Source organism: Leptotrichia sp. OH3620_COT-345 (assembly GCF_003932895.1).
GTDB lineage: Bacteria > Fusobacteriota > Fusobacteriia > Fusobacteriales > Leptotrichiaceae > Pseudoleptotrichia.
Genome location: NZ_RQYW01000001.1, coordinates 230,685 through 286,379, shown reverse-complemented (window position 1 = coordinate 286,379; position 55,695 = coordinate 230,685). Strand labels below are relative to the sequence as shown.

Here is a 55,695-nt window from a genome sequence, read left to right as displayed (position 1 = left end):
ATGAGCTGACACATCAGATACTTGGGAAAGATACGGAGTATGAAGCAAGATATGTAGAAGGGAGATATGGAAAGCATTTAGGGGAAGTAAAGGAAAACAGGTATTTAAAAGACGGTAAGATAGTAGACCTGTAATGTCAAAGCTAACAGATGAAGACAGAGCAAGACTTAACAGATATAGTAATAAGGATATGCAGTTTAAAGATTTAATAGGAGTAGACTTTAGATATGAGAATAAGTTTAATGTAAATATTGGAAAACAGGGTAAAATAGCTTCAGAAAAAAGTTTAAGAAAAATATCAAAATATGAAAATGTTGAAAAGAAAGCTTTAGCCGCTAAAAGAAAAGGTAAAAGTCATAAAGAAGTAGAAAAGATATATAAAGAAGGCGTAAAAAAGATAAAAGAAGATGAATTATATGAAAAAGATAAGGTAATGTCATCAGAAGAAAAAGCATTTTATGAACATGTAATGAAAAACGGTAATGTATTTACTTATAAAATGAAAGTAATAACTTCTGAAGGAAAGTATTATCTTGTAAATGAACGTATAATAAATGAAGAGGCAGACAGTAGAGGAGCAGTATCGGATAGAGAACTACCGCTTGTAAAAATAACATTGGAAGAATTCAGAAAAGATGTATTAAACGGACAGGTAGTTTATGTACCTGGGTTATTTGTAACAGGTTATGGAATAAGGAAGATAGATGCTCAAGCTAATAAAGATATAAAAAATGATATGTTACTGAACGGTTTGATACAGACAGGTACAGGAGTAATGAGAGCAAAAATAGGAGGGACATCGGTAGCATTAGGTGGCATGCTTTGTTATGGAGGAGCATGTTTTATAGGAGCTCAAATGATGGGTTCGGGTTTAGGTGTAGGAGGAATGGGTTTAAATGAGACCTATGTAGGATTGCAGAATGTAGGATATGCTTTATCGACAGACAGTGGGTTGAAAAAAGGTAAAGCGATAGAAGAATTTACAAGGGTACAAAAACATAATGACAGTTTGACATCAAATGCTATAAAGATAAGAAACCCGATACTGGATTATATAGTAAATCATGGGGGAACAGAAGCTGACTATAATCATATAAATGCAATGACGGGAGTGATGTCGGCAGAGCTTAACACTTATAACAATTACTATAAGAATAACGGTATAGTGGATTATGTTGTTAAGGAGAGGGCAAGAAGAGCGGAGTACAAGAGTCCTACATTTACAACTCCTGATAGATATTACAATATAAAGGCGGAAAATGGTTTATTAAGTTATATAAGTCAGAAGGCAGTGGTAAAAAATTATGGTGATATTATAAAGTCTGATTACTTAATAAAAAATCCTAATTATGTGTATCAGAAGAATACTGAAGTTGCAAAATTTGATTTTAAACATATAATAGAGGGAGAGATAACAAAAAATGGAAAAGGAACAGCAGGAGGACATAAAGTAGGAGAAAATGTAAGAGTAACAAGAATATTTAAAATTCCAGATAAAAATGGAGCTTACCAAGCCAAAGTGGAGATATATGATCCGCTAAAAGACATATGGAAGGGAAAAAGAGCAAAAACAACAATGTTTCCAGATGATTGGAGTGTAGATAAAATAAAATGGGAAGTACAAGGGGCTTGGAATAGTAGTGATTTTGAAATAATAAATCCAATAAAAAAAATTGGCAAGGAACATCTCCAAGCGGAATAAAAATAGAAGGATTTGTGAACAATAAAGTTTTAGCTTATCCTCTTTATAAAGGAGATGAGTTAAAGTGAAGATGAAATGTTATTATCATATAAGTAAAAGAGGGGAATTATGGGGAGGGTATTGCAGTATTGTAAATGCGGAAAAATATCATAAAAATTATTCTCAATATTTAATGAATGCAATAAATACAATAGATAACAGTGATATAAATGAAAATGTAAGGATAATAGAACAGATAGAAAATGAAGAAATAGAAAGTTATGAAAGTGCAATAGAAATATTTGGGTTTAAGGTAACTAAAGATAAAGTGTATTTTGAATATTTTTGGGAAGATGATGATGATTGGAAAGATTGGCAATGTACATTTGAGGAATATAAGAAAGCATTAATTGGTTGGAAAGAATTTCTAAAAATGCCAAGAGATATAAACAGTTACCTTGAAGTAGAAATAAATGATATATAAAGGTAAAATTAAAACTTCGGCATTCAAAATTTTCCGAATAAATATAAAATTATGCTGATAAGGAAAACAGCTATTTGAGCGAAGAGAGTTTGCTGTTTTCCAAGCATAATTTTATATTTATGAGGGATAAAAATTTTGTAGCCGATAGCAGGAGAGTGAGGGTGGCAATGAGCCTTCACGGAAGGAAAGAGCAAAAACAACAATGTTTCCAGATGATTGGAGTGTAGATAAAATAAAATGGGAAGTACAAGGAGCTTGGAATAGTAGTAAGTTTGAAATTGAAGATACAAAAAGAGGTATTGGTTGGAACGGAATTTCACCAAGTGGTATAAAAATAGAAGGCCATCTTAACAATAAGGGAACAAGAGCCTATCCTGTATATGAAGGAGAGAATTAAATATGAAAGTAAAATTTTATTATGTAATGAAAAAAAAGCGGAGATTTATGGACTTCACCGTTTTGTCAAGTAATAGAACCGGAAAAATATGATGAAAACTATTCAGGTTATTTAACTTGGTCTGTATGGGAAATGCATTATATAAGTGATGTAGAGTATGAATTAGAAGGAATAGAGAGGGTAGAAAAAGGAGAAATAGAGTGTTTTGAAACAGGAACGGATATATTTGATATTTTAATATATAAAGACAGAGTAGAATTTGAATCTACACTTGATGATGAAGAATGGCAAGACTGGAGTTGTAGTTTGGAAGAATATAAGAGAGTACTGTTAGGTAAGAAAACATTTTTAATGTTACCTCAAGAAGTAGAAAGTTATTTAGAAATAAAAATAAATGATTTATAGTATATTATTAAATATTCAAATTGCTTTAATGAAAGGGTATTTAGAATTTAGAATAAAAGTAAAAACCTCGGCATTCAAAATTTTCCGAAGAAATATGAAATTATGCTGAAAAGGAAAACAGCTGTCTGAGCGAAGAGAGTTTGCTGTTTTCCAAGCATAATGAATATTTATGAGGGATAAAAAATTTTGTAGCCGATAGCAGGAGAGTGAGGGCGGCAATGAGCCCTCACTAATTAAAACTTTATTGAATTTTATTTATTTTCCCTTCTGAAGAAATTTCAAGACCATTTCCCTCGGGGAAATCAATTTTACTTAAATAAATGACTTTCTTAACAGCTTCCATATTTTTATCGATAAAGGGACCTAATCCTCCTTTATACTGTTTGGTTGAAATAATTTCTCCTGTCAAAAAGTTTCCCTTACTGTCTATAGTAATTTTAAAAATAGGTGCTATTCCGCTTGGACCGCTTAAATTAAATTTTCCATATGTAGCAAAATTTCCTGCACTGTAAGAAATAAATTTGTTTTTATACAATTCTATAGCACGTGTAACATGAGGTCCTTGTCCAAATACTATGTCTGCTCCTCTATCTACGGCCATTCTTGCAAATTTAAATACATTTCCTCTGTTTTCTCCATAAAATATTTCATTTTGTCTTGTTATATTTTGCTTTGAATTTCCTTCTGCTCCTCCATGAAACATTACAATTACAATGTTTGATTTTTCCTTTACAGATCTTATAAGCTTTGAAGCATAATCATAATCATTTATATTTACTGTTTTACTATTGGGGGCGAAGGAAACAAAGCCGTATTTTATTCCATCTTTTTCTAAAAATGCAGTTTCTGCCTTATCTTTTATTCCCGAGTATTTTATATCCAGTTTATCCAGATTTTCCATTGTCTGTCTGAGACCTTCCGAACCAAAATCATTACTATGATTATTTGAAATACTGAGATAATCAAAACCTGCATTTTTTAAATACTTTCCATATTTTGACGGAGTTCTGAAAACATAACATACACTTGGATTTGAACAGTTTTTAGGATTTCCTCCTTTGTCAAAAAGTGTACCTTCAAGATTTCCTACTGTAATATCCGCATCTTTTAAAATGTGTCCGGTATTTTTCAAAATATCCGCATCATTTTTAGGCAATAAGGAGGTGTCGGGATAATTACTGCCAAGCATAATATCTCCGACCCCTATAATTGTAATTTGTTCTTTTAAAGATCTATTTGAATTTTTATTTTCAGGATTATTACTTTTTTCTGTTTCAGAATTTTTCTTATCTTTATTTTCAAAAACATTGTCGGACTTTCCGCATGACCAAATTAGAATAAAAAAATAAAAAAATAAAATTATATTTTTCTTTTTCATAAGCTCCTCCCAAATAATTTGATAAAATATTGTAACGGTTTTCTTCTAAAAATGCAATAATTTACTTTATAAAAAAGTGTATATATGCTATAATTATGAAAAATTTGTAATGAAAAAGGTGAAAAACTTGAAAGTAAATAAATCATACATGTTTATTTTTTTTATATTATTTTCATTTTCAGTATTTTCAGAGGTAGTAGGTAAAAAACAGTCTCAGTTGAAAAAAAATTATATAAAAAAAGAAAATGAAACTGTAAAAGTAAAAGTAGTTGATGAAAATAAGACGGAAACTGATAATTTTAAAGAGGAGGATATTATCTATCTGGAACAGATAATTGATGAAAAAAAAGTAAAAGCTAATAAAAAAAGTAAAATTGAAAAAGCTATAAATAAATTGGATAAAAAATTGAATCCGGTTTTAAGATTTTATACACCTGCTTCATATGGTAAATGGTATCTTGTAAAAACATCAAATATTCAGGAAGCTGAATATGAAAATATTAAGTATGATTTTAAACAGGAAGAAAATGGATACAGGATAGTAAAAACTTATTATATTCCACAAGAAAACATATGGGTTGAAAATAAGGAAAGAGGTTGGATAAGCGAAAAAAAAGGAAAAGTTTATTTAAATACCGAGAAAGGTCTTTTTAAAAGTTATAAAAATGAGATAATATATTTTGACAATGAATATAAATATATGATAATAAAATTTGAAAGTGACGGGAATTTGAGAGTATTTTCCAGAAATCCGGACGGAAATGTGAAATTATCAATAGGGGAAAAAGAAAAAATTAAGGAAATAATTAATAAAAACAGCAATTTAAAAACAGTAATTTACAATAAAGAAAACAAAAATCCGGACGATATGGAAACTATAAGAAAAAAAGAGCAGGAAAGAAGAGCAAGGATAATAGAAGAGCGTTTAAATAAAAATATTGAAGAATTTTTTAAAATAGATTGAATAAAGTTTGTGAAATAATAAAAAAATGAAAGATTGGGAGAAATATGAAAAAAATACTGATAGCATTCAATGTATTTATAAGTATACTTGTTATTGTCAATTTAATATTTGTATACACTTTTTTTTATATAAAAAAAGAATATAAAAATGTAAATATAAATGTAACGAAAGGTACGAATTTTCAGCAAATATATAAAAAAATGGGATTAAATTATGGAATAATAGACAAAATATATCTCAAAATGACCGGAAGTTCTTCAAATCTGAAAATAGGAACTTACAGATTTAACGGCAAATTTTCAAGGTATCAAGTAATAAAAAAAATACATAATAAAGATTCAAACGGGATAAGGCTTACGATACCTGAAGGATTCACAAAAAAGCAAGTATATGAAAGAATAGATGCTTTGGGATTGGGAAGTCAAGAAGAAATAGACAACGCATTAAAAGAAATTGATTTTCCTTATCCTCATGAAAATAATAATTTTGAAGGATATTTTTATCCTGAAACTTATATTTTTCCTGAGGGAACAACTACAAAACAAGTAATGGTAACAATATTGACTGAATTCTTAAAAAAATTCCCTTCTGAAAAATATCCGGACAAAAAGAAGTTTTATGATCAGTTGAAGCTTGCATCAATTGTTGAAGCAGAAGTTTCAGATTTAGCTGATAAACCGAAGGTAGCAGGTGTATTTATAAAACGTTTGGAAATTGATATGAAACTTGAATCAGATGCTACACTAAAATATGAATTGGGAAGACAGGCATTGAGAGGAGAATTAAAAGCAATGGAAACTCCTTATAACTCATATAAAGTCAAAGGACTGCCGCCAACACCTATAGGAAATCCTCCTATTGAGACATTTAGAGCGGTAGAAAAAGCTGAAGTCAATGATAACCTTTTCTTTTTTACTTATAAAGGAAAAACATATTATTCAAAAACCCATGATGAACACCTTAAAAAAAGAAAAGAAACAGGACAGTTAAAATAGGAAAATAGGTGAAAAAATGTTTGTTTTCGGAGAAATAAAAGAAAAAATAAACAAATTGGAAAAAAGCAATTTAATAAGGGAAGATGATAAAATACTGATAGCTTTTTCAGGAGGACCTGATTCGGTTTTTTTGTACAGAACATTATCTTTTTTTAAAGAGAGTTTTTCTCTTAAACTTTCTATACTTTATGTAAATCATAATTTAAGATATGATGTCAATAGTGACTTGGAATTTGTAAAGAAGTTTTCTTCAGAAAATAATGTTGATTTATATATAAAAAGTATAGATGTAACAAAATATGCTTTAGAAAATAAAAAATCAATAGAGCTTGCAGCAAGAGAATTAAGATATAAAGTCCTGGAAGAAACACTTAATGAAATAAAGTACGACAAAATTGCGACAGGGCATAATCTTGATGATAATGTGGAAACTTTTATATTCAGGCTTTTAAGAGGAACATCAATAAAAGGTTTGAAAGGGATTCCTAAAAAAAGAGGAAATATAATAAGACCTATTTTATCTTTTGAAAAAAAGGAAATATTGGATTGTTTAAAGTTAAACGGAGAAAAATACTTGACAGATTATACAAATAAAGAAAATGGATATACGAGAAATTATATAAGAAATGAGGTTTTTCCAAAATTTTATAAAATAAATCCTGAATTTCAATCAAAAATAAATGAGCTGATTTCTGAAATAAATAAAAAAGAAGATGAAAAAGAGTCAAAAAATATGATTGTAAAATATTTGCAGGAGAATAATATTGAAATCAACAGAAGGAAAATTGATCAGCTGTATAAAAATATATTTAATACGAACGGTATAATTAATCCAAAAGGTTCAAAAGAGTTTAATTTAGGGAAGAACAAGTTTTTGAGAAAAGAATACGGAAATATAAAAATTATTGATAAATATGAAAAACCGGAAAATACAGCTGAATATGGAAATACGAAAATTATAAAGATAAATCAAAGTATAGAGTGGTACAATTACGAAGTACATTTATATAATAGCTTGAAAGAATTTACAAAAAAATTCAGTAAAACTGGAAATACAGATTACGTATTTTTGAAATTTAAAAATTCAGGACATGAAAATATAGAAAAACTGGTTATTCGAAGCAGAAAATCAGGAGATATGGTTTTATTAAATAATTTAGGTCATAAGAAAGTTAAAAAAATTTTAATAGATCAAAAAATTTCCAAGTGGAAAAGAGAAGAAATTCCTATTATCGAGTATATACAGGAAACTGAAAGTTTTGAAATGAAAGAAATAATTGCAGTAGGAGACATTAAATTTTCTCAAAAGGTAAAAAAAATAAGAGAAGAAGAAATAAATAAATTGGAAATCCAAGAAAAGATACTAATAATTGGGAGGAAGAATGGACGATAAAAATAAAGATGATATAAGAAAAAGATTGGAAGAATTGAGAAATGACAATAAGCGGAAAAGAGGAGGGTCAAATGGAGATAAATCACCATTTGGAGGTTCTCCTGCATTTTTTACTTTAATTATATTAATAACAATGGGATTTCTATTCTTCTGGAATGGAAATGTTCAAAGTTATTTTCAGCAAAAAAAAGAAATTCCTTATAGTGAATTCATAACAAAAATAAAAAACGGAACATTTAAGGAAATAACTGAAAAAGATGATAAGTTAATTGCTGTTTTGAAAGAAAACAAAAAGGAAGTAGCATATGTCACAAGAAAAATAACTGAAAGAATAGGTGATGATCCTACTATAGTACAGGCAATGGAAAATAAAAAAGTAAGTTTGAAAGTAGCGGAACCGTCATCATCAGGAGTTTTTCTCGTGTTTTTGATTCAGATTTTACCTATGATTCTGATGATAGGAATAGTAATATTTTTCAGTAGAAAAATTATGGGAGGGTCACAAGGAGGAGGACCCGGAAATATATTCGGTTTCGGAAAATCGAGAGCGGATAAACTGGATAAAAAACCTGATGTGAAATTTGATGATGTTGCAGGAGTTGACGGAGCAAAAGAAGAATTGAAAGAAGTAGTTGATTTTCTGAAAAATCCTGAAAAATATACTAAAGCCGGGGCAAGAGTTCCGAAAGGAGTATTGTTACTGGGAAGACCGGGGACCGGAAAAACACTTCTTGCGAAAGCTGTAGCAGGAGAATCGGGGGCTTCATTTTATACAATTTCAGGTTCGGAATTTGTAGAGATGTTTGTTGGAGTGGGTGCTTCAAGAGTAAGAGATTTATTTGAAAAGGCAAAGTCGAGTACACCTTCAATAATATTTATAGATGAAATAGATGCTATTGGAAGAAGAAGAAGTACTGGGAAAAATAGTGGAAGTAATGATGAAAGAGAACAAACATTGAACCAGCTTCTTGTAGAAATGGACGGATTTGAAACCGATACAAAAGTAATAGTAATAGCAGCTACAAATAGGGAAGATATACTTGATCCTGCATTATTGAGAGCTGGAAGATTTGATAGAAGAATAAATGTAGATGCTCCTGATTTACAGGGAAGAATTGCTATATTAAAAGTGCATGCGAAAAATAAAAAACTTTCAGATGATGTAAAACTGGAAGATATAGCTAAGATAACTCCGGGGTTTGTAGGAGCCGATCTTGCCAACCTTTTAAATGAGGCTGCCATATTAGCTGCAAGAAAATCATCAGATACCATTACTATGGAAGATTTAGATGAAGCAGTAGATAAAATAGGGATGGGATTAGGTCAAAAAGGTAAAATAATCAAACCTGAAGAAAAAAAGCTTCTTGCATATCATGAAGCAGGTCATGCAATAATGAGTGAAGTGACTGAAGGAGCCGATCCTGTGCATAAAGTAACTATAATACCGAGAGGAGATGCTGGAGGATTTATGATGCCTCTTCCTGAAGAGAAACTGGTTATTGCAAGTAAAGAAATACTTGCCAAAATAAAAGTTGCGTTTGGAGGAAGAGCGGCAGAAGAGCTTGTATTGGACGATATAAGTACAGGAGCTTATTCAGATATAAAACATGCAACAAGGCTTGCAAGAATGTATGTGGAAAGAGTAGGGATGAGTAAAATATTAGGTCCTGTAAATCTTGAAAATTCTGATGAGGAATTCAGTCTTGTGTCAAATAAAAGTAATGAGACAGTAAGAGAAATTGATTTGGAAATAAGAAAAATACTTAATGAAGAATATAATAAAACATTGGATACACTTAGAGAAAATAGGAAAAAACTTGACGGTGTTGCCGAGCTTCTTCTGAAAAAAGAAACAATTACAGGTGAAGAAGTGAGAAAAATTATATCAGGAATAACTGTAGAAGAAATTTTGAGTCATGAAAATGATAGAAAAGAAGAAAAGCATGAAAATACAGAAGAGCGAGTTATTGAAGAAAGTACAGTACAAAAATCTGAAAATGAAGTAGAAATGTCTTCTTTAGATAATTTTGATGAAAGTAATGAAAATTCTGAGATAGGTACCGAACATGAGTCTAAAAATAAGGAAATAAAAACTCCCGAGGTTATAATTGAGGAAAGTGAAACTTTTATTGAAAAAAATATTGAAAGTACAGAAAATGAAAATAGCGTTGAAAATAAAAGGTCAGAAGAAAATATTGACATACCGAAAGAGGAAAAAAAGATAGATATTCCTGACTTTATGAAATAGGAGGATTTAATCATGAAAGCGGAGGAATTTACACTTCCAGCAGATAATGGTGAAATGATTAGTTTAAATAATTATAGGGGAAAAATAGTAGTAATTTATTTTTATCCTAAAGACAGTACTCCTGGTTGTACTCAAGAAGCATGTTCATTCAGAGATAATTTTGCAAGACTTGAAGCTAAAGGAGTCGAAGTTTTGGGAATAAGCAAAGACAGTCTAAAAAAACATGAAAATTTTAAGAAAAAATATAAATTACCGTTTCTTCTTTTAAGTGATGAAAATTCAGATGTTTGTGAGAAATATCAAGTCTGGAAAGAAAAAATAAATTTCGGGAAAAAATATTTTGGAATAGAACGTTCAACATTTCTTATAGATACTGATGGTAATATTGTGAAGGAATGGAGAAAAGTAAAAGTTCAGGGACATATAGATGAAATTTTAAAAGAAATTAATAAAATGGATTAAAATTTTGCCTGTATACTAATGACATAGTGAAATATTTGTGGTATAATATGCTATAGACTAAGGAGTGTAATATGATAAAAAATACATTAGTTTATGGCATTTTTTTTATGTGGATGTCAGCATGTGTAAATATTTTTTCTGTACAAAAAAATACAGGAGAATTAAAAACAGTGGATTTCGTGAAAAAAGCCAGACTTGAAAAAATAATAGATGTCAAATTAAAACTGTTTTTTTCGGCTATTAAAGATCATAACAATAAATATGTCAAAGCATATCTGAATACAAAGGAAAATAGAGAAAAAAAACAGAAACAGAAACTTAAATTAGTGAATGATAGAAATAACAAGGGAGTATACGGTGCAGAGCTGGAAATGGAAATTGTAGCTCAGACAGAAGCTGAAGATGTACTTATAGATGTCAATTCCAAAGACAGATACGGCTATACACCGATTATTGTTGCAATAGAATCGGGAAATAATGAAATATTGAAGTTTTTAATTGAAAACGGTGCGGATGTAAGAGAGAAACATCCTGTTTTCGGAAAACTGACATTACATACTGCCTGTTATTATGAAAATGAAGAAGCTGTGGAAATACTATTGAAAACTGCTCCGGATTTAGTGAATGAAAAAAGTGGAACTGACGGATGGACACCGTTGGAAGATGCTACGTTAAAGTCGAATACAAGGATAGTGAAATTATTATTATTATATGGAGCCAATCCTTTAATAAAAGATAATAACGGAGGAACTGCCATGGATATGGCCACTGAATTTGGAAAAGGAGAAATAGTAAAGCTTTTAAGAGATAAAATAAAAGAAATTAGGAGAGAAAATTAGGAGGTAGTGAAAATGCATTGCGTTCAGGAAATATCGGAAAACATTTATTGGATAGGAGGTAATGACAGAAGGCTGGAAAGATTTGAAAATCTTTTTCCTTTACCGAAAGGAGTTTCATATAATTCAAGTATTATACTTGACGAAAAAACTGCAATTATTGATACTGTGGATGCATCGATAAGAGCACAATATTTGGAAAATATAAAATATCTTCTGAAAGATAGGGAATTGGATTACTTAATAATCAATCATATGGAGCCTGATCATTGTGGAAATATAGAAGATTTATTGGCATTATACCCAAAATTGAAAATAGTGGGAAATAAAAAAACTTTTGCTTTTTTTGAACAGTTTTATAATAAATTTGCTCCGGAAAATTATTATGAAGTAAAAGAAGGAGATGTTATAGATTTAGGGGAAAATAAGTTAAAAATCATAGGAGCGCCTATGGTTCATTGGCCTGAGGTGACAATGACTTATGAAGAAACGAAAAAAATACTGTTTTCTGCAGACGCGTTCGGAACATTTGGAACATTAAACGGAAATATATTTAAAGATGAAGTAGATTTTGATGAATATTATTCTTCAGAGTCAAGAAGATATTATACAAATATAGTTGGGAAATATGGGCTTCAAGTTCAAAATGTAATAAAAAAATTAAATGCACTTGAAATAAGAATGGTTGTACCGTTACATGGTCCTATTTGGAGAACTGAAGAGGATATAAAGCACTTATTTGATTTATATAACAAATGGAGTACATATACTCCTGAAAAGAGCGGAGTAGTAATAGTATATGCTTCAATGTATGGAAATACTGAAAATATAGTGAACTGTATCGCAAATAAACTGGCCCAGAGAGGAATAAAGGATATAAGGGTATTTGATGTTTCAAAAACACATCCTTCTTACATAATAGCAGAAACATGGAAATATAGTAACTTACTATTGGCAGCGCCGACATATAACACAGGATTGTATCTCGTCATGGATTCTTTCCTGCATGAATTGGCTTCTCTCAATTTTCAAAACAGAAAAGTTTCATTACTTGGGAATCATACATGGGCAACAGGGGCATTGACAGCATTGAAAAATAAGTTTGCAAATGAGTTCAAAAAAATTGAAATAGTCGGAGAACCTCTTGACATAAAATCTACTTTAAAACCTGAACAGGAAGAAATTATAGATACGCTTACAGGGGACATTGTTGAATCCTTAACAGTTAGTTAAATATTTTAATTGAATCATAAAATTTATCAGTAACTAAAAAAATTATATATAAGGAGAACAATATGAAAAGATTAACAGGAATCGGAGCTTCAGAAGGAGTTTCGATAGGAAAAGTATTACTATTTATTGAGGAGGAGCCGGTAATACCTGAAGAAAAACCTGCTGACTCTACAATTGAATCGGAACTTACCAAATTGGAAGAAGGACTGAAAAAATCAAAGACTCAGTTAATTGCTATCAGGGAAAAGGTAAAAGAAAAAATGGGAGAAGACAAAGCTGCGATTTTTGACGGACATATAATGCTTCTTGAAGATGAAGATCTGATTATGGAAGTTCAAGAAAAAATCAAAGCTGAAGGAATGTCTGCAGCTAAGGCATTAAATGAGGGGATAGAAGAATACTGCGAAATGATTTCACAGTTGGATGATCCATACTTGAGAGAAAGAGCAGCTGATTTGAAAGACATTGGAAAAAGATGGCTTAAAAATCTTTTAGGATTGAAAATAAATGATTTGAGTAATCTGGGACCGAATACTATAGTTGTTACAAGTGATTTGACACCGTCAGATACTGCTCAACTTGATTTAGAAAACTGTGTAGGATTTATCACTGAAGTAGGAGGAAAGACAGCCCATTCGGCAATAATGGCAAGATCTCTTGAGTTGCCTGCCGTAGTAGGGGTAAAAGGAATTCTCGGGGAAGCAAAAGAAGGGCAAGATGTAATAATGGATGGAGAAACAGGAGAACTGTTTTTAAATCCGCCTACTGAAGTAATAACGGAATATGAAGTAAAAAGAGAAAACATAAAGAAAGAAAAAGAAGAGTTGAAAAAGCTTATAAATGAAGATGCCGTGACTTTAGACGGAAGAAAAATCGATATTTGGGGGAATATAGGAAGTCCTAACGATGTTGATGCAGTGTTGGAGTCGGGAGCAACAGGAATAGGACTTTACAGAACGGAATTTCTGTTTATGAATTCTGACCATTTTCCTACAGAAGAAGAACAGTATCAGGCATATAGAATAGTTGCAGAAAAAATGAAAGGAAAGCCTGTAACTATAAGAACTATGGATATAGGAGGGGACAAAGAACTTCCTTACTTGGATTTACCTAAGGAACTGAATCCATTTTTAGGATATAGGGCGATAAGAATTTCATTGGAAAATAAGGATATGTTCAAGACACAGCTAAGAGCAATATTAAGAGCATCTCAATATGGACAGATAAAAATAATGTACCCTATGATAAGTTCTATAAATGAAATCAGAAAAGCAAATGCCATTTTGGAAGAATGTAAAAAAGAACTTGATGAAATCGGAAAAATATATGACAGAAACATAAAAGTGGGAATAATGGTTGAAACACCTTCAACAGCTATAATTGCATATAAATTTGCTAAAGAAGTGGATTTCTTTTCAATCGGTACAAATGATTTGACACAATATTTCCTTGCAGTAGACAGAGGAAATGAAATGGTATCTTCTTTGTATAATTCATTTAATCCGGCAGTATTGGAAGCAATTCAGAAAGTTATTGATGCAGCTCATGATGCAAATATAAATATAAGTATGTGTGGAGAGTTTGCAGGAGATAAAAAAGCAACTAAACTGCTCCTCGGTATGGGACTTGATTCATTCAGTATGAGTGCATCTTCAACTTTACAAGTTAAAAAAATTATAAGAAACAGCAGTTATGTTGAAGCACAAAAATATAGAGATTTAATTTTACAACAAAATACTCCTGAAGAAGTTCTGGAGCAACTATTACCATAAAAAAGCAGAGGGCGTATTTTATATGCTCTCATTATTTTATATTTAATAATTATAAAAGACAGCGGATATTTAATTTTAATGACTATATTTTATATGATAAGACGGATTTAAAACAAAATAAAATATTAGATAGAATGTTAAATAAAATAATGAAATTTCAAGCAACTTTTAAGTATAAAATAGGAAATTTTACAATAACAAATCTGAAAGAGGTAAAAATATGGATAATAAAAATATAAAAGTATTGCTATTTTTTGTAGAAGGCTTTGAAGAACTTGAAGCAATGGCTCCTGTTGATTTACTTAGAAGAGCCGGAATAGAAGTGGATACAGTTTCAATCACTCAGGACAAACATGTAATAAGTTCAAGAAAAATAACTGTTCTTGCTGATAAAATAATAGACGATGTAGACTTTGAAGAATACAAAATGTTAGTTTTACCTGGAGGACCGGGAACAGATAATTATATGAAATCAAAAAAACTACTTGAAAAAGTAAAAGAATTTTCTGAAAGAAAAAAAGTGGCTGCAATTTGTGCAGCACCGACAATTCTATCAAGATTGGGAATATTGAAAGGGAAAAAAGCGATATGTTTTCCGTCATGTGAGGAAGAAATAGTAGAAAAAGGAGCTGTTCTGACAAAAGAAAATGTAGTAACGGACGGGAATATAATTACAAGTAGGGGAGCCGGAACAGCGATTGATTTTGCTCTTGAAATAATAAGAGAACTGGAAGGAAAAGAAAAATCTCAAAAAATAGCAAAACAGATTGTATACAAATAATTATATAAAAAATAAATAAAAAATAACATTAAAAATTAAAAAAATATATAATTCAAAAAAACACAAGATATTGTGTTTTTTTTTATTTGCTTTTCCATATCATACAGAAAAAATAAATAACATGTGTAGTATAAAATTGTCAAAGGAAAAAATAATTGAAAATATAAAAAAATAAGGTTATATTATATGTGTGGTAAAAAGTGGTAAAAAGTGGTAAAAAGTGGATTATTTAAAACACTTATAAAATATTTAGAAAAGATAATACTGATACTATAAAACTTAAAGAAGCAACATATAAAATTAGGAAAAGTTAAGAAAAAAGGTTATGAAATTAGGTAAAATTAGGAAGAAGTTAATTAGAAAAAATTGTTATTTTAAATTAAAAAATTAGGAAGTTATTTAAGGAAAAGGTGGCTGCTATGTTTATGGGAGAGTTTTCCTGTAAGGTAGATAACAAAGGTAGGCTGATGCTACCCGTAAAATTTAGGGAACAGCTTGGAGAAAGTGAATTTGTTATTACCAGAGGATTGGACAATTGTATAGATTTATTTCCCATGGAAGAATGGGAAAACCGTGTTCAGAGACTTAAGCAGCTGAAAACTACTAATAGTAACCATAGAGCCTATCAGCGTTTTATATTATCAGCAGCCACAAAATTAACTTTAGATAGTCAGGGGAGATTGAATTTGCCGTCATCTTTAATAGGTCATGCAGAAATTGAAAAAAATGCTACAGTAATGGGAAGTGACGATCATATAGAAATATGGTCAGAAGAAAGATGGAACAGTTATATGGAGCAGAAAAGCGGAATTATTGAAGATATAGTTGACGGAATGGATTTCTAAATTTAAAAAAGGTTAGCTTGAGGAAGTTATAACAGGAAAGGAGTTCAAAGTGGAGTATCACAAGCCGGTATTATTTAATGAAGTTATTGAAAATATAATATCTGATAAAAAGGCAATTTATGTGGACTGCACTTTGGGTGGTGGAGGACACAGCGAAGGAATTTTGGAAAAGTCCTCTGACGATTCTAAAGTAATAGGAATAGACCAGGATATTGAAGCGATTGATTTTACAAAAAGAAAGCTGGAAAAATACGGAGATAAATTGAAAATTTTTCAGGATAATTTTAAAAATATTGATTCAGTAGTTTATTTTGCAGGATATAGTAAAGTAGACAGAATACTTATGGATATAGGAGTATCTTCAAATCAGCTGGACAATAAGGAAAGAGGTTTTTCTTATAAATATGAAGCCAAGCTTGATATGAGAATGAATAAAGAATTATCTATAAGTGCCTATGACATAGTAAATACTTTCAGTGAAAAAGAAATAACTGATATTATATATAAATACGGTGAAGAACCAAAATCAAGAAAAATAGCAAAAAATATAGTGGAATACAGGAAAAATAAAAAAATAGAAACGACATTGGAATTATCAAATATAATAATAAAATCTATTGGAAAAAGTATGAAAAAGCATCCATCTAAAAGAGCATTTCAAGCAATAAGAATATATGTAAATAGAGAGCTTGAAGTGTTGGAAGAAACACTTGATAAAGCGGTAAATCTTCTAAATAAAGGTGGGAAGCTTCTTGTCATAACTTTTCATTCTCTTGAAGACAGGATAGTAAAAGAAAAATTCAGGAAATATGAAAATCCTTGCATATGTCCCCCTGAAATACCAATCTGCATATGTAAGAAAAAGAGTTTAGGAAAGGTCATTACAAAAAAAGCTATTATTGCCGGAAAAGAAGAATTACAGTTCAATAATAGAGCTCATTCGGCAAAACTTAGAATATTTGAAAGGAGTTAAACATGAACAAAAAAAAACTACAGATGATAGAATTTCCAAGTATTTCACATACAATAAAAAAATATGACAACTTTCAAAATGAAGTAATAATTACCGTTCCACGAAGAGTTCAAAAAAAAATAAAAAGAAAAACAGCAATAAAAGTCAGAGGTGTTAATATAGCAGTAGTAAGTTTGACAATGTTTTACATATTTCTCCTTGTATCGACAATGATGATAAAAATGTGGATGACATATAATGTTTCAAATTTAGGGATTGAAAAGACAAATATAGAAAATAAGTTGAATGAGCTTAAGAAAGAAGTGGAAACACTCGAAAATACCTATATATCAAATTTTGATCTAAAAAAAGTGGAAGAAAAATCAAAACAGCTTGGTTTTATTCCAAATGATGATATAAAATATGTGAAAATAAATAATTAGTGTAAATTTCAATTTTTAAAAAATTGAGTTAAAAATCATTTGACTTTTTACGTTTTTAGAAAATTTTTTAATATTGGAAAAAATTGAAATATAAAAAAACTTTTCATATTCAATTATTTCAATAAAAAATATGAAAAAAAGTTTAAAAAACTGTTTGAGTGAAATGAGTTTATTATTTTAAATATAATAGACATTTTGAAGTTTAAAGAGTTGTAATTGACAGCAAAATTACAGGAGAGTGATAAGCACTCGTAAAAAATAAATCCGTATTTTGATAAATAATTAAAATATGAGGGTAAAAATTACCCTCATATTTTTTTATTTCTGATAGTTTTTAATTTTTTCATAAAATTTTTCGGAATCAATGATAAATCTTGTGTGACTTCCTTCTCCCACTAAAATATTTTCTTTTTTTTCATAAACTTTAACCTCAAAAATTAATTTCTTTCTGTCAATTTCTTTTAATTCAGCGGTTATTTTCATTTCGGTTCCGACTAAAGTGGCCTTCAGATGTTTAATATTCACTTCAGTTCCTACAGTTGAAAGTCCTGATTCCAATTCTTTTTGTGCCAGGTTTGAAGAAGCTTCTTCCATCCATGCAATCATAACGGGAGTGGCAAAAACATTAATCGCTCCTGAAGCAATTTTATTTGCAGTGTCGTTTTCAGTGACAGTTTTAATCATTTCAAATTTCATTCCTACTTCTAGCATAAAAATCTCCTTATTTCAATTTTTAACAATTTTATATTAAATTTCAAAATAAGTCAATAAAATATAAAAATAAAATAATTTTTACTTTTCAACACCATTCTGTATAAAAAATCTTATTTCGTCCAAAAAAGTGTTTCTGTTTTTAAACTGTTTCGTATAAAAAAACTCTATTCCCATGTAATGAGATATACCGAGAAGCATAACTGCTATCAATTCTTTATCTTTTAAATTATGTTTTATATCATCCAGAGTTTCAAGATAAAATTCAATATCTTTATCTATGAACATTTCATATATTTTGTTATTAATAAGTTCCATTTCTCTTATCAGTTTATATTTAAAATACGAATCTTTATAATATTCAAAAAGCAGATATAAAAATAGGATATGATTATCCAAAGCAGTATAATTAGGATTAAAATTATCCTTCAGGAAAAACATTACCTGCTTCCGTATATTTAAAATAACCGAATCTAAAAAGCTTTCTTTATTTTTAAAATAAATATAGAATGCTCCGGCTGAAATTCCGGCTTTTTTTGTAATATCGGTAATTTTTACAGAACTATATTCCCGGCTTGTTAATATTTCAGTACCTGCACTTAATATTTTATATTTTATATTTGAGGAATTAACGGGAACACGGAGATAAAATATCCTTTTATCAAGTTCCAGATTTACTTTTTTGGATTTATATAAAAAACCGTACATTAATGACTTAATTAAAAAATCCAAATCAGGGTCAATATCTTTTGTCGTGTAATATATATTGATATGTCTTATTATTGATAAAATATAAAATTTTTCAATCGCTTTAAGTTTTCTTCTATAAACACTTTCAAGTGATTTATTATAGACCTTCTGTATCATTTTTTCATATTCAAGAAATTTGTATTGACCATGACGATATATTTTTATAAGCTTGAATTCTTTTTTAGTAAGTTCAAGGTTTTTTCTGACAAAGTCTTTTAATCTTTCTTCAATATTTTCTCCTTCTATTTTGCTAAGATGTGAATTTATTCTCAATATTATTTCTGACAAAAGAAATTTGTAGATTTCTTCTTTATTTCTAAAATATTTATATATAATTCCATTAGAAACATTGGCATTTTTACATATTTCAAATATGGAGACATTTTCAAAGGGTTTAGATGAAAAAAGCTCTATAGACGAATTGATAATTTTTTCTCTTGTGTTTAGCATAACAATAGCCTTTCTAAATTTCTATTTAAAATAATTGTACCATAAATTAGGCTATAAATAAATATTTTTAGATAATTTTGTATAAATTTTTAAAAAAAATTTGACTTTTAAAAAAAATGTGTTATAAATAATTGAGAGTAAATTCATTTTGTTTAATTTTTTTTCAAATAAAAAATTAGATAATATTATTCTATATTTGGTAAGTGTTAAAAGATAATTTTTTAACTTGATAATAAAAAATAAAAAATTTTTTTAATAAATTATACACATAAAATGAGAGTTAAATTCTTAAAAAAGAGTTTTTTATAAATTTTAAAATATAAATAATATTTTTTTGAAAGGAAAAGGTGATTTTAAATGTGTAAAGAAGTAGTTGTGGTTTCAGCGTTAAGAACTCCTATTGGAACTTACGGAGGGACATTGAAAGATATTTCAGCTGTAAAGTTAGGTGAATATGTTGTTAATGGGATTTTGAAAGAAACTGCTGTTAAGCCTGAAATAATAGAAGAAGTTATATTCGGAAATGTATTGGGAGCGGGACTCGGTCAAAATATAGCAAGACAGATTTCATTAAATGCCGGTCTTCCTTATACAACAACTGCAATGACGGTAAATATGGTATGCGGTTCAGGACTGGAAGCGGTTCAGCTCGGAGTAAATAAAATAAGAGCGGGAGAAGCCGAAGTAATTTTAGCCGGAGGAACCGAGAATATGAGTCAAGCCGCTTATGTCATATCTAAACACCGTTGGGGTTCTAGAATGGGACATACAGAAGTACTGGATACAATGTTGAGTGATGGACTTACAGATCCTTTTGAAAACTATCATATGGGGATCACGGCGGAAAACATTGGAGATAAATATAAAATAAGTCGTGAAGAACAGGATAAGTTCGCAGCTTATAGTCAGCAGAAAGCTATGAAAGCAATAAAAGAAGGTAAATTCAAGGACGAAATTATTCCAATTGAAATTCCCCAGAGAAAAGGAGAAGCTGTAATATTTGATACTGATGAATATCCGCGTGATAATACAACAGCAGAAAGTTTGTCAAAATTGAAACCGGCATTTAAAAAGGATGGAAGCGTTACAGCAGGGAATTCGTCAGGAATTAATGATGGAGCAGCGGGAGTATTGTTAATGACAAAAGAAAAAGCTGAAAAATTGGGAATTCCTATTTTAGCTACAATAGTAAGCTATGCAAATGGAGGGGTAGACCCTTCAATAATGGGAACAGGTCCGATACCTGCATCTAAAAAAGCTTTGGAAAAGGCAAATTTGACCATTAATGATATGGATCTTATAGAAGCAAATGAAGCTTTTGCAGCACAGGCTTTAAGTGTGGCTCAAGAGTTAAAATTTGACCCCGAAAAGACAAATGTAAATGGAGGAGCTATAGCTTTAGGGCATCCTATCGGAGCTTCAGGAGCACGTATACTTGTTACGTTAATACATGAAATGAAAAAGCGTAAATCAAAATATGGGTTGGCTACATTATGTATAGGAAGCGGTCAGGGAGCAAGTGTTATTGTTAAAATGTAGGCAAAGTTAAAATAAAAACAGAATTGAAAATAAGAATTTAATGGAACATAATGCAATATTAATTTATTAAATAGTCAATCTAATCTTAAACGAAATTTATAAAATGCTATATAATTAAAAAATTAAAACTATAAAATTCTAGGAGGAAAAATGAAAAAAATTATTAAAATGGAACAAGTAGCCTCATTGATTCCGGATGGTTCGACTGTAATGGTCGGAGGATTTATGGCAAATGGCTCACCTGAAGGGATAATAGATGTTTTAGCGGAAGCAGGATTGAAAAATTTGACTTTAATCTGTAATGATGCAGGATTTCCGGACAGAGGAGTAGGGAAAATGGTTGCAAAAAAACAGTTTAAAAAAATAATAGCTTCACATATAGGTTTAAATCCTGAAGCCGGGCGTCAAATGAATGAGAAAGAAACTGAAATAGATTTAGTACCTCAAGGAACACTGGCTGAAAGAATAAGAACCGGTGCTTTCGGATTGGGAGGATTTTACACTCCTACAGGAATAGGGACATTAGTTGAAAAAGGAAAAGAGAAAAAAGTGATAAACGGTCAGGAGTATTTGTTGGAATTACCTCTTTATGCAGATATAGCTTTGATTTTTGCAGATACGGTAGATGAAAACGGAAATTTACGTTATAAAGGTTCAGAGAATAATTTTAATAATCTTATGGCAATGAACGCTAAAGTGACAATTGTAGAAGCAAGAAACATAGTTCCTGTGGGAGAATTGGATCCTAATGATGTCAATACTCCGCATAATTTTGTAAATTATATTGTTAAAGGAGGAAATAGATAATGATTGAATTAAGTAAAGAAGAAATTCAGACGTATATAGCAAAACGTGTATCAAAAGAATTAACAGACGGTGCACTGGTAAATTTAGGAATAGGGTTACCGACTTTAGTGGCAAATCATGTTCCTGAAGGAATGAATATTACGTTTCAGTCAGAAAACGGATTTATAGGTCTCGGTTCATCAGCTGAAGCGGAAGGAAATCTTATAGTAAATGCAGGAGGAAAGCCTGTGTCAATTATATCCGGAGGAGCATTTTTTGACAGTGCCACATCTTTTGGAATAATCCGTGGAGGACATGTCGACTTGACAGTGTTGGGAGCTCTTGAAGTAGATCAGGAAGGAAATATTGCCAGTTACCTTATACCGGGAAAAATGGTTCCAGGAATGGGAGGAGCAATGGATCTCGTAGTAGGAGCACGTCAAGTTGTGGTAGCTATGCAGCATACAAATAAAGGAAAACATAAATTGTTGAAAAAATGTACATTACCGTTGACAGCTAAAGAACAGGTAGATCTTATTATTACCGAAATGGGAGTGTTCAAGCCTGTAAAAGACGGATTTAAAGTAGTAGAGCTTAATAATGTATTTACATTTGAAGAAGTACAGGAAGCAACAGAAGGGAAACTGATTCCTTAATAATAAGATATTATAAAATTACAGAAAGATATTTACATTAACATTATACTGATTAATTTACATACCTATTATGAAAGAAGGATAATTAAATAGAAAGCGGCAGCTCTCTTTTGATTATGAAAATATTAGGAGGTAATTATGGTAATTGGTGTAATAGGAATAATTTTATCTTTAATATTGTTAATGCATCTTGCCTATAAAGGAATTTCTGTATTGATTCTTGCTCCTGTGTTGGCATGTTTTGCTGCACTCATGGGAGGAATAGGTACAGGACAAGTACATCTGTTGGCTACTTATACTGAAATTTTTATGAAGAGTTTAGGCGGATATGTTATGAACTATTTTCCTATTTTCCTTTTAGGGGCTATTTTTGGAAAAGTCATGGATGACAGCGGCGCCGCAAAGGCAATAGCAAATGTAATATGCAAAAGTCTGGGTAAAAGAAGAGCCATAACTGCAATTGTTATAGCGTGTGCAATTCTTACGTATGGAGGAGTTTCACTTTTTGTGGTAGCTTTTGCAGTTTATCCTATAGCAGCTGAATTATTTAGAGAACTCAGTATACCTAAAAGATTTATACCGGGTGCTATTGCTCTTGGTTCTTTTACTTTTACCATGACAGCTCTGCCGGGAACACCACAAATACAGAATGCCATTCCGATGCAGTATTTCGGGACGGATGTTTATGCTGCCCCTGTTATAGGGCTTATAGCAACGGTAATTATGTTTTTCAGCGGAATTTTCTGGTTACAGTTCAGAGCAGTTAAAGCTATGGCAAAGGGGGAAGGGTATGGAAATCATAAAAATGAGGGAATTATAAAATCCGATATAAATTCTCTTCCGAGTTTCGGAGCTTCTATATTACCCATTGTAGTAGTTCTGGGATTGGGATTTATTTTTTCAAAATTTATTTTTCCCGGTATGAATTTGAATTATTTGGAAGTGTATGAAACTACTCCTGAAAAAGTTATTGGGAAATGGAGTTTGATAACATCTCTTATTGTTTCCATAATTCTTGCTTTTGCATTAAATTATAGAAAAATGGAAAATCCGATGGAAACTTTGACTAAAGGGGTTAACGGATCATTTCTTGCTATAATGAATACAGCTTCGGAAGTAGGATATGGGAATGTTATTGCAGGGCTTGCAGCTTTTGGGATTATAAAAGGAGCATTACTTGGACTTTCATCAAATCCTTTAGTGGCAGAGGCAGTTTCCGTTTCATCTCTTGCAGGCATAACAGGCTCTGCTTCAGGAGGTCTGAGTATTGCTTTAGGAGCTCTAGGAGAAGTATATCTGAAAGAAGCTCTGGCAAGAGGAATAAATCCTCAAGTTCTTCATAGAATAGCTGTTATAGCCTGTGGTGGTCTTGATTCTCTTCCTCATAACGGAGCGGTCATCACATTACTTGGAGTTACAGGACTTACTCACAAAGAATCATATACCGATATAGGTATGTGTACAGTAATAATACCGTCTATAGCGGTTATTACCGTAATAATATTGGCAAGTTTTGGAATTATATAACTTTGTTTTATATATGCTAGAATAAATTGATAAATTTTATTTAGGAGGTAACAATGAAAAAAGTTCTTTTTATAACAGGGGCTGCCAGCGGTATAGGAAAGTCAATAGGAGAAGCATTTCTTGAAAAAGGATATAATGTAGTTTTTTCTGATCTTAATGGGGATAAATTAAATGAAGTGGTTGATAGAAATACCCAGAAAGGATACGACTGTATCGGAGTGAAATGTGATGTGACAAGAGAAGAAGAAATTAATTCAGCCATTGATAAATGTGTCGAAAAATATGGAAGAGTGGATGTGTTGATTAATAATGCCGGATTACAGCATGTTTCCATGATAGAAGACTTTCCTACGGAAAAATTTGAATTTTTAATAAAAGTTATGCTCACAGCACCTTTCATTGCTACAAAAAAAGTTTTTCCAATTATGAAAAAACAGGGCTTCGGGCGTATATTGAATATAGCTTCCATAAATGGAGTAATAGGATTTGCAGGAAAATCAGCATATAATTCTGCAAAACATGGTGTAATAGGACTTACAAAAGTTACAGCTCTGGAAGCGGCAAACTCAGGAATTACAGTTAATGCCATCTGTCCGGGATATGTTGATACTCCCCTTGTCAGAGGACAATTTGAAGATTTGGCAAAAACACGCAATATCCCTGTAGAAGAAGTATTAAATCAGGTTCTTTATCCTTTAATACCCCAGAAACGTTTACTGGATGTAAAAGAAATAGCGGATTATTCATTATTTTTAGCAAGTGAAGAAGCTAAAGGCATAACAGGTCAGGCATGTATTCTCGATGGAGGATATACAGTACAGTAATATTTTAAAAAATAAAATTATAATAATATTCTGAAAAAAGAAACTGTTTAGGATAAAATAAAGTTTTATAGTTCAATATTTATATAAATTATAAAGTGAAATAAAAATAATATTTTCTCATTTGGAACAGTTTTCAATTTACTACAAAAGAAAGGAGAAGTATAATAATATGAAATTATTATACATAACTAAAGTATATGAACAAGGCAAAAGTAAAATCTAATTCTAGTTGGCTGGTAAAAATAGGAGAATCATTTACAAGAGTATCTGAAAAATATATGCCGGATCCGTCTATTTTTGCAGTTATGCTTACAATTACAGCATTTATAATTTCTATTGTTGTGACAAAAGTATCTCCGATACAAAGTCTTGATAATTGGTACAAAGGATTTTGGACACTGCTGTCTTTTGCGATGCAGATGTCATTAGTAGTCATAGTGGGAGGAGTAGTGGCGGATACTCCTATAATAAAATCAATAATAAACAAAATTGCTTCGATCCCTAAAAATGGAAGACAGGCAGCATTTGTAATTACATTAATAACAATACTTATTTCTTTTCTTCAGTTTGGATTAAGTGCAGTCATGGGAGCACTTTTGGCACGGAATACGACATATTCATTAAAAAAAAGAGGAGTTGAAGTTGAGTATCGTCTACTATCGGCATGTTCGTATATAGGATACATGACATGGTGTGTCGGACTTTCAAGTTCAGTTGGATTAACTATTGCAACACCGGGACATTTCCTTGAAAAGGAAATAGGAATTATTCCGATGAGTGTATTTATGTTTAATCCGATGAATATTTTTCTGACAATATCTTTCGTAGTGGTTGTTCCGTTAATAGCATATTTTTTACATCCCAAAGATGAAGGAGTTCAGGAAATACCGGAATATGCTTTGGAAGCTTTAGAAGCCGCTGATAGTAAAGTTTCTGAAGAAGAAAAAACGGAAAATAAAACATTCGGAGAATTTTTAAATAACAGTAAAGTTGTATGTATGATAATCGGTTTATTTGGAATGTCTTATGTTGTACGTTATTTTTATTTAAAGGGAATTAATCTGGATTTGAATATAATTAACACTTTATTTTTATTTGGAGGGCTACTTTTACATGGAACAATATCAAAATTCGTAAATTCTTTTTCAAAATCAACATCCAGTGCAGCAGGAATAATTTTTCAGTTTCCTCTATATGCAGGAATTATGGGTATAATAAGTTATTCAGGTTTGGGAGCACTTATTGCAGAAGCTATAGCAAAAATAAGTACACCGTTTACATTTTATTTCTGGACATTTATAATAGCCTCCGTATTAAATTTTTTCACACCTTCAGGAGGAGGTCAATGGGCGGTACAGGGACCTATAACAATTGAATCGGCAAAAATTATCAATGGAAGTGTATTAAAAGCTTCATTGGCAGTAGCATATGGAAATTCATGGACAAATATGGCACAACCTTTCTGGGCGTTGGCCGTATTGGGTGTGACTGGACTTAAAGCTAAAGATATAATGGGATATTCAGCAGCATTAATGCTTTCTTCAGGGTTTTTATTTGCTATTGCATTATTGTTTTTCCCTGTATAATATGTGGAAATTTAAATTTAAACTTTGAAAATAATAAAATTTTAAAATAAATTAATAAAATAAAAAATACTGAAATTTTTATAATTTCAGTATTTTTAGGATTTTTTATGTTTTTTTAAAAAAGTTTGACAAATATTTCCGAGAGAGTTTTATAAGGTGCAGAAAATGTCAAAAAATAAATTTTGGCTGTATTTAATTTCCATAAAATTCAGAAAAAATAATAATATTTAATTTTTAAAATATATATTTCTTATAATTGTAAATTTATTTTTAAATTATGAGATAATTCAATCTAAATTTAATTAAATCTAAAGATGCTTATTTAATGTAAAATAAAAAACATTTTTACGATTCTTACTTTAGATTCTTTTTTATATATTAAAATTTAGATGTTGAAAATTAATCTTAATAAAATGATAAAAAAATTAAGATTAAGACGGTACGATAGGAATATAGTGAACGAAATATTTTTAATTTAAATCGGAAAGTCCGGTGTTTAAAAAGCATTTTTATAAGACAGTGCTATCACGTAAATAAAATTACAGAATTATAATAAAAATTTTTTTAGTAAAAAATATTTTGTTAACATCCTTGACACCAGTAAATAAAAGTGATATTATAAAAATGACTCAAAAGTCATTTTTAAAAAATAAATATTGTGAAGTAAAAAAAACTATAAAATGTGGTATAATTTAATATACTGATATTTTTATGAAAACAAAATTCTGAGAAAAGGAGGAATAAATTTTGGCAAAAGAAGTATTGGATAAAATCAGGAATACTGAAAAAGAAGCTAATAAAATTATTTTAAAAGCTAATGAAAACGCTAAAAACATTTTAAAAGATGTTGAGCGGAAAATAAAAGAAGATAGTGAAAAAATAATTCATGAAGCTCAAGAAGAAGCAAAACGATTAAAAGACAAGACAGTGGAAGAAGTTAACAAAGATGTCGAATTTCTTCTGAACAAGGAAAAGGAAGAATTGAAAAATATATTGAACATTGAAGAAACTAAAATGAGTGAAATAGTAAATTTACTGGCAGAGAGGATTGTGAAATAATGGCAATAGTTAAAATGAGTAAATTTAATCTGATTGCTTTTGACTCACAGAGGGCTAAAATTCTTAAAAGGCTCCAAAAATTCAAAGAAGTTAATTTTGTTGATTTTAATGTGGAAAATAAAGATGAAACATTGAAAAAAATTATCAATAATGAAGAACTAACCAGAATTGAAGAAAGAATTTATTCGGTTAATTATTCTATCAGCTTGTTAAAAAAATATCAGGTAATAAAAAAGAATATAAAAGCTGTTATGAAAGGAAATGATAATTATACCTTTGAAGAACTTGCCAAGAAAGCGGCTATGTATGACTGGAAAGAATTGAGTCACAAGCTGAAAGAATTAGGCTCAGCTTTGGATGAAACCCGTTCCAAAATATCTAAAAAATATGTAGAACTGGATAGCATATCTCTGTGGGACAGGTTGGATATAAATCCTGAAGAGTTGAAAAAACTGAAAACGGTAAATACATATCTCGGAACAATACCGTATAAGCTTAAAAGCAATTTTATAGGAAAAATGAATGAACTTGAAAAAACTTACTATGAGGAATTGAAAGTTACCAAAGAAGATATTTATTATATGATTATTTCCGGCAAGGAAGATGAGGAAAAGGAAAAACTTTTGGAAATATTCAGAGAAACAAGTTTTACAGTAGAAGATTTAAAAGTAGATACAACCCCTGAAGAACATATAAGAAAATTAAAAAATGAAATTCAGGAATTGAAAAAAGAAAAAAATAAAATAAAATCTGAAATAAAAAGTTATGATGGAGAATTAAGCAATCTAGAAGCGGTTTACGAATATCTCAAAAATAAAAAGTTAAGAATAACTGAAACCGAAAAAATGGCGAAAACGGAAAATATGTGTATAATAAGTGGATGGATTCCTACTTCTAAAAGAGAAGAATTTGAAAAAGAAGTGGCAGATGCTTCTCGATCAAATTACTATATAGATTTTGAAGAAGCTGACTTAAATGATGGAAGTGTTCCTATAAAACTGAAAAATGGAAAAGTAGTAAGTACATTTGAAAGTTTGACCCAGATGTACGCTTATCCAAAATATAATGAAATAGATCCGACACCTTTACTTACACCTTTTTATATAGTATTTTTCGGAATGATGGTTGCAGATGCGGGATACGGTCTGATTTTACTTCTTGGAACATTGTTTGTATTGAAATTTGTAAACCTTAATAAAAAATCAAGACTTGGAATAAAATTTTTCTTTTATTTAAGTTTTTCAGTTATAATATGGGGAGTTTTATACGGCTCATATTTTGGACTGGAAATACCCGGAATATGGAGATTGGTAAATCCGACGACGGAATTTCAGAAACTGCTTATAGGTTCCGTAACTTTTGGGTTGATTCACTTATTTTTTGGACTGGCTATCAAGGCATATCTGTGTTTTAAATCCGGAAAGCCTTTAGATGCGTTATATGATGCTGGGTTCTGGTATATGGCACTTAGTGGAGGAATAGTGTTTCTCTTATCTTCAGTCCTTAAGTTATCTGAAACTGCTTCAAATATTTCAATGTGGATAATGATAATAGGAATGATAGGAATTGTGCTGACAGGAGGAAGAGAAGCTAAAAGTATCGGAGGAAAACTGGGAGGAGGACTTTATAGTCTATACGGAATTTCAGGATATATAGGCGATCTTGTGTCTTATTCGAGATTAATGGCTTTAGGACTTGCAGGAGGATTTATAGCACAAGCTATGAACATTATTGCAGGACTTTTAGGAAGTACGTGGTTTGGTCTTATATTTGTTCCCGTTATATTTGTATTAGGACATCTGTTTAATATGTTCCTTTCATTTTTAGGTTCTTATGTACATACCTCAAGACTTATATATGTAGAATTTTTCGGTAAGTTTTATGAAGGAGGAGGAAAGCCTTTCAAGGATTTTAGAACCGAAAGTAAGTATATAAATCTGGATGATTAGAAAATATTAGGAAAAATAGAAAATAAATGTAATTAGAAATTATATAATATATAATTAATAAAATAAATAAAAACTTAGGAGGAAAAAATGAATATATCAGCATTATTTGCACAATATGGAGGTTATATTTTAGGAGCATTAGGAGTGGCTACAGCAGTATTTTTATCAGGTATAGGATCAGCAAAAGGAGTAGGAATGGTCGGAGAAGTGGCGGCAGGTCTCATGTCAGAAGAACCTGAAAAATTTGGAAAATCATTAGTGTTGCAGCTGTTGCCGGGAACACAGGGATTATACGGTTTTGTTATAGGGTTGCTTGTATTTTTCAAGCTTAGTCCTGAAATGAGTTTTGCACAAGGATTTTATTTGTTTGTAGCATGTCTTCCTATAGCAGTTGCAGGGTACGGTTCTGCAATATTTCAAGGAAGAGTTGCTGCAGCAGGGATAAGCATACTTGCAAAGAATGAAGAGCAGTCTACAAAAGGGATAGTTTATGCGGTAATGGTTGAAACTTATGCTCTTTTGGCGTTTGTAATATCAATGATTATGGTTTTATTAGGAAAATAGACAGATTATCTGAAGACAATAAAATGACGAAATTTTAAATTAAGGATGTGAAGAAATGTCTAATTTGGATAATTTAACATCAAAAATAATAAATGATGCTAAAGAAAAAGCAGCTGAAATTGAACAGAAAGCAAAAGAGACAGCTGATGAGAAATATAAAGCAGGATTGAAGAAAGCCGACATAAAGAAAAAAAATATACTCGAAATGGGTGAAAAAGAGCGTGAACTTATTTCTGAAAGAATGAAATCGGGAGCGGTTCTGAAAGCAAGAGATGAGAAATTGCAAGCTAAACAGGATACTATCGACAAAGTGATTTCCAGATTAAAGGAAAAACTTGTAAATATGGATGAAGAAGAGTATATTAAATATATTTCCGAAAATACGGATATTTCTTCATTCAATTCAAATAAAAAATTAATAGTGAAAAAAGAGCATTTAAATAAAGTGAAAGAAAAATTTCCGAATATAAAAACGGAAGAAAATGTATTTGTAGATTCCGGATTTATAATCGAAGAAAATGGAATTCAGGAAAACTACACTTTTGAAGTAAAACTGGATTTTATGAGAGATGAACTGGAAGTTGAAATTTCAAGACTTCTCTTTTCATAATCAATATTAAGGGAGAAAGTGCATGAATAAAATGGATTACGGACGTAGTGTCGTAACTGTAAGAGTATTGGAAAAAAGACTTTTAAATAAAAGCAGACTTGAAAGAATGATAGAAGCTGAAACTCCCGATGAAGTATTAAAATTATTGGGAGAAACTGAATATTCCCAAAGCATGACGGATATTAAAAATAGCAGAGAATATGAAAAAATTCTGAAAAAAGAAACTGAAAGAGTATTTTCTCTTATAAGAAAAATGAGTAATGATAGTGAAATAGTAGATATCTTATCTCTTAAATATGATTATCACAATCTTAAAGTTTTATTGAAAGGAAAACTTACAGGAAAAGATTTTTCAATGCTTCTTATGGATGCAGGAACGGTAAAGTCAGGCAAATTGAAAGCTCAGTTTGATGCTGAAAACTATGGCGATTTGCCTGAAGAATTTAGTAAAGCTGCGAATGAAGTTGAAAAAGATTTCGATGAAAATAAGAATCCTCAGAGAATAGATATAATAGTTGATAAATATTATTATTTTCATTTATTAAAGATTGCAGAAAAAATAAATGTGAAAATACTGAAAGATTATGTTGAAAGTCTTATTGATTTTCAGAATATAATTACTTTGTTACGTGTCAAAAAGCAGAATAAGGACTTTAAATTTTTGGAAAATGTAATACATGAAGGAGGGAAAATTCCCAAGGATAAGATTGTCTCTTCATTGAATGACAGTGTCGAATCAATAGCAAACAAATTCAGAAAAGAAAAAATAGGAAACTATCTTGTAAAGGGTGCTGAAATATTTAATGAAGAAGGACGACTGTCCGAGCTTGAAAAAATATCCGATAATTATTTGTTAGAATTGAATAAGGAATCCAAATATACGGTATTTGGTCCGGAGCCTTTATTTGCATATCTTATTGCAAAAGAAAGAGAAATGAATGCGATCAGAATGATAATGGTAAGTAAGATTAACAACATAAATTCCGAAAAAGTAAGAGAAAGGCTGCGTGATACATATGTATAAAATAGGTGTAGTCGGAGATAAGGATTCAATTTTGGCATTTAAGGCACTGGGGATAGAAGTGTTTCCTGCAGTCGATAAAGAAGAAGCAAGAAAAATAATAGATACATTGGCAAATAGCAAATACGGAATTATATTTGTAACGGAACAGATTGCGGATTTGGTAAAAGAAACTGTTGAAAGATATGATAAGGAACTTATTCCGGCAATAATACTGATACCGAACAATCAGGGAAGTTTAGGCATCGGAATACAGAAAATAAATGATTACGTGGAAAAAGCAATAGGTTCAAATATATTTTAAAACTTGAAATCAAGACTTCAAAAACTTGAAGAAAGAAGGAGATGTTCATTGAAAGTAGGAAGAATTATAAAAGTATCAGGACCTCTTGTAGTGGCAGAGGGTATGGATGAAGCAAATGTCTACGATGTTGTGAGAGTTTCTGATAATAAATTGATAGGTGAAATAATAGAAATGAGGGGAGACCAGGCGTCAATACAGGTTTATGAAGAAACTGTAGGAATAGGACCCGGAGAACCTGTATACTCTACAGGGGAACCTTTAAGTGTAGAACTTGGACCGGGACTTTTGGAAGCCATGTTTGACGGTATACAAAGACCTTTGCAGGAGTTTCAGGAAGTTGCAGGAGATTATCTGAATAAAGGAGTTGAAGTTCCTTCATTAAATAGAGAAAAAAAGTGGGATTTTGTGCCTGTTATGAAAACAGGAGATAAAGTAGAAGCCGGAGATATAATAGGAACAGTTCAGGAAACTTCAGTTATAAGCCATAAAATTATGATACCTTTAGGGATAAACGGAACTTTAAAGTCAATAGAAAAAGGAAGTTTTACAGTTACAGACACTGTGGCAGTGGTGGAAACATCTGAAGGTGATGTAAATATACAAATGATGCAAAAATGGCCTGTACGTCGTGGAAGAAAATATAAACAAAAATTGAACCCTGAAGCTCCTTTAATTACAGGACAGAGAGTAATAGATACTTTTTTTCCTGTAACTAAAGGGGGAACTGCATGTGTACCGGGACCTTTCGGTTCAGGGAAAACAGTAGTTCAACACCAGCTTGCAAAATGGGCGGATGCTCAAATAATAGTTTATGTGGGTTGTGGAGAACGTGGAAATGAAATGACGGATGTTCTTATGGAATTTCCTGAAATAATAGATCCGAATACAGGACAGTCACTGATGAAAAGAACCGTGCTTATAGCAAATACTTCCAATATGCCGGTTGCTGCAAGAGAAGCTAGTATTTATACAGGAATAACTATTGCCGAATATTTCAGAGATATGGGATATTCAGTAGCTATAATGGCAGACTCCACATCAAGATGGGCGGAAGCACTTCGTGAAATGTCAGGGCGTCTTGAAGAAATGCCGGGAGATGAAGGATATCCTGCCTATTTAGGTTCAAGAGCGGCAGATTTCTATGAAAGATCAGGAAAAGTAATCTGCTTAGGTTCCGACGAAAGAGAAGGAGCATTAACGGTAATCGGTGCGGTTTCACCTCCGGGAGGGGATATTTCGGAACCGGTATCACAAGCTACACTCAGAATAGTTAAAGTATTCTGGGGACTTGATGCAAACCTTGCATATAGAAGACATTTTCCTGCTATAAATTGGCTTAATTCCTATTCCCTATATCAGACAAAAGTTGACGGCTGGATGGATAAGAATGTAGGGCCGGAGTTTTCTCAAAATAGACAGAGGGCAATGGCGTTACTTCAGGAGGAATCAAGTTTACAGGAAATTGTAAGACTGGTAGGGAGAGATACTCTTTCAGAAAAGGATCAGCTTAAACTTGAAGTTGCAAAATCCATAAGGGAGGATTATCTTCAGCAAAATGCCTTTATGGAATCTGATACATATACTTCACTGAATAAGCAGAATAAAATGCTTCAGTTAGTATTGAAATTTTATGATGAAGGACTTAGAGGGCTTGATTCGGGAGCATATCTAAAAGAAATTTCTTCCATGTCTGTAAGAGAAAAAATAGCAAGGGCAAAGTATCTGTCTGAGGAAGAGTTGGATAAAATGAATAGTATCTCAGAAGAAATAACAACTGAAATAGACAGTCTTATAAACAAAGGAGGTATACCGAATGCTTAAAGAATATAAGACGATTACGGAAATAGTGGGTCCTTTAATGATAGTTGAAGGCGTTGAAGGTGTAAAATATGAAGAACTTGTGGAAATAGAAACTCAGACGGGAGAGCTTAGACGTGGAAGAGTACTGGAAGTAAACGGAGATAAAGCAATGGTTCAGTTGTTTGAAAGTTCTTCAGGAATAAATCTGAAAAATTCCAAAGTAAGATTTCTTGAAAAACCTTTATCATTAGGTGTTTCAGGAGATATGATAGGAAGAATATTTGACGGATTGGGAAGACCGAAAGATAACGGTCCGAAAATTATTCCTGAAAAAAGTTTGGACATAAACGGAGTAGCTATAAATCCTGTTGCAAGGGATTACCCGTCAGAATTTATCCAGACGGGAGTATCTTCCATTGACGGTCTGAACACTCTCGTAAGAGGACAGAAACTACCTATATTTTCAGGTTCAGGACTTCCTCATGCGGAACTTGCGGCACAAATAGCAAGACAGGCAAAAGTTTTAGGTTCAGGGTCAAAATTTGCCGTAGTATTCGGAGCTATAGGTATTACTTTTGAAGAAGCACAGTTCTTTATTGACGACTTTACAAAAACAGGAGCAATTGACAGGGCGGTACTGTTTATGAACCTTGCCGATGATCCTGCAATAGAAAGAATAGCAACTCCGAGAATGGCACTTACATGTGCTGAATATCTCGCCTTTGAAAAAGGAATGCATGTACTTGTAATACTTACAGATTTGACTAATTACTGTGAGGCACTCCGTGAAGTGTCGGCAGCGAGAAAAGAAGTTCCGGGAAGACGTGGATATCCGGGGTATCTATATACCGATTTGTCCACTATTTATGAAAGAGCAGGAAGAATAAAAGGAAAAGAAGGTTCTATAACTCAAATACCTATACTTACAATGCCTGAAGATGATAAAACTCATCCAATACCTGATTTAACAGGATATATAACTGAAGGGCAGATAATTTTGTCAAGAGATTTATATAAACAGAATCTTATGCCACCTGTAGATGTGCTTCCATCACTTTCAAGATTGAAAGATAAAGGGATAGGAAAGGAAAAAACAAGAGAAGACCACGCTGATACGATGAATCAACTTTTTGCGGCCTATGCTACAGGAAAAGAAGCAAAAGAATTAGCGGTAATTTTGGGAGAATCTGCATTATCAGATACTGATAAGGCCTTTGTAAAATTTACTACAGCATTTGAAGAGCAGTATGTAGCTCAAGGTTTTGAAAAAAATAGAACAATTGAAGAAACATTAAATTTAGGATGGGAGTTATTAAAAATATTGCCTAAAACGGAGTTGAAAAGAATTAGAGACGAATATTTGGAAAAATATTTGCCGGCAGGAGATGAATAATTATGGCAAAATTAAATGTAAATCCTACCCGAATGGAGCTTACAAAACTTAAAATCCGTCTTAGGACAGCAGTAAGAGGACATAAGCTTCTGAAAGATAAACAGGACGAATTAATGAGACAATTTATTGAAATGATAAAATTAAATAAAAAACTCCGTGAAGAAGTGGAAATAAAATTACAGAATTCATTTAAAGATTTTCTCCTTGCAAGAGGGGTAATGTCGGATGAAATGCTTGAAAATGCCATTTCCTGTCCAAATGAAGAAATAGGTGTGGATATTAAAAAGAAAAATATAATGAGTGTTCATGTTCCGAAAATGGATTTTGTGAGAAACAGTGCAACAAAAACAGGGTCTATATATCCTTATGGCTATGCACAGACATCGGCGGATTTGGATGATGCTATAGATGGATTGAATAATACATTAAGTAATCTTCTGGAACTTGCCGAAGTGGAAAAGGCATGTCAACTTATGGCTGATGAAGTAGAAAAGACAAGACGTCGTGTAAATGCATTGGAATATATGACAATACCTCAACTCAAAGAAACAATAAGATTCATCCAGATGAAGTTGGATGAAAATGAGAGAGGAAGTATAACGAGGCTAATGAAAGTTAAGGATATGATGGCTGCAAAAAATTAATATTAGAATAAGAAGTCGCTTATTAAGCGACTTCTTTGTTTTTTGACTTGTATCAAATTATATTTTCGGATATAATATAAATAATTTTTCTGGATATTATAATTAAAATTTTGCCAAAATCAGAATGGACTTTTTGAGAATGAAATGATAGAATTTATTGTATAAATCATAATAATAAATATAACACAGGATAAAAATTCTCATAGAACTATTCCTAGATTAAAATATGAGCAGGTATAAAAAATATATTAGTAGAAATAATTCCATTAAATGCAGACATTTTACTGTAAATGAACGAAACTTTACATATCAATTTAAAAATTTATAAATTATAATGAGAGGAATAACTAAAGTATTAAAAAGAACTCTCTAAATACAATTTTAAGAGAAATAAAAATAATTGTACAAGAATTGATAGGGCAAAGTAAAGAATAGAAATTTAAAAAGAAGAGAAAGGGATATAAAATGGTTAAACTTGTAGCAATTGATATGGACGGGACATTATTAAACGGGAAAAAAGAGATTACATTTAAACAAAAAGAAGCATTAAAAGAAGCTGAAAAAAAAGGAATAAAAACAGTACTGTGTACAGGACGTCCGTTATTCGGAATAATGCCTTTTTATAAAGAGTTGAATTTGGAAAAAACTGACGGATATATAATTGTCAATAACGGTTGTTCAATACATAAAACAGAAGATTTGGCATTGACTGATTATCATAAATTAACAAAAAAGGATATAGAATATTTATATAGCTTAACAGAAGGGTATGATGTAAATTTTACTCTATTTGATAACAAACATTATTTCTGTGTGGGGAAATCTAATGAATATACTGAATATGACGGAAAACTTGTTTATGTACCTATAACGGAAATTACTTTAAAAGAAGCACTTGATGATAAACATACAATGTTTCAATCTATGTATGTAGGTTCACCTGAAAATGTGGATAAGTTTCAGAAAGATAATGAAGATAAACTGAAAAAACATTACAGCATTGTAAGAAGCCAGAAATATATATTGGAAGCTATGCCTTTCGGAGTGGAAAAAGGTTCGGCAATAAAAAAATTGACTGAAAAATTAGGAATAAAAAAAGAAGAAGTTATGGCAATAGGCGATGGAAATAATGATATAGAAATGCTTACATATGCGGGAATCAGTGTAGCAATGGAAAATGCAACGGAAAATGTAAAGAAAGCGGCAAAGTATATCACAGAAAGTAATGAAAATGACGGAGTTGCAAAAGCTCTTTATAAATATGCGTTGAATATTAAGTAAAATATGATATTTAAAAAAATTCGGATTGTAATAAAAACAGCTCCGGTTTCAGAAAGAATTATAATGTCGATTTTATTGAAAAACAGAAAAATTCTATAACAGATTCTTAATAAAACTAAGCTATTTAAATAAATGTGAGTACTTTATTATTACTAATGAGAGAATAATTTTATAAATTGTACCAAAAAACAAATATGTAAATTTTGAGTTATTTTGAGATAACTTCTTTTGTATATGTTGAACTGATATATTTTCAGTAGGTTTTTTAAATATTTAATTTTATCAAATATCAGCTTTTTTATTTCTGAAGGTGAGTGTTTAGGTATTATGCAAGAAAGCGATTCAGGGAAAAGTACTCTTGTGAGACTTATTGTAGACTTGAAAGTTATGATAAGGGAAATATATCAGTCAACACTATTTTATGTAAAAATTTAGAAAAAAAAGAAATTAAGAGTATACATAAGTAAGTACAACTTGTATTTCAAAATTCCATGAAAGCTGTAAATTATAAATTTTCAGCAGAAGAAGTTTTAATGTAGAGTCTTTTTATGTACATTATAAAAAAATGATATCTTATAGTGAAAGAAAAATAAAAGCTGTAAAAATTCTTGAGAAAGTGGGACTGTCTTCTGAATATCTATCTTATTCAACTATATAATTAAGTGGCAGTCATTACAAGAGAGTGTGTATTGTCAGAGTTTTAATTCTTGAATTTGAAGTTATTATATTTGATGAATTCTCAGCGGGGTTGATTCTATTACACAAGTCCAGGGATTTGAATTTTTTTCAGAATTAAAAGTTTTACTTTTTAAATAGATTAAAATTTAATTTTTTAAAAAAGAATTTGATGCAGTGAATAATATAAATGATATAAAATAATTTCAAATAAAAATAAAATTGTATTTCATAACAGAGGTAAAAAATTAAAATATTAAAGTAAAATTCTGATGTTCAAATTATTTCAACAAAAAAATATAGGAATGAGTGTTCAGAAAAATAAGTGCCTGAGAGGATAGAGTTTGTGATTTTTCAGCAAATGAAGTATTTTTAAGTATGAAATAATTTGAATTGGTAGTTTTTCACTTCACTTCTTTTCCATGAAAAAGTGTGAAGAAAGTTTTTGAAGTTTTTTCAAAAATAATAAGAAATAAATTGGAAAGTTTTTGTAAAATATATTATTTGGAAAAATTTGAATTATCATTTTTTATATTTTACAAATTTAACTTTTCTGCTGATGTAATTTCCAAATTCCTTTTTGTAAATGGAATGGTATTCATTGAAGGTCAATGGCAAATTATTTATCATAATTTCCATTTCGGTACCGAAAAAATCAATAATAAAAGGCAGTTCAATCATTCCGTTTTTTAAATAAAAATCTTTTCTTTTTATTCTTTGATTTATATTCGGAGCTTCAGAAACGCCGGTATTTTCAATTTCAAGAAAAAACTTTTTTTCTTTGTAACGTTCTTTTAACATTTGAAAGGCTTTTGAACCTATACCTTCTCCTCTCTGATTGTCAGAAATCGCAAAGTATGCCAGTAGAACAAGATTACTATGTATAACGGAAATTGCCATTCCAAGAAAATCTCCGTTATTATTTTTTATTACAAGAACTTCAGTTGTACCTTTCCATTGCCTGAGCAGTATAAAAGGAAAAGGCTTTCGTTCACTTTTAGGAAAAGCCTTTAGATAAAGTCTATATACATTTAGAATATTTTTTCCCCGTTTCATTTTTAAAAGTTTCATATTATATCCTTTCAGAATAATTTTTATTGCTTTATTTAGTTATTTTATTTATAATAATTATATCATTTCAAATTGATTAATTCAAATTTTAAAATTAATAAGATAAAAAAATAATACTTTATTTGTAAGAAAGGAATAAAAGATGAATTTAAAAGAAATAAATGTATTTATAAAAAACAGTGTTGAGAACATATATGATGAAATTGTAAAAGTAAGAAGAAAAATACATATGAATCCCGAGCTCGGAGATGAAGAATTTCAAACAAGCAAAACTGTAAAAGAATTTTTAAAAGAAAATAATATACAGTTTGAAGAAATTATAAATACAGGAGTAGTGGCTACAATATATAACGGTGAGGGAAAAACAGTAGCAGCAAGAGCGGATATGGATGCTTTACCGATTTTTGAAGAAAATAATGTAGAATATAAATCAATAGTAACAGGGAAAATGCACGCATGTGGTCATGATGCCCATACATCTATACAATTGGGAGTAGCAAAAATACTTGCTGAAAACAAAGATAAATGGAAAGGAACAGTAAGATTTTTTTTCCAACCTGCTGAGGAAACAGACGGAGGAGCTTATCGAATGATAAAAGCGGGAGCATTAAATTTTAATGGAGAAACTAGTAAAAAAATAGATGCTTTTTTTGCTTTACACATGGCACCTGAAATTGATTTAGGGAAAATAGGTCTAAAGTACGGAAAAGTACATGCAACTTCAGCAATGCTTGAGCTTATAATTTACGGTGTTTCAGCTCATGGTGCACTTCCTCATAAAGGAGTGGATGCTATCCTTATAGGAAGTAAAGTTCTTGAATTTTTTCAGTCCATTATAAGCAGAAAAATAGACCCGAGAGAAGAAGCTGTAATTTCCATAGGTTCATTTAAAGGCGGAGAAACTAATAATGTTATTTGCGATAAAGTAAAAATGCTCGGAACAATAAGGACAATGTCGGCAGAAATAAGAAGTCTCATTATGGAAACCATAAAAAGAGATTTACCTAAATTTGTAGAAAGTTTGGGAGGGAAAGTTGAAATAAATCTTAAAGAAGGCTATGCTCCTGTTATTAATAATGACAGAATTACTGAATTTGTGGAAAAAAATATAATTGATTTATATGGAAAAGAAAGTCTTGAAATACTAAAAGAAGCAAGAATGGATGTGGAAGATGTAAGTTATTTTCTAAATGAAATAGACGGATGTTTTTTTAGACTTGGAACCAGAAATGAAAGTAAAGGATTGATTTATGATTTGCATCATCCGAAATTCAACATAGATGAAGAAAGTTTGAAAATAGGAATGGGACTTCAATTGAAAAATATAATGGAATATTTAAAATAAATTATAATCTAAAGAGGTAAAAATGAAAAAATCGGAAAATATATATAGAATTGGACAGAAACTGAAAATTGAAATAGAAAAAATAGTGTTTGGCGGAGAAGGATTAGGAAGAAAAGACGGATTTACAATATTTGTACCTATGAGTGTACCCGGAGATATTTTGGAAATCGAAATAATTTCAGTAAAGAAATCTTATGGAAGAGGTCTTATAACTAAAATTATAAAACCGTCGGAAGATAGAATAGAGGATATTTCAAAAATAAGTTTTGAAGATTTTGACGGTTGTGACTTCGGAATGCTGAAATATGAGAAACAGCTTGAATATAAAAATAATATGCTAAGGGAAGTTCTGGAAAAAATAGGTGGAATAAATATTGGAAAAATAGAAATAGAAAATATTATAGGAAGTGATATTAAGACAAATTATAGAAATAAGACAGCAGAACCTTTATTTAAAAAAGACGGGAAAATTTTAACAGGATTTTATTCAAAAAAATCTCATAATATATTTTCAGCTAAAGAAAGTTTGTTAAAATCTTATATTGCCGAAGAAATAATAAATAAATTTTTAAATGAAATAAACGTTTATTCAGGGACGAAAAATGAATTTAAAGTATATAATGAAACAACAAATACAGGATTTTTAAAACATATTATCGTTAGAAATAATGAAAAAAATGAAGTTATGATTATAATTGTGGTAAGTAAAAAATCTCAGTTTAAACAGCTTATAAAAGTTCTTGAGAAATTATATAATGAAAATGAATTTTTAAAATCCATTTATATATCTGTGAAAAGAGAGCAAAATAATGTTATTTTGGGAGAAGAAACAAGACATTTGTTTGGAAACGAGTATTTAGAAGAAGAGGTAGAAAATATTAAATTTAAAATATATCCTGATTCATTTTTTCAAATAAATAAATCTCAAGCAGTAAAACTTTATGAAAAAGGGATAGAATATTTGGGAGAAAGTAAAAATAAAACTGTCATAGATGCCTTTTCAGGAACTGGAACAATAGCAATGGCATTATCACCTAAAGTAAAAAAAGCAATAGGAATTGAAAGTGTAGAAAGTTCCGTGGTATCAGCCAATCAGACAGCAAATGAAAATAATATAAAAAATGCTGAATTTATAAATGGGAAAGTTGAAAAAATATTGCCTGAAATATTAAAAAAGGAAAAAGGAAATGTAGATGCAATAATTTTCGATCCTCCAAGAAGGGGAATTGAAGAAAAAGCATTAAAAAGCGTTATTAGAAATAAGATTCCGAAAATAATATATATATCATGTAATCCGTCTACTTTTTCAAGAGATATTAAACTGCTCCTTGAAAATGGATATAAATTTCTAAAACTCTGTCCTGTGGATATGTTTCCTCAGACCGCTCATATAGAAATAGTGGGATTATTAGAAAATAGGATATTTAAAGGAATAGAGGAATTTAAAAATTGAAACAAAATTGAATTATTGGTAACGAATTACATTAGTCATCATAATTCAATTTTTTCTATTAATAAATCTTGAGAACCGTAATGTTTATAAAATTTATTATCAATTTATGTTCTGTTATCAGTTTAACTTTACTTTACATGGCATTCAGTTTTTTCAATTCTATAATATATATGATAATATAACAGAACTATTTCTCGAAATGCTGAAACATGTAAGTCCATCAGTTTTGTATATATTTTTTTCTATAAAGTTTATAAACAATAATTTTTGATTTTTTAAAATTTATACTTAATGATTAAAAAAATACTGATTTATGAAACAGTTTCAATATATATAAATTTATTTGTAAGATTAAAATTGCATAATTAAAAAGAATGAAATAAAAAATTATATTATTATTTGTTAATATTGTTATTTATCTGATCTCATATAGGAACTGATAAGTATTATCAGTCATAAAAGTTCAAAATATTTTAATAATAGCTAAAGTGCTTGGCAAGCAAAAAATAAAATATTTGGAAAAGAGTCGATGTAAACTTTTAATATCTCAAAATAAAAAAGAACCAACTTTATTTTATATAAGGAAGGTCTTTTTTATTTGAAAAAATGTATTTTTTGTTTAGATTTATTTACAGGCTGAACTGTTATAAGCATTATCTCTGACAGCTGAACTCATGCTACCTGCATTGCATACTCCTGAACTTCTTTCAGAGCTGTATCCATATCCATCTAATAAAAAACAACCGTTAAATGACACCAATATCAAAATTATTACTAATAATTTAAAAATTTTTTTCATTAAATTTCCTCCATTTTTATTTTTGTTGTCACTATTTTTATTACTGTCATATTTAACATTAACCTGTTATTCAATTGAAATTTCATATTTTTTAATTTATTATATAACATAATATTATTAAAAGTCAAATCTCAATATTGAAACAAATATTTTAAAAGTTTACTTGATATTTCATTTTTTCTTGAAACCGATTTTATTCTAATTTATAAAATATTATAAAATTAAAAAAGTTAAGAAAAATTATTTTTAAGTTAATTATGAAAAATTTCGATTAAATTAAATTTAAAAATAATATTTTTCAAACCTTTTATAGCAAAACTTAATCTATAAAAATTTGATTTATATATGAAATTATTCAGGATATCCAAGAAGAATGAATTTCATATAATATAATTCAAAATAATCTATAAATTAAAAAATATTAAAATAAAAAATTTATCTAATATATAATTTTGTGGTACATAACAAAAATTATCTTTTATAAAATAATTTAAAATAATTATTTCAATAGAGTAAAAACATAGTAAATTCTAATGAAAAACTATTTTTTTGATTGTCAGTTTAATTAAAATATTAAAATTAAATAAAAGATTTTTTTGTTGTATAAGATGAAAATTATTTTATACTATTGTTTTAGAATTTGATATGTGCTATTTTAATACTAATCAATCTAGTCAATCTGTTATTAATGAATATTTTTTAGGAAATATTAAATTAAAAATAGGTATATTTTTTATAAAGTCAAAATATTTCAGGAGCTAAAAATCTGACAGGAAAATAAAAATCCAAGCAAAAATATTGAAAGGTCAGAATTTAAAATGAGAAATAAAATTCCAAGATTATGCATTATAGTTCCCTGCTATAATGAAGAATAAGTAATACCTATAACGGCATCGCTGTTTTTAGAAAAAATGTATCAACCGGAAAAAAATAATAAGATTACTGAAAATAGCAGAATATTATTTGTACATGACGGAAGTTTCAGATAAGGAATATAATTAAAAATTTTTCTAATAAAAATACAAAATTTTTCGGTATAAGTCAAAGCCGGAACAGATGACATCAAACGGACATTCAACTTGTAATATTAATGTTCACTTTAATAAAGTTCGGATTGGCAGGCTTAAGTTTCAATTTTTATTTGAGTAGAAGATTTAATAAAATAAATTACGTAACAATTTTGTTTTCTTTCTGTTATTGGATGATGGCATATAATATGAATAATGCTCTTAATATTATGTGGTTAGACCGTGTTATTCTGCTACCGGTTATTCTGAATTATTTAATGTCATTCATTAAAAAGAAAAAAAACCGGAATGATAATATCAGTAGCTGTTTTAATTATTTCCAATTTTTACATCGCATATATTGTTATTTTATTTAGTGTTATTTATTTTTGGTATGAAATTTTTAATGAAAGAGACAATATAAACTTTAAAAAAGTAATTTTAAAATTTTTGGAATTTATAGGGTTAATTTCGATATCAGGTATGATATCAGCTTTTCTGATATTACCGACATACCTGTCATTGGTAAGGGAAAATACTATACTGGCTTCCTGCCCGTTTTTCCTTCATAATATGTTTCTTTTTAATATGTATTGCTTATGAGTTTTATTTATTGATAGATAAAAAGATAAATAGAAAAAAATACTAATGCAGGTTTATTTATATATAAATAATCTAAAGGAAGTTGTCAGTAAAATTTATTTAAAAATAAATGATATACATGTATCGGGAGATACAATAGATCAGGGTACGAAACTTATAAAAGTTAATAACGATGATAAAATAAAAATTATAATAGATACAAATTTATTGGAATTAAATAAAGATAAGTTATATGAATTGAACAGAGAAGAGTTTGAAAATTCAATTAAGAAAATAAAGAACCGTAACTTTATAGAAAAAATAAAAGACGGTTATGTGAAAATAAAATTTAATAGTGATAACAATAAAATATTAATGACTACAATTCCTTATGAAAAAGGCCGGTCTGTAAAAATTAATGGAAAAAATAAAAAAATAATAGGAGTATTTATAGGAATCAAACCTGTAAAAGGAGAAAATGTTATTGAATTGAAATATGAGGCATCGGGGTTAAAAACAGGAATCCTCATAAGTTTGACGGGAATAATAATTTTAATATTATTATTTATAAAGAAAATAAATATAAAAAACAAAATTTAAGGAGATGATTTATTTATGAAAAATTTGAAAGTTTTAATGATGTTATTATTAATAGTTGCAGGAATATCTTTTGCAGCGGGAAGAAGCAATAAAGCTGCAAGAGATAAAAAAGGACTTACAAGAACAGAAAATAGTGATGCCGGATTTAGAAAATATTGTGGAAGAGATGAAAGTGGATTTTGGCTTGAATGTGTACCGCAAGAACCGATGCCTCAATAAAAGAATATGAAATATTATTTTATAAGGAGTTATAATGGCTAATAATTTAAAAAATTTGGAAAAAGTATTAAAGCAGTTTACTAAAAGAAATAAAAATGTTAAATATACAAGAGAATTTTTTTTAAGTTTTCTTTTAATGGGAGTATTTGCATTTTCTGACGGGTTAACTTCTTCTCAGTTAAAAAATACTGAAAATAATATAAATCGTACAAGAAAAGAGCTGAGTACATCTATAGTGGATATGAAAAATATGTTCAGACAGGCAAAAATTGAGAATAACAAACTTCTGAGAAATGCCAATCTTGAACTTATCCAGTTAATGGAAGAAGGAGATCATGTTGTTAAATCTCCATGGAGTTCATGGCAGTTCGGTATAGGATATACATACAACAAATGGAAAGGTACTTATAAAGGAGAAAACGATAAAAGTAAAGTTTATCCTTATTACGGAGTTTATTTACGTTCCAATAATTTGGACAGATATATAGGAAGAGGAAATGAATTTTTCTTTAATCTTGCAAAGCATATAATCAATCCGAATAATCTATATGATTTGAAATCGGCTTCATCTGTTATGTTGGATAATCGAAGCATAAACGGTGAAGGATTTGCTGATTTGAGAATTCTTGACGAACTTCCTCTGATTGCCAATGTAAATGCAAATGTAGTACCGAAAGAAATAAGTCGTACTCCTCATTCACCTATGATTAATCCCGCTCAACCGCCTGTAATAGGTGCACCTACAGTTAATTACAGTGTAAATGTAAGTAGACCTTCCGCTCCGGGAACGGCAGAAATATTTAACATTGATTTAGGAGCATATTGTAATGATATGGCTAATAATTGTTTATGGCAAAATGAAGCTTTTGAAGGAGAAGCTATTAATCAATTAACAGGTATTATGGAAAAATATGGATTTGCCGATTTTGACGGAAATGGGAAATATGATAACGGATATGACGGATATGCAGGATATAGACATTTTAACAATGATTCTCCAAATATTGAAGGAATTTATTCTGAAAGTATTTATCAAACTAAAAGTACAAGTGCAAACGGAATGACAAATAACAGTCAACCGAGTCTTATTTATTCGTGGAATATTCTTTCGCCTACAAGAAAAGGACAATGGAGACTTTTTACAACATATCTTGATGTACAGGCTGATACAAATAATCCGGGAACAGCAGTTGACTTGACAGTAGATACAAGTCATAAAATAAGTTCGATAAATCAGTTGGATAATATGCCTACAAATAATTTTAATCCGTGGATAGCTGGATTAGTAGCCGGAATAGGTCCTCTTACTAATAAAAACTATGAAAAATATATGAATAGACCGTTTAATACACAGGCATTTTATGTAGGAGGAAGCCGTTTTGCCACTTTGGATAATGTTACAGGAGGCGGGTCCATTGTCAATAATGCGACATTAAGTTTGGAAGGTCCTTTAACTATCGGATTGGAAGTACAATATGACGCAATAGGAGCAAAAACAAGAAAGTTGGAAAATAACGGGATCATATCGGATAAAGGTGAAGATGTTATAAGTTTCTCACGTCAGAATGTAAACACAAGCGGAGATACAAACGGTAATAACGAAATTGATAAAGGAGAAAAAGTTTTTCTTGATTTAGGAATATACGATTGGCAAGCAGATACCAATTATGACGGACATGATAGAGTAGAAAGCTCAAGTATAAGAGAAGATACCGTAAAAGGAGGGTTCGGTACTGCACAGCTGAATATAACTGTCGCTTCAGGACGTGCAAAGGAATTTTATCGTAATGCAGAGGGATATATCGGAGGAAAAGTCGGACTTATACTTACTCGTGAAGACGGAGAAGATAATTTAGGTCCGGATAATAAATACAGACTTGCAAATCAAAGTGGAACTATTGATTTTAGAGGGAATGATTCTATAGGAATACAGATATACAGTCCATATTCACATGTAATAAAAGAACCTCGTCCTTGGGAATTTAGAAGTGAAGAAATAAACGGAATGAATTTTCATGTTTTTGAATATCTTGTAGAAAAAAAACCGGTAACTGTAAATGTTGAAAATAAAGGAACGATTACGACGATGGGAGCAAAAAGTTACGGTATAAAAATATCTTCAGGAGTAGATTATAAAAATTCCTCGGTAATAAATGATACGGGAGGGGTAATAAACGTTGCGGGATATGATGAAGATAATGAAGATAAGGCAGGATATTCGGCAGGTATGGCAGTACTTGAAGACGGAAAACAGTCAGGAAAGAATTACACAGAAATAAATTTATTCGGTCCTATAAAAGGCTATATAAAACCGGACGGAACGGTAGACCCGAGTATTACAAAAACTTCTCCTAAACCTATTGTTGCAGGTAATATGATTCAAAATAAAGGAACTATAAATATCGCAGGAAATAATAACAGCGGAATGTTTTTACAAACCGCATTTAATGATACTTTTACTTCAAGCGGTAATATATCTATAAAAACAAATATAATAAATGATACAAAATATGATGATATTGCGAAAGGTAATGTAGGTATAAGAATAGACAGCGGTATTATTCAGGATAATCAGACATATATAGAAGTATATCGTGATAACAATACTTATCAGTATACTTATGTTACTTATAGTGCAAAAGGGCATCCTAAAAATATTAACGGAAAAATATTTGACGGAATTGATACTAAAGGAATAACAACTAAACTTGGTACTCAGAAAGGTATCAATACAAGTGCAGCGGTAATTGATATTGAAACAGGAGATAAAAATGTCGGTATGCTTGCCAGTGGAGGTAATGCTCAAGTTATAAATGAAGGAACAATCAATATTAAAGATAATGATAAAACTACAGAAAACGGAAATTACGGAATGGCAACCGCATTAAAGCAGTCATATATCAGAAATGCCGGAGCTGACGGAGTTTTATGGACTGCCGATGATGAAATAGATTATACAGAACCTTCTGCCAATGCAAACTTCTATCAGATAGGATATGCTGAAAATAACGGGACTATAAATATTAATACGGTAAGTAAAAATAATGTAGGTTTGTTGATAAATTCCGCTGATAATGTAACTATAAACGGAGTTTCAGGAATAAATACTAAAGGAACCGGAAAAACAGGGAAAACCTCCAAAATTAATATTGAAACAGAAGGAAATATAGGAGTTGCCAACTTCGGTAATTTTACAATGGAAGGTGGAGAAATAAATGCTAAAGGTGCAGGTTCAGTAGGTATTTATACTAATTATGCTCATAGTAACGGTACAGGTAACGGAGCTTCTACAACTGTAATTAAAGAAGCTGTTGACGGAACAAAGGCAAATATTAAAGTAGAAGGTGGAGCGGCAGCTCTTTATGCAGAAAATTCAAGCAACGGCGTAGATAAAACAACGATAAATATTCAAAATAGCGATATTACAGTAGGAGCAGGGGGCTTACTGTTCTATAATTACAGTAATCCTGTCATACCTAATATATACAGAGCTACAGGGAAAATAAATATTATAGGAGCCGGAGTAAATGCATTAATAAAAAATAACGGACTTGCATTTATTTTAAAGCAAAATAATAATGCCGCACCTTATTGGAATATAAATGATGTTTTAAGTAATATTTCCGGTGCTTCAGGAAATAAAATGACTCTGAAATTAGAAGACGGGGCAAGACTGTTTCTTATAGATGCAGGTTCAAATGCTGTGGTGTCGGCTTCAGATATAACAAATATAAAAAATACCATAGCTTTACCTAACAGCGGAATAGCAATTGATCCGGCTTCAGGAAATTTTAAATATATAACACTGAAAGGCGGTACATTTAATATAAATGACGATGTTGCTTTGAATTCTCCTAATAATGTTTTTGCCGCTATTGATTATATAGCTTCAAATGTAAATATTTTAATCGGAAAGACTATAAGTAACATAAATAATGCAACTAATGAAGGTGAAAAATTTGCAAATGGAGACCAATATGTTATAGCTCAAATAAATCCTAAATCTATCAGTGGAGGTGGAGTTTCAGGAGATATTACAGTTAAAAATGATGGAAATATTATTATTAAAGAAAATTCCACAGACGGAAATATTGTCGGTGATACTATAGCTATTGTAACTGACTTGGGTACGGTTATAAATAACGGAACTATTTTAAATACTACCGATAACGGCGTAGGTATACTGGGAACACGTTCCACAATTATTACAAATTCAGGAGATATTACAGTAGGAAACAATGGAACTGGTATATATGGATTGAATAAATTATCAGGAACTGAAGACGGAGATATAAACATTACAAGTAGCGGTAATATAATCGCTACAGGAAATAATACTTCAGCAGGGTACGGAATAATCGCCTTAAATAAAACGGCGGGTAGAACATCAAATGTAACTGTCAATAGTGGTAAAATTGATGTAAGTGCTAAAAATGGCGGTGCAGGAATATATGTATTAAATAATGGTGTTACGGGAAATTCCACAATAAATGTAAATGGCGGAAAAATTATTTCAGGAAAAGAAGGTGCAGGTATCGTTCATATAAACGGAACAACAAATTTAGGAGCGGTAACAATTGAAACTATAGGAGATAACAGTACAGGTGTGTATCAGAAAGACGGAGGAACGATAAATCTTACCGGAACAACATTGAAAATAGGAAATAAAGGTGCAGGAGTGTATGCTGTAAATTCAAATATAGTAAATAACGGAATTACACCGACAGTAATCGGAAATGAAGCAATAGCATATGCTGTTGAAAACGGAACATATAGCAATCCTTTAGCAGGAGCCGAAGCAAAATTAGGTTCAGAGAGTATTTATATCTATGCCAGAGGTAACGGAAGAACAGCTATAGTAACAAATAATACGGCTATATCAGCTGAAGGCTCCAATAATGTGGCTTTATATGGTAAAGATACTGCAAATATAACAAATAATTCGGCTATTAATTTGAATATTACAAATAATACAAGTGAAACCGTTGAAAAAGGATTACAAAATGTAGGTATATTAATGACAGGTAATGGAGGATATGCTTTAAATACTAATAATATCAATATAGGTATTTCAAATAAAACTACTGAAAGATATTCAATCGGTATGGCTGCGGAAGGTACAAATATTAACTTGGAAAATAACGGTACAATCACTGTTAGTGGAAATAGAAGTATAGGTATGTATGGCAGAGGTATCGGAACGGTAGTAAGAAATAACGGTACAATAATTCTTGATGCATCAGTTGCTTCAGCCTCAAATATGATTGACGGAATGACAGGGATATATGTGGCGGATGGAGCTACAGGATATAACTACGGTACAATTAAAACAGCAGGAAATTATGCAGGAAATTCTTATATTAAAGGAATGACAGGTGTAGTTATTAAAGATGCAACTTTTGTAAATTATAATAATATAGAAATAAATGCAGATGAAAGTGCCGGAGTATATATTAAAAACGGTGTTATTAAAAATTACGGAAATATGACTATTACAGGAAATAAATCAAAAGGAGTAATTTTAGAAGGTAAGAATACTACTATTGACGGTCAATCAATAAGTTTAACCAACGGAGATGTCATAAACGGAGTAAACCCCCATACAGGAAATATAGGTACAATATCGGCTGATGATAAGTATGCTTCAAATATATCTTATGATCCGTCAAACAGATTGGGAAGTGTAATAATAAAAGGTAATCCCGGTATAGGATTGATAGGTGGAGTTGTTATAAATGGAATTGAACAGAGAATACATGACGTTGCGGCAAATATAGATGCAGCCGGAAAAAATTATTATATTTCCAATCTCGGTATTTATATAGATACCTTAGGACGTACTAATGCTATTCGTGGATTAAATAATTTATTTAATAATCCGGGAAGACCAATTCAAAATACTGAAAATAAAGTAAATATAATGTTTGGTGCGGAATTGGCTGACTTAACACGTGAAAAAGTTATAAGAGTTCCTGCAGAAATAGTTTCAAAAATCAGACGTGATTATCCGGAATATAGTTTTGGAAAAAGTTCATTTGTTTCAGGGGCCTATCATTGGATAGGATCAATTGATATAGGAGATCCTAATAATCAGAATGATGATACTTTCGTAATGGCAAAAATTCCTTATACGGACTATGCAAAAAAAGGAGATAAAAATATATATAATTTCCTTGATGGATTGGAACAAAGATACAGTGAAAATGAAGTAAATTCTCCTGAAAAACTTTATTTCAATAAATTGAATGCAATCGGTGACGGTGAAGCTAAATTATGGGCACAAGCTGTAGATGAAGCTTTAGGTAGACAATATATTAATGCCCGTCAAAGAATTTATATGACAAGTTCCACTTTAGACAAAGAACTTGATAATCTGAGAAACTGGAGAAACGGTTCCAAAAATATAAATAAAATAATATCGTTCGGTAATCGTGATGAATACAAGACAAAATCAGCTCAGATACATAATCATAAGAGTAATGCTTACGGAGTTGCATATATAAATCAAAGAGAAACCGTTAAGAAAAATGATGCTTCAGGTTGGTATGCAGGGGCATTACATAATACTTTCAAACTTAAAGATATAGGAAGTTCTGAAGAAAAGACTCTAATGCTTAAAGTAGGAATATATAAATCTATACCGTTTGGAAATAAAAAAGATAATATCTGGACGATTTCAGGTGAAGGATTTGTAGGACATAGTGAAATGAAGAGAAGATTCCTTAATGTTGATACTATTTATGAAGCACAGGGAAATTACACAAGTTACGGTATTGCTATGAAAAATGAATTTGTTAAAAATATTCGTTTGAGTGAGAGATTTACTTTTACACCTTATGGAAGTCTGAAAATGGAATATGGACGTCATGATGATATTAAGGAAAAAAGAGGTGTTTTACGTTTGGCAATTGAAGATGGCAAATATTTCTCAATTAAGCCTCAAGCAGGAGTTATTCTGACTTATAAACAGCCTGTAGCAGTAAAATCGACATTTGTAACTTCGTTAGGAATGAGTTATGAAGCGGAATTAGGTAAAGTTACTGAAGGAGAAACAAAATTCAGAGTAAATTATACTAGTGCCGGTTCATACAGATTTAAAGGAGAAAAGGACAATAAAAAAGGGAATTTCAAGACGGAATTGAACATAGGGCTCGAAAATAAAAACTTCGGAATAACAATAAACGGAGGTTACGATACAAAGGGTAAAAATATAAGAGGAGGAATAGGATTCAGAGCTATTTACTAAATGTAGGAAACCATGAAATCTGAATTTGAATGAAGAAAAAATCTGATGTATAATAAAAATTATTATTCGTGATAATTTATAAAAAACGGGAATGTTGAAGTTCCCGTTTTTTATAAAGTAAATGTTTATTTTTATAAAATAATAAATATATACATTTGAAAATTAAATATTTTCTATATCATGAAATAACTTTATTTTGAGTTTTTATGTAAATTTATCAAGTAAATATTTTTGTTTTATAAAAAACTTTTTAGCTCAATAATGGATTAATTCAGTATCACATTTTCAAGTAAAGGAGATCTCATTATATCAAAAGGCATTACCCATCCTCCGCCATTAGAATCTAAATCAATATTTTTTCCGACCTTCTTTCCGGCTCTTTTAAAGACAAGATACACAAATTGGGAACAATATAACCTTTTATCAAAGTTTTTATCAAAAGTCAGTCCGTAAGTTTTGTTGACAGTTTTGTTTATTTCTTCAAATAATGCAGTTTTATAGTCATCATCTATTCCTTTTAATCTGAAAACGGCAACTTTCCTGTTGAGGGTTTGCCATACAAATAAGGGACTTTCGCTATAGCCTGTAGAATATGAAGGAAATTCTACTATTTTTTTTTCTTCATTTAAAACTGCTACATGTCCCCACATTGAACGAATAGAAGCTCTCTTTGATAATACAAGTATATCTCCCGGTCGAAGTTTTTCAGAATTTGCAATAACTTCTTTTGCAGAGTACCATTTATAAGTGGGATCTATAGATTTACACGATATTAACAATAAAAATAGTATAAAACTTAAAATGATTTTTTTAAGTATATTTAAAAAGATGTCTGTTTTTTTTAATTTATGAGAAATAAAGTTCATATATTCAGTTCCTTTCAGTATATTTTTCAAAAAGTATATTTATATTATATAAAAAAGAAGAGAAATAGTCCAGTTAAAAAATTAGTTGCCAAAAATTATTAAAGTCTGTATAATTATGTATAAAATATAATTTTCAGGAAATGGAGAGAAAAAATAATGAATATAGTCGCACCGGCAGGAAACTATGAAAAGTTAGAGGCGGCAATAAAAGCAGGAGCAAATGAAGTCTATTTCGGATTGAAAGGATTTGGAGCAAGAAGAAATAACCAGAACTTAGGTATAAAAGAAATAATAAATGGAATAGATTATGCTCATTCAAGAGGGGTAAAAACTCTGATAACATTGAATACATTAATGAAAGATATTGAAATAGACACGGCATATTATAATATAAGTCGTATCTATGAACATGGAATAGATGCAGTAATAGTTCAAGATTTAGGATTTATGAAATTTTTAAAGGAAAATTTTCCCGAGTTGGCTTTACACGGAAGTACTCAGATGACCGTAGCCAACCATGTAGAAGCCAATAAACTGAAAGAACTTGGACTGAGTCGTGTGGTGTTGGCAAGAGAGCTTTCTTTTGAAGAAATAAAAAGTATAAGAGAAAAAACTGATATAGAACTTGAAATTTTCGTATCAGGATCGTTATGTATTTCATATTCGGGGAATTGTTACATAAGCAGCTTTATAGGGGGAAGAAGTGGAAACAGAGGACTGTGCGCTTATTCATGTAGAAAAAAATTTGAAGATGAAGAAGGTAATAAAGCATATTTTTTAAGTCCTAATGACCAACTATTCGAGATAGAAGAAATTAACAAACTTAAAGATATAGGAATAAATGCGATAAAAGTTGAGGGACGTAAAAAATCAAGCGAATATGTCTATGAAACTGTAAGTTATTATGATAATATAATCAAAGGTAAGCCGAGACCGTCAGAAAGTTATAAACTATTCAACAGAGGTTATTCCAAAGGATATTTTTATCTTGACGATAAACTGATGAATTTTAAATATTCGTCAAATTTCGGTTATTTTTTAGGAGTAAGAATTGAAAACAGTAATAATTTCAGAATAGATGATGAGCTTATATTAGGAGACGGAGTTCAGTTTGTAGACAGTGATTTTGAAAAAATTGAAGGGGAATATGTAAATAAAATAACAGTAAACGGTAAAAAAGTTCAGAAAGCGGAAAAAAATGATATTGTTTCCATAGGAAAACTGCCTGAAAAAACAAAGTATATTTATAAGAATTATTCAAAAGAAATTAATGACAGGATAATACATAATATAAAAGTTTCCAAAAGGTTTTCATCTATAGATGCTGAACTGACAGTGGAAAAAGGGAAAGAAGTTATTTTAAAATTTTCTATTTTTAATTTGAATGGGGAAAAAATCGAAGTTGTAAAAAAAGGAAAAATTATAGAACAGGAAGCAAAAAAAATTATTACCGAAGAACAGATATCCCAAAAAGTAGGAGAACTTGGAGAAACAGTTTTTGAACTTAACAGTATAAAAATAAATTATGACGGAGTTTCATTTATTCCATTCAGCGAGTTAAAATCTCTAAAAAGAGAGTGTGTATCTGAACTTGAAAAAGAGTTGTTGGAATCATATAAAAGAAAATCGTTTCCGAAAAAAACATATGTTTTTGGAAGCCAAAAAGGAGAAAATGAAGAGCCTATTTTTTCAGCACTTGTATCTAATTATGAACAGGAGAAGGTGTGCCGTGAAATGGGAATAGAAAAAATATATTATAAACAATATGATGTGGCAAAGGAAAAAAATATACATAAATCCTATGAGATAAGAACAAATACAAATTTAGCTTCAAACTTATATCAAGTTGTAATAGGAGAAAAAAATAATATAAAAGGACAGAGTCTTGATTGGAATCTTAATGTTTTTAATAATCATACATTAGATTTATTTTCGGAGTTTTCCAATCTGGAAACAGTATTTATTTCTCCTGAACTAAATTATAAACAACTGAAGTTTATAAAGTCTGATAAAGTAAAAATAGGGATGGTAATATATGGTTATTTAAAAGGAATGTACATAGAACATAAAATATTTGATAAAGATTATAAAGAGTTAAAAGGGGAGTTTTACGATAAATACAAAATACTTAAAAATAATCTGGGGAATATAGAATTGTACCTCGATAAACCGATGAATTTAATTCCGGAACTTGATAAAATTAAAAAATTTAATTTTGATGAATTAAGACTTGATTTCACTTTTGAAAATAGTGATGAGGTGAAAAAGGTAATTAAAAGTCTGAAAACTAAAAAAGGTAATTATAATCCTTATTCATTTGAACGGGGAGTATTTTAATTTTTATAAAATTGAAAAGAGGGTTTAAATTGGAAATTATAAAAAACAGAAATTATATAGAAAAAATGTACATATTAATGGGAGGAGCTATTTTTATTCATTTTATTCTTGTAATTATACTTTGTTTACTATTATTGAAAGATATTTTTGTAACAGGAGAATATAAAAAAATCCTGAAAGACAAATCTCTTGTTATAGTAGAAGCGGTTCTCGGATTTTCCATAATAATGTCATTATGGTATCGTAATTATTACGGATTTGTAGCAATTCCGATATTACTTTGCATAATGGTGGGTCGTTATTATACAAGAATTGTAAATGATGAATTTAAAAATTATAATCTTGAATTAATTGGAAAATTTTCATCAATTGCCTTTTTCATTTCCTTTGGAGAAACTTTGGTGACAGGGAACAGAGCAGGCTATTTTGCCTATCTGAATCCGAATTATTTGGGAAATATAATGATGATGGCTACAATTGTAAATTTATATTTGTCATTAAAGAAAAAATCAAAAATTAATTTTTTAATATTTATATTAAATTTTCTGACTATTTTACTGTCAGGTTCAAGATCATCTCTTGCAGCAGCAATAATAGGGATATTCGTTTTACTTTATTATTTTCTTGAAAAAAAATATTTTTTTATATGTGTTCTTTTATTAGGAGGATATATTACAGGAGTTTATTTTAACATATTTCCTTTTTTAAGGGAAAGCAGTATCGGAAAATATTACTGGCTGAGAAGAGATATACTGAAAATGGCATTTAACGC

At 30.2% G+C, this 55,695-nt stretch carries 44 protein-coding genes and 2 pseudogenes (1 of these 46 cut by a window edge); 40 read left to right on the top strand and 6 right to left on the bottom strand.

Features of this window, described 5'->3' with window-relative positions; genetic code table 11:
• Positions 1–133 precede the first annotated feature (133 nt).
• The 4 genes and pseudogenes from EII29_RS12640 to EII29_RS01235 all read left to right on the top strand — a co-directional run bounded on the left by EII29_RS12640 (position 134) and on the right by EII29_RS01235 (position 2,967).
• Positions 134–1,702 carry an EndoU domain-containing protein gene (locus EII29_RS12640; protein WP_199725999.1) on the top strand — a complete coding sequence of 523 codons (1,569 nt, stop codon included), beginning with the start codon at positions 134–136 and terminating at the stop codon, positions 1,700–1,702.
• A gap of 70 nt (positions 1,703–1,772) precedes the next feature.
• The gene (locus tag EII29_RS01245; protein WP_233573215.1) at positions 1,773–2,165 is read left to right on the top strand and encodes a hypothetical protein; all 393 of its coding nucleotides are present in this window, start codon (positions 1,773–1,775) and stop codon (positions 2,163–2,165) included.
• Positions 2,166–2,340: 175 nt separating this feature from the next.
• Positions 2,341–2,562, top strand: a pseudogene (locus EII29_RS01240) (EndoU domain-containing protein); the annotation flags it as partial.
• 132 nt (positions 2,563–2,694) lie between these two features.
• Positions 2,695–2,967 (top strand): hypothetical protein, encoded by a 273-nt coding sequence (locus EII29_RS01235; protein ID WP_125235720.1) that lies wholly within the window; start codon positions 2,695–2,697, stop codon positions 2,965–2,967.
• A gap of 241 nt (positions 2,968–3,208) precedes the next feature.
• Here EII29_RS01235 and EII29_RS01230 read toward each other — a convergent pair whose 3' ends face one another.
• Positions 3,209–4,345, bottom strand: a complete 1,137-nt coding sequence (locus tag EII29_RS01230; RefSeq protein ID WP_125235719.1) for a CapA family protein — start codon at positions 4,343–4,345, stop codon at positions 3,209–3,211.
• 109 nt (positions 4,346–4,454) lie between these two features.
• Here EII29_RS01230 and EII29_RS01225 point away from each other — a divergent pair, with 109 nt between their 5' ends.
• The 12 genes from EII29_RS01225 (at position 4,455) to EII29_RS01170 (ending at position 17,269) form a co-directional block, all read left to right on the top strand.
• The gene (locus EII29_RS01225; protein WP_148096392.1) at positions 4,455–5,309 is read left to right on the top strand and encodes a hypothetical protein; all 855 of its coding nucleotides are present in this window, start codon (positions 4,455–4,457) and stop codon (positions 5,307–5,309) included.
• A gap of 44 nt (positions 5,310–5,353) precedes the next feature.
• Positions 5,354–6,304, top strand: a complete 951-nt coding sequence (mltG, locus tag EII29_RS01220) for an endolytic transglycosylase MltG (protein ID WP_125235717.1) — start codon at positions 5,354–5,356, stop codon at positions 6,302–6,304.
• Between the two features lie 16 nt (positions 6,305–6,320).
• Positions 6,321–7,697: a tRNA lysidine(34) synthetase TilS gene (gene tilS / locus EII29_RS01215; RefSeq protein WP_125235716.1), complete on the top strand. Its 1,377-nt coding sequence runs from the start codon at positions 6,321–6,323 to the stop codon at positions 7,695–7,697.
• Positions 7,687–9,945 (top strand): ATP-dependent zinc metalloprotease FtsH, encoded by a 2,259-nt coding sequence (gene ftsH / locus EII29_RS01210; RefSeq protein WP_125235715.1) that lies wholly within the window; start codon positions 7,687–7,689, stop codon positions 9,943–9,945. The genes tilS and ftsH overlap by 11 nt, the downstream gene beginning before the upstream one ends.
• A gap of 12 nt (positions 9,946–9,957) precedes the next feature.
• Positions 9,958–10,407, top strand: coding sequence for a thioredoxin-dependent thiol peroxidase (gene bcp / locus EII29_RS01205; RefSeq protein WP_125235714.1), 450 nt, complete (start codon positions 9,958–9,960; stop codon positions 10,405–10,407).
• 71 nt (positions 10,408–10,478) lie between these two features.
• Positions 10,479–11,246 carry an ankyrin repeat domain-containing protein gene (locus tag EII29_RS01200; protein ID WP_233573212.1) on the top strand — a complete coding sequence of 256 codons (768 nt, stop codon included), beginning with the start codon at positions 10,479–10,481 and terminating at the stop codon, positions 11,244–11,246.
• Positions 11,247–11,258: 12 nt separating this feature from the next.
• Positions 11,259–12,476 carry an FprA family A-type flavoprotein gene (locus tag EII29_RS01195; protein WP_125235713.1) on the top strand — a complete coding sequence of 406 codons (1,218 nt, stop codon included), beginning with the start codon at positions 11,259–11,261 and terminating at the stop codon, positions 12,474–12,476.
• A gap of 62 nt (positions 12,477–12,538) precedes the next feature.
• Positions 12,539–14,248 (top strand): phosphoenolpyruvate--protein phosphotransferase, encoded by a 1,710-nt coding sequence (ptsP, locus tag EII29_RS01190; RefSeq protein WP_125235712.1) that lies wholly within the window; start codon positions 12,539–12,541, stop codon positions 14,246–14,248.
• A gap of 220 nt (positions 14,249–14,468) precedes the next feature.
• Positions 14,469–15,029, top strand: a complete 561-nt coding sequence (locus EII29_RS01185) for a DJ-1 family glyoxalase III (protein WP_125235711.1) — start codon at positions 14,469–14,471, stop codon at positions 15,027–15,029.
• Between the two features lie 419 nt (positions 15,030–15,448).
• Positions 15,449–15,874, top strand: a complete 426-nt coding sequence (gene mraZ, locus EII29_RS01180; protein WP_125235710.1) for a division/cell wall cluster transcriptional repressor MraZ — start codon at positions 15,449–15,451, stop codon at positions 15,872–15,874.
• A gap of 49 nt (positions 15,875–15,923) precedes the next feature.
• A complete protein-coding gene (gene rsmH / locus EII29_RS01175) occupies positions 15,924–16,847 on the top strand; it encodes a 16S rRNA (cytosine(1402)-N(4))-methyltransferase RsmH (RefSeq protein ID WP_125235709.1) in 924 nt (307 codons plus the stop codon).
• A gap of 2 nt (positions 16,848–16,849) precedes the next feature.
• On the top strand, positions 16,850–17,269 hold the full coding sequence (locus EII29_RS01170; protein WP_125235708.1) for a hypothetical protein: 420 nt from the start codon (positions 16,850–16,852) through the stop codon (positions 17,267–17,269).
• Positions 17,270–17,587: 318 nt separating this feature from the next.
• Here the strand turns inward: EII29_RS01170 and EII29_RS01165 are convergent, their stop codons facing one another.
• Both EII29_RS01165 and EII29_RS01160 read right to left on the bottom strand, forming a co-directional pair.
• Entirely contained in the window at positions 17,588–17,980 is a 393-nt protein-coding gene (locus EII29_RS01165) for a thioesterase family protein (protein WP_125235707.1), read from the bottom strand.
• An 81-nt stretch (positions 17,981–18,061) separates the two neighbouring features.
• Positions 18,062–19,180 carry a TetR/AcrR family transcriptional regulator gene (locus tag EII29_RS01160; protein WP_125235706.1) on the bottom strand — a complete coding sequence of 373 codons (1,119 nt, stop codon included), beginning with the start codon at positions 19,178–19,180 and terminating at the stop codon, positions 18,062–18,064.
• 357 nt (positions 19,181–19,537) lie between these two features.
• On the opposite strand from EII29_RS01160, the gene EII29_RS01155 reads away from it, so the two are divergent.
• From EII29_RS01155 to EII29_RS01080, 16 genes are all read left to right on the top strand, one after another.
• The gene (locus EII29_RS01155; protein WP_125235705.1) at positions 19,538–20,719 is read left to right on the top strand and encodes an acetyl-CoA C-acetyltransferase; all 1,182 of its coding nucleotides are present in this window, start codon (positions 19,538–19,540) and stop codon (positions 20,717–20,719) included.
• Positions 20,720–20,869: 150 nt separating this feature from the next.
• Positions 20,870–21,526, top strand: coding sequence for a CoA transferase subunit A (locus tag EII29_RS01150; protein WP_125235704.1), 657 nt, complete (start codon positions 20,870–20,872; stop codon positions 21,524–21,526).
• A 2-nt stretch (positions 21,527–21,528) separates the two neighbouring features.
• Positions 21,529–22,161: a 3-oxoacid CoA-transferase subunit B gene (locus EII29_RS01145; protein ID WP_305021989.1), complete on the top strand. Its 633-nt coding sequence runs from the start codon at positions 21,529–21,531 to the stop codon at positions 22,159–22,161.
• 138 nt (positions 22,162–22,299) lie between these two features.
• Positions 22,300–23,688, top strand: a complete 1,389-nt coding sequence (locus tag EII29_RS01140) for a GntP family permease (protein WP_125235702.1) — start codon at positions 22,300–22,302, stop codon at positions 23,686–23,688.
• A gap of 53 nt (positions 23,689–23,741) precedes the next feature.
• The gene (locus EII29_RS01135; RefSeq protein WP_125235701.1) at positions 23,742–24,512 is read left to right on the top strand and encodes a 3-hydroxybutyrate dehydrogenase; all 771 of its coding nucleotides are present in this window, start codon (positions 23,742–23,744) and stop codon (positions 24,510–24,512) included.
• A 197-nt stretch (positions 24,513–24,709) separates the two neighbouring features.
• Positions 24,710–26,098, top strand: coding sequence for a short-chain fatty acid transporter (locus EII29_RS01130; RefSeq protein ID WP_125235700.1), 1,389 nt, complete (start codon positions 24,710–24,712; stop codon positions 26,096–26,098).
• Between the two features lie 747 nt (positions 26,099–26,845).
• The gene (locus EII29_RS01125; protein WP_125235699.1) at positions 26,846–27,157 is read left to right on the top strand and encodes a hypothetical protein; all 312 of its coding nucleotides are present in this window, start codon (positions 26,846–26,848) and stop codon (positions 27,155–27,157) included.
• The gene (locus tag EII29_RS01120) at positions 27,157–29,106 is read left to right on the top strand and encodes a V-type ATP synthase subunit I (protein WP_125235698.1); all 1,950 of its coding nucleotides are present in this window, start codon (positions 27,157–27,159) and stop codon (positions 29,104–29,106) included. The genes EII29_RS01125 and EII29_RS01120 overlap by 1 nt, the downstream gene beginning before the upstream one ends.
• An 87-nt stretch (positions 29,107–29,193) precedes the next feature.
• Positions 29,194–29,670, top strand: coding sequence for a V-type ATP synthase subunit K (locus EII29_RS01115; protein WP_125235697.1), 477 nt, complete (start codon positions 29,194–29,196; stop codon positions 29,668–29,670).
• Positions 29,671–29,725: 55 nt separating this feature from the next.
• Positions 29,726–30,280 carry a V-type ATP synthase subunit E gene (locus EII29_RS01110; RefSeq protein ID WP_125235696.1) on the top strand — a complete coding sequence of 185 codons (555 nt, stop codon included), beginning with the start codon at positions 29,726–29,728 and terminating at the stop codon, positions 30,278–30,280.
• Positions 30,281–30,302: 22 nt separating this feature from the next.
• Positions 30,303–31,304 (top strand): V-type ATP synthase subunit C, encoded by a 1,002-nt coding sequence (locus EII29_RS01105; RefSeq protein WP_125235695.1) that lies wholly within the window; start codon positions 30,303–30,305, stop codon positions 31,302–31,304.
• Positions 31,297–31,605, top strand: coding sequence for a V-type ATP synthase subunit F (locus tag EII29_RS01100; protein WP_125235694.1), 309 nt, complete (start codon positions 31,297–31,299; stop codon positions 31,603–31,605). The genes EII29_RS01105 and EII29_RS01100 overlap by 8 nt, the downstream gene beginning before the upstream one ends.
• 48 nt (positions 31,606–31,653) lie before the next feature.
• Positions 31,654–33,426 carry a V-type ATP synthase subunit A gene (locus EII29_RS01095; RefSeq protein WP_125235693.1) on the top strand — a complete coding sequence of 591 codons (1,773 nt, stop codon included), beginning with the start codon at positions 31,654–31,656 and terminating at the stop codon, positions 33,424–33,426.
• On the top strand, positions 33,419–34,798 hold the full coding sequence (locus tag EII29_RS01090; protein WP_125235692.1) for a V-type ATP synthase subunit B: 1,380 nt from the start codon (positions 33,419–33,421) through the stop codon (positions 34,796–34,798). Before EII29_RS01095 ends, EII29_RS01090 begins: the two co-directional genes overlap by 8 nt.
• Before the next feature lie 2 nt (positions 34,799–34,800).
• Positions 34,801–35,442: a V-type ATP synthase subunit D gene (locus EII29_RS01085; RefSeq protein WP_125235691.1), complete on the top strand. Its 642-nt coding sequence runs from the start codon at positions 34,801–34,803 to the stop codon at positions 35,440–35,442.
• Between the two features lie 465 nt (positions 35,443–35,907).
• Positions 35,908–36,723 (top strand): Cof-type HAD-IIB family hydrolase, encoded by an 816-nt coding sequence (locus tag EII29_RS01080; protein WP_125235690.1) that lies wholly within the window; start codon positions 35,908–35,910, stop codon positions 36,721–36,723.
• A 1,197-nt stretch (positions 36,724–37,920) separates the two neighbouring features.
• Here the strand turns inward: EII29_RS01080 and EII29_RS01070 are convergent.
• Complete coding sequence (locus EII29_RS01070; RefSeq protein ID WP_125235688.1) at positions 37,921–38,469, bottom strand: GNAT family N-acetyltransferase; 549 nt, start codon at positions 38,467–38,469, stop codon at positions 37,921–37,923.
• 142 nt (positions 38,470–38,611) lie between these two features.
• Here EII29_RS01070 and EII29_RS01065 point away from each other — a divergent pair, with 142 nt between their 5' ends.
• Positions 38,612–39,814, top strand: coding sequence for a M20 family metallopeptidase (locus tag EII29_RS01065; protein WP_125235687.1), 1,203 nt, complete (start codon positions 38,612–38,614; stop codon positions 39,812–39,814).
• Positions 39,815–39,836: 22 nt separating this feature from the next.
• Positions 39,837–41,267, top strand: coding sequence for a 23S rRNA (uracil(1939)-C(5))-methyltransferase RlmD (gene rlmD, locus EII29_RS01060; RefSeq protein ID WP_125235686.1), 1,431 nt, complete (start codon positions 39,837–39,839; stop codon positions 41,265–41,267).
• Between the two features lie 625 nt (positions 41,268–41,892).
• On the opposite strand, the gene EII29_RS11980 is transcribed toward rlmD, so the two are convergent.
• Positions 41,893–42,066, bottom strand: a complete 174-nt coding sequence (locus tag EII29_RS11980) for a hypothetical protein (protein ID WP_158612441.1) — start codon at positions 42,064–42,066, stop codon at positions 41,893–41,895.
• 1,072 nt (positions 42,067–43,138) lie between these two features.
• Here EII29_RS11980 and EII29_RS13135 point away from each other — a divergent pair.
• The 4 genes and pseudogenes from EII29_RS13135 (at position 43,139) to EII29_RS01035 (ending at position 51,720) form a co-directional block, all read left to right on the top strand.
• Positions 43,139–43,676: pseudogene (locus tag EII29_RS13135) on the top strand (YfhO family protein).
• A gap of 45 nt (positions 43,677–43,721) precedes the next feature.
• Positions 43,722–44,255 (top strand): YfhO family protein, encoded by a 534-nt coding sequence (locus EII29_RS01045; RefSeq protein WP_125235683.1) that lies wholly within the window; start codon positions 43,722–43,724, stop codon positions 44,253–44,255.
• Between the two features lie 15 nt (positions 44,256–44,270).
• Complete coding sequence (locus tag EII29_RS01040; protein WP_125235682.1) at positions 44,271–44,474, top strand: hypothetical protein; 204 nt, start codon at positions 44,271–44,273, stop codon at positions 44,472–44,474.
• Between the two features lie 34 nt (positions 44,475–44,508).
• Positions 44,509–51,720: an autotransporter-associated N-terminal domain-containing protein gene (locus EII29_RS01035; RefSeq protein ID WP_125235681.1), complete on the top strand. Its 7,212-nt coding sequence runs from the start codon at positions 44,509–44,511 to the stop codon at positions 51,718–51,720.
• A 266-nt stretch (positions 51,721–51,986) separates the two neighbouring features.
• Here the strand turns inward: EII29_RS01035 and EII29_RS01030 are convergent, their stop codons facing one another.
• A complete protein-coding gene (locus EII29_RS01030; RefSeq protein WP_199725997.1) occupies positions 51,987–52,586 on the bottom strand; it encodes a YiiX/YebB-like N1pC/P60 family cysteine hydrolase in 600 nt (199 codons plus the stop codon).
• A 156-nt stretch (positions 52,587–52,742) separates the two neighbouring features.
• On the opposite strand from EII29_RS01030, the gene EII29_RS01025 reads away from it, so the two are divergent.
• Entirely contained in the window at positions 52,743–54,923 is a 2,181-nt protein-coding gene (locus EII29_RS01025) for a U32 family peptidase (protein ID WP_125235680.1), read from the top strand.
• A 29-nt stretch (positions 54,924–54,952) separates the two neighbouring features.
• A protein-coding gene (locus tag EII29_RS01020) for an O-antigen ligase (protein WP_125235679.1) crosses the window boundary here: on the top strand, positions 54,953–55,695 show its 5' portion. It continues 352 nt past the right edge of the window; 743 of the gene's 1,095 nt are visible here — the first part of the coding sequence; the start codon lies at positions 54,953–54,955; its stop codon lies beyond the right edge, outside the window.

Excerpts from the sequence above, each read along its gene's own strand:
- EII29_RS12640 (WP_199725999.1), top strand. The coding sequence starts at position 134 with ATGTCAAAGCTAACAGATGAAGACAGAGCAAGACTTAACAGATATAGT.
- EII29_RS01245 (WP_233573215.1), top strand. The coding sequence starts at position 1,773 with ATGAAATGTTATTATCATATAAGTAAAAGAGGGGAATTATGGGGAGGG.
- EII29_RS01235 (WP_125235720.1), top strand. The coding sequence starts at position 2,695 with ATGCATTATATAAGTGATGTAGAGTATGAATTAGAAGGAATAGAGAGG.
- EII29_RS01230 (WP_125235719.1), bottom strand. The coding sequence starts at position 4,345 with ATGAAAAAGAAAAATATAATTTTATTTTTTTATTTTTTTATTCTAATT.
- EII29_RS01225 (WP_148096392.1), top strand. The coding sequence starts at position 4,455 with ATGAAAAAGGTGAAAAACTTGAAAGTAAATAAATCATACATGTTTATT.
- mltG (WP_125235717.1), top strand. The coding sequence starts at position 5,354 with ATGAAAAAAATACTGATAGCATTCAATGTATTTATAAGTATACTTGTT.
- tilS (WP_125235716.1), top strand. The coding sequence starts at position 6,321 with ATGTTTGTTTTCGGAGAAATAAAAGAAAAAATAAACAAATTGGAAAAA.
- ftsH (WP_125235715.1), top strand. The coding sequence starts at position 7,687 with ATGGACGATAAAAATAAAGATGATATAAGAAAAAGATTGGAAGAATTG.
- bcp (WP_125235714.1), top strand. The coding sequence starts at position 9,958 with ATGAAAGCGGAGGAATTTACACTTCCAGCAGATAATGGTGAAATGATT.
- EII29_RS01200 (WP_233573212.1), top strand. The coding sequence starts at position 10,479 with ATGATAAAAAATACATTAGTTTATGGCATTTTTTTTATGTGGATGTCA.
- EII29_RS01195 (WP_125235713.1), top strand. The coding sequence starts at position 11,259 with ATGCATTGCGTTCAGGAAATATCGGAAAACATTTATTGGATAGGAGGT.
- ptsP (WP_125235712.1), top strand. The coding sequence starts at position 12,539 with ATGAAAAGATTAACAGGAATCGGAGCTTCAGAAGGAGTTTCGATAGGA.
- EII29_RS01185 (WP_125235711.1), top strand. The coding sequence starts at position 14,469 with ATGGATAATAAAAATATAAAAGTATTGCTATTTTTTGTAGAAGGCTTT.
- mraZ (WP_125235710.1), top strand. The coding sequence starts at position 15,449 with ATGTTTATGGGAGAGTTTTCCTGTAAGGTAGATAACAAAGGTAGGCTG.
- EII29_RS01170 (WP_125235708.1), top strand. The coding sequence starts at position 16,850 with ATGAACAAAAAAAAACTACAGATGATAGAATTTCCAAGTATTTCACAT.
- EII29_RS01165 (WP_125235707.1), bottom strand. The coding sequence starts at position 17,980 with ATGCTAGAAGTAGGAATGAAATTTGAAATGATTAAAACTGTCACTGAA.
- EII29_RS01160 (WP_125235706.1), bottom strand. The coding sequence starts at position 19,180 with ATGCTAAACACAAGAGAAAAAATTATCAATTCGTCTATAGAGCTTTTT.
- EII29_RS01155 (WP_125235705.1), top strand. The coding sequence starts at position 19,538 with ATGTGTAAAGAAGTAGTTGTGGTTTCAGCGTTAAGAACTCCTATTGGA.
- EII29_RS01150 (WP_125235704.1), top strand. The coding sequence starts at position 20,870 with ATGAAAAAAATTATTAAAATGGAACAAGTAGCCTCATTGATTCCGGAT.
- EII29_RS01140 (WP_125235702.1), top strand. The coding sequence starts at position 22,300 with ATGGTAATTGGTGTAATAGGAATAATTTTATCTTTAATATTGTTAATG.
- EII29_RS01135 (WP_125235701.1), top strand. The coding sequence starts at position 23,742 with ATGAAAAAAGTTCTTTTTATAACAGGGGCTGCCAGCGGTATAGGAAAG.
- EII29_RS01130 (WP_125235700.1), top strand. The coding sequence starts at position 24,710 with ATGAACAAGGCAAAAGTAAAATCTAATTCTAGTTGGCTGGTAAAAATA.
- EII29_RS01120 (WP_125235698.1), top strand. The coding sequence starts at position 27,157 with ATGGCAATAGTTAAAATGAGTAAATTTAATCTGATTGCTTTTGACTCA.
- EII29_RS01115 (WP_125235697.1), top strand. The coding sequence starts at position 29,194 with ATGAATATATCAGCATTATTTGCACAATATGGAGGTTATATTTTAGGA.
- EII29_RS01110 (WP_125235696.1), top strand. The coding sequence starts at position 29,726 with ATGTCTAATTTGGATAATTTAACATCAAAAATAATAAATGATGCTAAA.
- EII29_RS01105 (WP_125235695.1), top strand. The coding sequence starts at position 30,303 with ATGAATAAAATGGATTACGGACGTAGTGTCGTAACTGTAAGAGTATTG.
- EII29_RS01100 (WP_125235694.1), top strand. The coding sequence starts at position 31,297 with ATGTATAAAATAGGTGTAGTCGGAGATAAGGATTCAATTTTGGCATTT.
- EII29_RS01090 (WP_125235692.1), top strand. The coding sequence starts at position 33,419 with ATGCTTAAAGAATATAAGACGATTACGGAAATAGTGGGTCCTTTAATG.
- EII29_RS01085 (WP_125235691.1), top strand. The coding sequence starts at position 34,801 with ATGGCAAAATTAAATGTAAATCCTACCCGAATGGAGCTTACAAAACTT.
- EII29_RS01080 (WP_125235690.1), top strand. The coding sequence starts at position 35,908 with ATGGTTAAACTTGTAGCAATTGATATGGACGGGACATTATTAAACGGG.
- EII29_RS01070 (WP_125235688.1), bottom strand. The coding sequence starts at position 38,469 with ATGAAACTTTTAAAAATGAAACGGGGAAAAAATATTCTAAATGTATAT.
- EII29_RS01065 (WP_125235687.1), top strand. The coding sequence starts at position 38,612 with ATGAATTTAAAAGAAATAAATGTATTTATAAAAAACAGTGTTGAGAAC.
- rlmD (WP_125235686.1), top strand. The coding sequence starts at position 39,837 with ATGAAAAAATCGGAAAATATATATAGAATTGGACAGAAACTGAAAATT.
- EII29_RS11980 (WP_158612441.1), bottom strand. The coding sequence starts at position 42,066 with ATGAAAAAAATTTTTAAATTATTAGTAATAATTTTGATATTGGTGTCA.
- EII29_RS01045 (WP_125235683.1), top strand. The coding sequence starts at position 43,722 with ATGCAGGTTTATTTATATATAAATAATCTAAAGGAAGTTGTCAGTAAA.
- EII29_RS01040 (WP_125235682.1), top strand. The coding sequence starts at position 44,271 with ATGAAAAATTTGAAAGTTTTAATGATGTTATTATTAATAGTTGCAGGA.
- EII29_RS01035 (WP_125235681.1), top strand. The coding sequence starts at position 44,509 with ATGGCTAATAATTTAAAAAATTTGGAAAAAGTATTAAAGCAGTTTACT.
- EII29_RS01030 (WP_199725997.1), bottom strand. The coding sequence starts at position 52,586 with ATGAACTTTATTTCTCATAAATTAAAAAAAACAGACATCTTTTTAAAT.
- EII29_RS01025 (WP_125235680.1), top strand. The coding sequence starts at position 52,743 with ATGAATATAGTCGCACCGGCAGGAAACTATGAAAAGTTAGAGGCGGCA.